This is a genomic window from Streptomyces sp. NPDC055099, from assembly GCF_053607685.1.
Genome location: NZ_JBSGUA010000003.1, coordinates 458,510 through 514,087, shown reverse-complemented (window position 1 = coordinate 514,087; position 55,578 = coordinate 458,510). Strand labels below are relative to the sequence as shown.

Genomic DNA, 55,578 nt, shown 5'->3' with positions numbered 1-55,578 from the left:
GCACTCCGCGTAACCGCACGCGGGCATGGCGATGGGGCGCACCGGGGCTGTCCACCCGGTGCGCCCCACGTTTTCAGCGGGCCTCAGCGGCTCCGGTTCAGCCGCCCAGCTCCTGGTGACGCGCCGTCAGGCGGCTCTGTCCCGCCTCGGTCAGCGAACCGAAGAGGTGCAGCCGCGAGATGCCGCCGTCCGGGAAGATGTCGATGCGCACGTGCGTGCCGACGACCGGGGCGTCCAGGACAAAGCGGTGGTTGGTGTCGGGCTGCAGGCGGGTGCGGGGCAGCGCCTCGACCCATTCGCCGTCCTCGCCGTCACGGACCGAAAGAGCGGCCCAACCGGCCGAGTTGCCCTTGAGGTAGGCCGTGTCGATCTCGACGGAGCGGATCTCGGACTGGCCCACCAGCTGGTAGCGGATCCAGTCGTTGCCGTTGTCGCGGCGGCGCCGGGTCTCCCAGCCGTCGTCCATCTTGCGGGAGCGGCCCGGCTGGATGGTGTTGGTGGCCGGGGAGTAGAAACGGTCGGACGCGTCCTCGACCTGGCCGCCGTTCTCCAGGGCCACGACGTCGAACGTGCCGAGCGCCGCGAGCCACTTGGGATCGGCGACGACCTCGCCGTAGACACGGAGGCGGGCGATGCCGCCGTCCGGGTGCTGGTTGACGCGCAGGTGCGTGAAGCGCTGCTCCAAGTCGACGGCGAAGCCGTTGGCCGCGTGGCCGCCGACTGCCGTGCGGGGTACGAGAGTCGTCCACTTCACGTCGTCCGAGAGGAGTTCCTCGGGGGTCGGCGAACCGTCGACGCTCGTGCCCTCGACGGACACGGCCTGCGGGTAGTTGCCGCGGAAGTGGGCGGTGTCGATGACGATGCCGCGTACGACACCGGGGGCGCCGAGGCGTACGAGCGCCCAGTCGTGGTCGTCGGCGGTGGGCCACGGGTGCTCGCCGGAGACACCACGGCGGCGGCGGGTCTCCCAGCCGTCCATGACCTTGCCCTTGTGGCCGAAGTGCTCGGGGTCGAACACGGCGGGGTGCGCGAGGAGGAGGTTCTCGCGCATCGCGAAGAACTCGTCGTTGGCGGCGATCACACCGGCGCCGAGCTGCCGGTCGGCAAGGTTGGCGTACTGGGTGAAGGGGAAGTCCGCGGTGCGGTAGTCCGCGTAGGGGTCGCCGCCGCCGTAGGGGCTGGCGTCGCCGGTGAAGGTAGCCGAAGAGGATATGTTCTGCGCCGTCACGGTGATCAGTTCTTCCTTTCCAGAAGTCGGCCTGCGGGTTCGCTGAACTCGCCGCCGTGCAGGATGCGTTCGCCGCGCAGCCAGGTGGACTTCACGACGCCGCTGAGGGTCTTGCCCGCGTACGCCGTGACCCGGTTCCGGTGCTGCAGCTCCGCGGGGTCCACGGTGAAGGTCTCGTCGGGCGCGAGGACCGCGAAGTCGGCGTCGCGGCCGGCCTCGATGGCGCCCTTCTGGTCGAGTCCGACCAGTTCGGAGGTGCGCGTCGACATCCAGCGCACCACGTCCTCGAGGCTGTGGCCGCGCTTGCGGGCCTCGGTCCAGATCGCGGGGAGGCTCAGCTGGAGCCCTGAGATGCCGCCCCACGCGGTCGCGAAGTCGTCGGTCTTGAGGTCGGCGGTGGACGGCGAGTGGTCCGTCACGATGCAGTCGATGGTGCCGTCGGCGAGCGCGTCCCAGAGCAGGTCCTGGTTGGCGGCCTCGCGGATGGGCGGGCAGCACTTGAACTCGCTCGCGCCGTCCGGGACTTCCTCCGCGGTGAGCGTGAGGTAGTGCGGGCAGGTCTCGACGGTGAGCTCGACACCCTCGCGCTTGGCGGCGGCGATCAGGGGCAGCGCGTCGGAGGACGACAGGTGCAGTACGTGGACACGGGCGCCAAGCCGCTTGGCGAGCCCGATGAGGCCCTCGATCGCGACGTCCTCGGAGACGCGCGGGCGGGTCTGAAGGTAGTCCGTGTACTTGGGGCCGCTCTTGTGCGGGGCGGCGTCCAGCTCGTGCGGGTCCTCCGCGTGCACGATGAGCAGCCCGCCGAAGCCGGCGATCTCCGCCATGGAGGTGGCGAGACGGTCCTGGTCCAGGTGCGGGAACTCGTCCACGCCGGACGGCGAGAGGAAGCACTTGAAGCCGTAGACACCGGCGTCGTGCAGGGGCTTGAGGTCACCGACGTTGTCGGGCAGCGCGCCGCCCCAGAAGCCGACGTCGATGTGCGCCTTGGTGCGGGCCACGTCCTGCTTCGTGCGCAGGTTGTCGACGGTGGTGGTCGGCGGCAGGGAGTTGAGCGGCATGTCGACGAGGGTGGTGATGCCGCCTGCGGCCGCGGCACGGGTGGCGGTCCAGAAGCCCTCCCACTCCGTGCGGCCCGGGTCGTTCACGTGGACGTGCGTGTCGACGAGTCCGGGCAGCAGGACGTCGTCCCCGAAGTCCTCGACCCTGGCCCCCGCCGGTACGTCGGCGTCGTGTGCGAGTACGGCCGCGATCTTCCCCCCGGAGACCGTGACCGACGCGGCGCGGGTTCCCTGCGGGGTGATCACGCGGGTCGAGCGCAGCACCAGTTCTACGTCCACGTCCTCAACGCCCTCTCTTCGCTTCTTCGCTGTCGCTTGCTTACGTGCGTTCGTTCTACTGTTCGTTCTTTTCCGCTACACAGACCATTCGTTTCCGCTAAACGGAATTCAACGTTCTGTTGAAGGAGTCTTCACGGCCGACCCCGAACCGTCAAGAGGCCACCCCGAGCGCACTGGACGTTTCCACAAAGTGGAATTAGAATTCCACAGGACAGAACGTAGCTACACACAACCGGGCCGTCGAACGATCACCGGGTGTGCCGGCGGAGAAGCGGACAAAGGCGCCCCGACCGGTCCCTGGACGGCCCTGACCGGCGCTGACGCCAGGCCCGCAGAGGGACCTCGCGGAGAACCGCCCGGTAGGCTGCTGCCTTGCCCGTCAGCCCCGAAAGGACTGCGCCGTGCCGACGTCAAGCGCCAGCGACGCCTCCACCGAAGTCGCCGCCTCCAAGCCGCCCGCTGCCAGCGGTGGTGTCCAGTCCCTCGAGCGCGCCTTCGACCTCCTCGAACGGATGGCGGACGCCGGCGGCGAGGTCGGTCTGAGCGAGCTCTCCGCGAGCAGCGGCCTCCCGCTGCCCACGATCCACCGCCTGATGCGCACCCTGGTCGCCTGCGGCTACGTACGCCAGCAGCCCAACCGCCGCTACTCGCTGGGCCCGCGCCTGATCCGCCTCGGCGAGTCGGCATCGCGCCTCCTCGGCACCTGGGCGCGCCCCTACCTCGCGCGCCTGGTCGAGGAGACCGGCGAGACGGCGAACATGGCCCTGCTCGACGGCGACGAGATCGTGTACGTCGCCCAGGTGCCGTCCAAGCACTCCATGCGGATGTTCACCGAGGTGGGCCGCCGGGTCCTCCCCCACTCCACGGGCGTCGGCAAGGCCCTGCTCGCCCACACCCCGCCGGACGAGGTGCGCGCGCTCCTGGCCCGCACCGGGATGCCCGCCGCCACGGAGAAGACGATCACCACGCCGGAGGGCTTCCTCGACGCGCTCGAAGTGGTGCGCGGCGCGGGCTACGCGGTCGACGACAACGAACAGGAGATCGGGGTCCGCTGCCTGGCGGTGTCGGTCCCCAACTCCCCCACGGCAGCCGCCATCTCGATCTCCGGCCCGGCCGGCCGCGTGACCGAGGCCGCCGTGGAGAAGATCGTCCCGGTGCTGCAGGAGGTGGCGGTGGAGCTGTCCGCCGCGCTGGCCAGCTCGGGTCCGGCGGCGTAACCCCCGGGGGCGTGGGGGTTGGAGACCGGCTACTGACCGGCGCCGCCCCGGATCAGCCCCCGCCCCGTCGCCACGGCCACCGCCGCCGTACGCGAATCGACTCCCAACTTCGCGTAGATGTGCACCAGATGGGACTTCACGGTGGCCTGGCTCAGGAACAGGCGTTTGCTGATCTGCAGGTTGGACAGCCCCTCCCGCACCAGCCTGAGCACCTCAAGCTCACGCCCGGTCAGCGCCTCCCCGGGCGCCCGCATCCGGTCCATCAGCCGGTGGGCGATCGCGGGAGCGAGCGCGGACTGCCCCGCGGCCGCGGTCCGTACCGCCGCGGCCAGCTCCTCCGGCGGCGCGTCCTTCAGGAGATATCCCGCGGCTCCCGCCTCGACCGCGGCGAGGATGTCGGCGTCCGTGTCGTACGTCGTCAGGATGAGCACCCGCGGCGCTCCGGGCTCGGCGGCGATCGCGGCCGTGGCCTGCGCCCCGTGCAGGCCCGCCCCGAACTGAAGGTCCATCAGGACGACGTCGAACCCGCCCGTCGCGGCGAGCGCCACCGCCGCCTCGGCCGTCGCCGTCTCCCCCGCGACGGTGAAGTCGGGCTCGGTGTCGAGCACGGCACGCAGTCCGGCGCGGACGACGGGGTGATCGTCCGCGAGGAGCAGCCGGATGGGCTCCGGCACCCCGGCGCTCACAGCGCGGCCCCCGTCGGAAGCGGCAGGGTGACCGCGACGGCCGTCCCCTGGCCCGGCGCCGACTCCACGCTCAGCGTCCCGCCGAGGGACCGGGCGCGCGCCCGCATCGCGGGCAGCCCGAAGCCACCGTCTTCGCTGGGCGCCGATGCCGGGTCGAAGCCGCGGCCGTCGTCCACGACGTCCAGCGACACGGACGTGTCCATGAAGCTCAGGGTGATCTCGGCGCGCTCCGCGCCCGCGTGCCGCACGGTGTTCGCGAGGGCCGACTGGGCGGTGCGGAGCAGGGCCACTTCGTACGGGGTGGGCAGCTCGGTCGGTGTGCCGCTCACCGTGAACTGGACGTGCATGTCGGAGCCGGGCGACGCGGACGCGGAGAGCCGTTCAAGGGCTCCGGCCAGGGAGCCGTGCTCCAGGTCGGGCGGGCTGAGGGCGCGCACGAACCGCCGTGCCTCCGCGAGATTGTCCTGCGCGGCGGCGCGGGCCTGCTCGATGTGCGGCGCGGCGGGTGATCCCGCGGGCAGCGCGCGTTGGGCGGCACGCAGCAGGAGCTGGATGGAGGAGAGGCCCTGCGCGAGGGTGTCGTGGATCTCGCGGGCGAGGCGCTCGCGCTCGGCGAGGGTGCCCGCGGTCCGCTCGGCGGCGGCGAGCTCCGCCCGCGTGGCCACGAGCTCGTCGATGAGCTGCCGGCGCCGCTCGCTCTCCCGGTACAGCGCCTCGTACCCGAGGACGGTGGCGACCGCCATGGCCGCGCCGAGCAGCGGCCCGATGAAGCTGCCGGGCGACAGGGGTGAGCCGTGTGCCACGAAACTGGCGATGGCGGCAGCGGCGGTGAGTGCGACGGCGGGCAGGGCCCAGCGCACGGGCAGCAGGTGCAGTTGCAGGAAGTACAGGGGGAAGGCCGTCCACAGCCCGTCCGGCGACAGGACGAGCAGCGCCACCCAGCTCAGGCCGAGCGCGCCGAGCCACACCGCCGCCGCCCGCTGCGACCGCGCCACGGCCGGGCTGAGCGTGCCCGCCACGTAGACGCCGCCCACGACGAGCACGGCCGCCACGACGGCCCCGGCACGCGGCGCGCCGTCGGCCAGGGCCCGCACGGCGGCGAGCGCGAGCAGCCCCGCGAGCAGGGCGTGCAGGCAGAGCCGCAGGACCAGGGCGACGGGGGTGGGCCGGCGAGACCCCACCAGGGGCTGCGGACCTTCGGAGATGTTCATCGGACCTTTCATCGGACCTTCCAGCGTATGCGGAGCCGCTCCGGGGCCCCTCAACCAAAAGGTTGATCGTGGGCTCCCCCCTTCGATTCGGGTGAAGCGTGCTGTGGCGCGATGCCCCGGGCGGGCGCGCGGACGGAGGGTGGGGGGATGTTCGTCGCATGGAGAGACCTTCGGTTCGCCAAGGGGCGGTTCGCCCTGATGGGAGCCGTCGTCGTACTCATCACTCTGCTCGTGGGGCTCCTTTCCGGGCTCACCGCCGGGCTCGCCAGGGAGAACACCTCCGCGATCACCGGCCTCCCGGCCGACCACCTCGCGTTCGCCGCGCCACCGGCCGGTCAGTCCGCCTCCTTCACCAGCTCCCAGCTGGAACAGCGCGCCTGGGAGCAGTGGGCGGCTCAGCCCGGCGTACGGTCCGCCGAGCCGATCGGCATCAGCACCCTCAACGCCACCGCGGGTGACCGCTCGGCCGCCGTGTCCGCGTTCGGCGTCGAGCCGGACTCCGGGATCGCGCCGGACGGCGTCGCGCCGGGCGAGGCGGTGCTCTCCACGAAGGCCGCGGCGGACCTCGGCGTCGGCGCCGGGGACACGGTGCGGCTCGGCGGGAGCCGGGTCGAGGAGCGGGTCGCGCGGGTCGCGTCGGACGCCTCGTACAGCCACACCCCTGTCGTGTGGACGGCGCTCGACGACTGGCAGGGGCTGGGCCACCGGGGTACGTCGCCGGAGAACCAGGCCACGGTCATCGCGCTGCGGACCGGCGGCGGGGTGGACCTCGCGGCCGGGGACGAGGCGGCGGGCACGGAGACGAGGTCCCTCGAAGGCGCGCTCACGGCCATCGGCTCCTACCAGGCGGAGAACGGTTCGCTGCAGCTCATGCGGGGCTTCCTCTTCGTGATCTCCGCGCTCGTCATAGGGGCGTTCTTCACGGTGTGGACGATTCAACGCGCGGGTGACATCGCGGTGTTGAAGGCGCTGGGGGCGTCGACGCCGTATCTGCTCAGGGACGCCCTCGGACAGGCCGTGTTGATGCTGGCCGCCGGGACGGCCCTGGGGACGGGAATCGCGGCGGTGGTCGGTTCCGCGATCAGTGGCGGGGACGTCCCCTTCGTGCTCGATCCGCCGACCGTGCTGTGGCCCGCCGCCGTGATGATCGCCCTCGGGGCTCTCGGCGCCGGCCTGTCCGTCCGGCGCATCACCGCCGTAGACCCGCTGACCGCGCTGGGGAGTGCCCGATGAGTCTGTTCCTCGAAGACGTCACGCTGACGTACCCGGACGGTGAGGGACGCCTCACGGCGCTCGACGGCGTCGGCCTGGACGTCCCCGCCGGGACCTTGACGGCGGTCGTCGGCCCGTCGGGCTCCGGGAAGTCCAGCCTGCTCGCGGTGGCGGCGACGCTGGTGACCCCCGAGCGGGGCCGGGTGGTCGTGGGCGGCACGGAGACCGGGTCACTGTCGGCGGCCGAACGTGCGGAGCTGAGGCGGCGGCGGATGGGAATCGTCTTCCAGCAGCCGAACCTCCTGGCGTCGCTGACGGCGCTGGAGCAGGTGGAACTGATGGCGCGCCTGGACGGACGCGGGCGTGCGGACGGGTCCAGGGAGCGAGCACGGGAGCTCCTGGAGACGGTCGGCCTGGGCGGACACACCCATCGGCGCCCGCACCAGCTCTCGGGCGGTCAGCGCCAGCGGGTGGGCATCGCACGGGCACTGATGAACGAGCCCGCGGTACTCCTGGTCGACGAGCCGACCAGCGCGCTGGACCATGAGCGGGGCGCCGCGGTACTCGACCTGCTGGGCCGCCTCACGCGGGAGTGGGAGACGGCAACGGTCCTGGTCACCCATGACCGGGCCCGGCTGACTGTCGCGGACCGGGTGGTGGAGCTGGTGGACGGGAGGGTGGGGGTCTCCGCCCCGTCGGGCATCTGATCCAGCCTGTCGGGCATCTGATTCAGCCCGTCGGGCATCTGTTCCAACCCGTCGGGCAGCTGATCCAGCCCGTCCGGCGTTTGAGGACGAACTCGGCGGAGCCGGTGATGCACGCCGGCCAAGGCCAGGCGGCCTACCTATGCCCCGCGTCACCGAAGAGCTCCACCGCTCCCCTCACCGCGGCGAGGCCCGAGGCCAGCGCGCTGACCGAGCCGATCGCGCCCGCGACCAAGAGCAGCGAGCGCCGCAGCCTCGGCACCTCCGGCGCACCGCTCCGGGCCATCGCGGCCAGCGCCGCGAGCTCGTCCTCAGCGATACCCCGGTCGGGAAACTCGGCCGGGTGCGCGGCGAGCTCACGGCGCAGGCGCGAGACCGCCGTGCCCAACTCCGCGACCCGCGGATCCTCGTCGCTGCCGGTCACTCGCCTCTGCCCCACGCTCCGCAACACAGCTCTCCCCCTCGCACGATGTCGTGCGTACGTACTCGTTCAGATCTTGCCGACCCCGGACGGCGTTGGTCAGACGCCAGAGGGCCGCGGGCCAGTAAACGCCACGAGAAGCAGGACGCGCCACTTTATGGCCGGAACACGCCACGTCCACCCCTGGGAGGCCCCCCGACTGCCGGGACGGCGCGGACAGGGTGCGGTATGCAGGAGCCATGACGAATCCGATGATCGCCGGACTTCTCCTCGCCGCGGGCGGCGGGCGACGCCTCGGCGGCCGGCCGAAGGCGCTCCTCGACCACCGGGGCCGGCCCCTCGTGGAGCACGCGGTCCGCGTACTGCGCGAGGGCGGGTGCACGCGCGTGCACGTGGTGCTCGGCGCGGACGCCGATGTCGTACGCGCGAAGGCCTCGCTCCCCGACTGTGTCCTGATCGACAACCCGGACTGGGAGGAGGGGATGGGTTCGTCGCTGCGGGCCGGGATCGCCTCCCTCCGCGACGCCGGGGACGGCGCGGACGCCGCCCTCGTCTCCCTCGTCGACCAGCCCGGCATCGGCCCCGCCGCGGTGGCCCGCGTGTACGCCGCCTACCACTCCCGCGCCACCCTCGCGGCCGCCGCGTACGACGGCGAGCGCGGGCACCCGGTGCTCTTCGGCGCCGACCACTGGGCGGGCATCGCGGCGAGCGCGATCGGTGACCGCGGGGCACGCGCCTACCTGAAGGAACACGCGGGAGACATCACACGCGTCGAGTGCGGGGACGTGGCCCGGGCGTACGACATCGACACGCCCGCCGACCTGATCCACCTTGAGTGACCGGCATGGCACCCAGCGACACGTTCTGTCGATGAAGAGAATCTCGACATCAACAGACGATTGAACTTCCACTATGAGGAAACTAGTATCCACTGTTCAGAAGCACCCGTTCCCTCATGTGGGGTCCACGGCCGTATCTCGGCTCCTGTGGCACTGAGTGTCACTGCGAATGCCCGGCGGCCGCCGCGGCACCACCTGTGAAGCTCGCTGAAGGAAGTGACAGCTCATGTCCGCACCAGCGCAGTCCCCGCTGGCCATCGTCGACGCGGAGCCTCTGCCGCGGCAGGAGGAGGTCCTCACCGACGCGGCCCTCGCCTTTGTGGCCGAGCTGCACCGGCTCTTCACGCCCCGCCGTGACGAGCTCCTCACCCGCCGCTCCGAGCGCCGCGCCGAGATCGCCCGCACCTCCACGCTCGACTTCCTTCCCGAGACCGCCGCGATCCGCGCGGACGACTCCTGGAAGGTGGCCCCGGCCCCGGCCGCCCTGAACGACCGCCGCGTCGAGATCACCGGGCCGACCGACCGCAAGATGACCATCAACGCCCTGAACTCGGGCGCCAAGGTCTGGCTCGCGGACTTCGAGGACGCCTCGGCACCCACCTGGGAGAACGTGATCCTGGGCCAGCTCAACCTCACCGACGCCTACGAGCGCCGCATCGACTTCACGGACGACCGCAGCGGCAAGTCGTACTCCCTCAAGGACGCCGACGAGCTCGCCACCGTCGTCATGCGCCCCCGCGGCTGGCACCTGGACGAGCGCCACCTGCAGTTCGAGGGCACCCCGATCCCCGGCGCGCTCGTCGACTTCGGCCTGTACTTCTTCCACAACGCCAAGCGCCTCGTCGAGCTCGGCAAGGGCCCGTACTTCTACCTCCCGAAGACGGAGTCGTACCTGGAGGCCCGCCTCTGGAACGACATCTTCGTCTTCGCCCAGGACTACGTCGGCGTCCCGCAGGGCACCGTCCGCGCCACGGTCCTCATCGAGACGATCACGGCCGCGTACGAGATGGAGGAGATCCTCTACGAGCTGCGCGACCACGCGTCGGGCCTGAACGCGGGCCGCTGGGACTACCTCTTCTCCATCGTCAAGAACTTCCGTGACGGCGGCTCGAAGTTCGTCCTGCCGGACCGCAACCTCGTGACGATGACCGCCCCCTTCATGCGGGCGTACACCGAACTCCTCGTCCGCACCTGCCACAAGCGCGGCGCGCACGCGATCGGCGGCATGGCGGCGTTCATCCCGTCCCGCAAGGACGCCGAGGTCAACAAGGTCGCGTTCGAGAAGGTCAAGAACGACAAGGACCGTGAGGCCGGCGACGGCTTCGACGGCTCCTGGGTCGCGCACCCGGACCTGGTCCCGATCGCGATGAAGTCGTTCGACGCGGTGCTCGGCGAGAAGCCCAACCAGAAGGACCGCCTGCGCGAGGACGTGCAGGTCGCCCCCGGTGACCTGATCGCCATCGACTCGCTCGACGCGAAGCCCACGTACGACGGCCTGGTCAACGCCGTCCAGGTCGGCATCCGTTACATCGAGGCGTGGCTGCGGGGCCTCGGCGCCGTCGCCATCTTCAACCTCATGGAGGACGCGGCCACCGCCGAGATCTCGCGCTCGCAGATCTGGCAGTGGATCAACGCGGGCGTCGTCTTCGAGAACGGACAGACCGCGACGGCGGAGCTGGCCCGCGAGGTGGCCGCCGCCGAACTGGACGCCATCCGCGCCGAGATCGGCGAGGAGGCCTTCGCGGCCGGCAAGTGGCAGCAGGCCCACGACCTCCTCCTCCAGGTCTCCCTGGACGCGGACTACGCGGACTTCCTCACCCTCCCGGCGTACGAGCAGCTTCGCTGACTTCCGTACGCAGCCAGTGCACGACTGAGCCCCCGGCACCGCACAGCGCCGGGGGCTCAGTCGTGCCCCTTGGGGGCGCGGGGAACTGCGCGACCAGCCGAACACGGCCCGCAGCTAACCGAGGTGCCGCGACCAGTCCTGCTCGGCGGCAGGCTCTCCGTGCAGATCGGGGACCCGCTTCAGCCAGGAGGGCCGCCCCTTCTCCGTTTCGGCCGCGCGCCGCGCATCCGCCGCGGCAAGCTCACCCCGACTGGGAAAGTCCACCGGCAGCCACTCCGCCGAGGCCCGCGCCCGCGCCAGCAGGAAGTCGACATACGCGTCCCGCACCTCGTCCGGGGACGAGAACCCCGGCTCATCGGCGAGCCAGGCGTCGGGGACCAGGGAGACGATCTCGCGGAGCGCGGACTCCGTGACCAGCGGCGCGAGCTCCGCGTCGGCGGCCCGGGTGTCCGGCCCGTACCCGCCCAGCGCGTGGTGCCGGAAGTCGTACACCTTGTCCGGCGCGGACGCGCCCCAGCGGTGGTGGAAGATCAGGGCCGCGCCGTGGTCGATCAGCCACAGCCTCGGCCGCTGGATGCCCAACGTGGGCCAGATCATCAGGTTGGAGCTGTGCACCGTGCGGTCGACGTTGGCGGTGAGGGCGTCGAGCCACACCACCTTGCCCGCCTCCAGCGGGTCCACGTCGAGCGCCTCGGGGGTGAAGTCCACGGCGCCCGGCAGGAGGTCCATGCCCAGGTTGAGACCGGCGCTCGCGTCCAGCAGGTCCCGCACCTCCTGGTGCGGCTCGTCCGCCGCGACCGCCGGGTCGAAGTGGACCAGGACGAGCTCGGGGAAGCGCAGGCCGAGGCGGCGGGCCAGCTCACCGACGACGATCTCGGCGACCAGCGCCTTGCGGCCCTGCGCCGACCCGGTGAACTTCACGACGTACGTCCCGAGGTCGTCGGTCTCGACGACACCGGGCACGGAGCCTCCGGTCCGCAGCGGCTCGACATAGCGGGTCGCGACGACCTGCCTCAACACCTTCAAGGGCCCCACTCCCCGCTTCCGTTCCTCTGTCATGAAGTGAGCGTATGGGGTGGGCACATCGACCGGGCGCCGCGGTCAGCCGTCCCGCGTCCCGAGGTTCTCCAGCATCCGCCGCTGATGGCGGTGGCCGACTGTCTCGTAGCCGATCACGGTGACGACGGGGGCGAGCATGACGACGAGCAGGCACACCGCGACGGCGACCCCGGCGGCGGCCAGCAGGACGGCCGCGAGCAGGACGGCGAGGGTGCAGGAGATCAGGACCAGGTGGAAGCGGTCCGCGGCGGACAGCAGCAGCGTGTGCAGCAGATAGACCATCAGCAGGTAGAGGCCCACGGGGATGGCGAGGGACAGGACGACGGCGACGTCGCTGATCTCGGAGTGGTGTTCCAGGTACAGGCCGGCGACGTGCAGTCCGGCGCCGGCGCCCGCGATCCCGATGAACAGGGGGATGTGCCCGTACCCGAAGAGGTACCCGCGGCTGCGGCGGTGCACGAGGACGTCACCGAAGGGGGTGGCGAAGTAGACCCACCACATGCCGAAGGTCAGTCCGACGCCGGCGATGACCACCGCGACGGCGTTCCCGCTCCAGTGCGTTCCGTCCGCGCCGCCGAGCAGCTCGCCCGAGGAGGCGACGGTACCGACGACGCCTTCGCCGAGCACGATGATCGCGAACAGGCCGTAGCGCTCCGCGACGTGGTGGGGATGCCACGGCGTCCCGCCCGCGGAGCCCTGGGTGAGCACCGGAAGTCCCAGCTCCAGGGCTCCGAGCACGACGAAGGCGACGAAGGCGACGGCGAGCGGCGGCTGTGTGAAGGCGACCACGATCCAGCCGATCTGGGCGATCGCGGTCCAGCGGATGTTCGCCATGCCGACGCCGTGGAACTCGGGCGATTCCCGGGCGGCGCGCCACCACTGCATAAGCATCGCGACGCGCATCACGACATAGCCGATCACCATGACCCGCAGTTCGAGGTGCCCGCCCTCCTCGACGGAGTGGAACATGGCCGGCAGGCCGAGCGAGAAGACGACGACGCCGATCATCTGCACCATCGTCAGGACCCGGTAGAGCCAGTCGTCGGTACCGAAGGCGGAGGCGAACCAGCTGAAGCTGATCCAGGCGACGCTGATCGCGAACATCGCCAGCACGAACGCGGTGACGGCCTGCCCCGGATGCCCCTCGGCCACCATCTCGGCGAAATGGGAGGCCGCGGTGCCGACGGCGACCACGAAGGTGAGGTCGAAGAGGAGTTCCAGCGGGGTGGAGGTCCGTCCCTGCTCGTGCGGGTCACGGCCCGTCATGGGCAACCGGCGGTGCGCCGGCTTGCCTCTGTCGGTGCTGCCGGGGTGCGTGGGGTCGCTCATGAACAGCATTATTTACCGGCGGTGCGCGGCGGGCACGGCACGCGAGCGGCGCGAGAGCCCGAATGCCGCCGCATGGCCGCCACGGCTGCTCCGACCGCTCCGCCTGCACGGAGAGTCCGTACAGCTCCCGATGTACCGGCCTGGCACGCTCAGGACGCCCGCAGCGCCTTCGCGAGCACTCCCTCGCCCGTGAGTTCGATGCGGCCCGCCCGCACGCCCTCCCCCACCGTCAGGGCTCCCCCGCTCACCGACACGCACGTCCCGGCGTCCATGACGATGCGGGCGTCCGGTTCCGCGGGCGCCGGGCCGTCGCCGTAGGCGTCTCCCCCGCCCCCCACCCGTACGTGGAACTCCCCCTCGTCCAGGCGGACCTGCACCACCCCCTCCACCCCGAGCCCCGCCAGGACCCGCAGCAGCGGCAGCGCGAACCAGTGGGCGCGGACCGCGTCCGTCGGCGCGCGCTCCTGGAGGGCGGGTGTGCCCCAGGTGGCGAGCGCCTGGAGGACCGGCAGCAACTCACGTCCCCGCCCGGTCAGTTCATAGACGTACGCGGCCGAGGGCGGGGGAAGGCGGCGGCGCGTCGTCAGGCCCTCGCGCTCCATGTCCTTGAGCCGGGACGCCAGGACGTCCGTGCTCACGCCCGGCAGGTCGGCGTGCAGATCGGTGTAGCGGCGCGGGCCGGCCAGGAGCTCCCGGACGATCAGCAGGCTCCAGCGGTCGCCCACGGCGTCGAGGGCGCGGGCGGCGGCGCAGTACTGGTCATAGCTTCGGCGGGTCCTGGAAGCAGGTGGCATGCGACTCAGTCTATGCAAGTTGTTGGACTTTCCAAGCTCCAGCTTGGTAAAACCAAGTAACTCACGTCACGGGAGGCACAGCGCATGGAGTTCCGGCAGTCCAGCAAACTCAGCGAGGTCTGTTACGAGATCCGGGGTCCGGTCATCGAGCACGCCAACGCCCTGGAGGAGGCGGGCCACAGCGTCCTGCGCCTGAACACCGGCAACCCCGCGCTCTTCGGCTTCGAGGCGCCCGAGGAGATCGTCCAGGACATGATCCGGATGCTTCCCCAGGCGCACGGCTACACGGACTCGCGCGGCGTCCTCTCGGCCCGCCGCGCGGTCGCCCAGCGCTACCAGGCGCTCGGCCTCGACGAGGTCTCCGTGGACGACGTCTTCCTCGGCAACGGCGTCTCCGAGCTGGTCACGATGGCCGTGCAGGCCCTCCTCGAGGACGGCGACGAAGTCCTCATCCCCGCCCCGGACTTCCCGCTGTGGACCGCCGTGACGACCCTGTCCGGAGGCAAGGCCGTCCACTACACGTGCGACGAGTCCGCGGACTGGTACCCCGACCTGGACGACATGGCGTCGAAGATCACCGACCGGACCAAGGCCGTCGTGATCATCAACCCGAACAACCCGACGGGCGCGGTGTACCCCAAGGAGATCCTGGAGGGCATCCTCGACCTCGCGCGCCGCCACGGCCTGATGGTGTTCGCCGACGAGATCTACGACCAGATCCTGTACGACGACGCCGTGCACCACAGCGTCGCCGCGCTCGCCCCCGACCTCGTCGTGCTGACCTTCTGCGGGCTCTCCAAGACCTATCGCGTGGCGGGCTTCCGCTCGGGCTGGCTGGTCGTCACGGGGCCGCAGCAGCACGCGAAGAGTTACCTGGAGGGCCTGACGATGCTCGCCTCCATGCGCCTGTGCCCCAACGCCCCTGCCCAGTACGCCATCCAGGCCGCGCTCGGCGGCCGGCAGTCCATCCGCGAGCTCACCGTGCCGGGCGGCAGGCTGTACGAGCAGCGCGACATGGCGTGGCGGAAGCTGAACGAGATCCCCGGCGTCTCGTGCGTGAAGCCCAAGGGCGCCCTGTACGCCTTCGCGCGCCTCGACCCCAAGGTGCACGCCATCCACGACGACGAGAAGTTCGTCCTGGACCTGCTGCTCCAGGAGAAGATCCAGGTCGTCCAGGGCACCGGCTTCAACTGGCCGCGCCCCGACCACTTCCGCATCCTGACGCTCCCTTACGCTGACGACCTCGACGCGGCCATCAGCCGCATCGGCCGCTTCCTCAGCGGGTACCGCCAGTGATGTGACCGGTGACGCCACCGGACGACGGGGGTCGTGTGTCTCTCTGTTCCGCCTGCCAGGTCCCTTCTCTCACCCAGTTCGCCTCGCCCGACCTCGTCGGGCCCATCGTGTACGACGGGTTCGACCGCGCGGCCGACCCCGCCTGGGCGGAGTCGGGCGCCGGAACCCTCGACGACTACGCGCGCTGGTGCGGCCATCTGTGCGGCCTGACCTGCCTGCGGATGGCGCTCGGCCCGTCCGCCCCCTCGCTCTTCGAGCTGCGGGACGGCGCGCTGAAGTACGGCGCGTACACGGAGGACGCCGACGGCACGATCCGCGGGCTGATCTACGCCCCGTTCGCGGAGTACGTACGCGACGTGCACGGCGTCAACGCCACGGTCCACCGGCACCTCACGGTGGACGAGATCACCGGCCTGCTCGACGGGGGCCACGCGGTCATGGTCTCGGTGCACTACGAGATCCGCCGCCCGCACCGGCCGTCCCCCGGCCGGGGCGGTCACCTGGTGCTGGTCACGGGGCGTTCCGCGGACGGCGGCCTGCATCTGCACAACCCGTCCGGGATCGACGCCGGGACACGGACGGCGGACCTCTCACTTTCGGACTTCGAACCGTTCTTCGCCGGACGTGGGGTGTCCCTGCGCTGACAGAGGGTCACCCTTGCTGCCAGGATGGCGCGATGATGCGTGGAGGCAGGGTCGCCGTCGTGGGCGGGAGCATCGCCGGATGCGCCGCCGCACTCGCCGCGTACCGCGGCGGCGCCGCGGAGATCACGGTGTACGAACGGGCGGCGGAGCGCCTGGCCGACCGCGGCGTCGGCCTCGCGGTGCACAACTCCCGGTACGCGGAGCTGGATTCCGCCGGATATCTGGACGCGGACATGCCGTGGGTGCAGCTGGAGCGGCGCCGCTGGTATGTGCGGGACGGGTCGGCGTCCGGGCCGCTCGGGCACGAGATCGGGGCGATGCCGTTCGCCTTCCGTACGTACAACTGGGCTCCTCTGTGGCGTGAGTTGCGCGGCCGCGTGCCCGCTTCCGTGACCTTCCGCGCGGGCGTGGCGGTGGACGAGGTGAGACCGGGCACGGCGGGTGCCGAGGGCCCGGAGGGCGCCGAGGTGGTCACCGCCGACGGCACCGAGCGGTTCGACCTGGTGATCGGCGCCGACGGCTACCGCTCCGTGGTCCGTGCGGGGGTGTTCGCCGGCGTCCGTCCCGCGTACGCCGGTTACCTCGCCTGGCGCGGCGCCTTCCCGGCCGACCGGCTGGCGGACCCGGGGCTGTGGGCTCAGGAGGACTGCGCGTACGTCGTCTTCCCCGGCGGGCATGTCGTCGTCTACCGCATCCCCGACGGGGCGGGCGGCCACCGCGTCAACTGGGTCCTCTACACGGCACCGCCGCCGGGCCTCGACCTCGGACTCGGCGTCGACCTGCGGCTCACCGCCCCCACCAGCCTCCCGCCCGGCGGGCTCACGGCGGCCCTCGCCACGCATCTCACGTACGTGTGCGACAAGTTGCTGCCTCCCTACTGGGGCGAACTCATCCGTACCACCACCCCCGACGAGCTCTTCCTCCAGCCGATGTACGACTACACGGCGCCCCGCTACACCACGGGCCGCGTGCTCCTGACGGGTGACGCGGCCACCGTCGCCCGGCCGCACACCGGGGCGGGCGCGGTCAAGGCGCTGCAGGACGCGACGGTCCTGGAGTCCGCCTTCGCCACGGCAACGACCTGGGCGGACGCACTCGACACGTACGACACCGACCGGAGTGTCACCGGTGCCGCGATGGTCGATCTGGGGCGGCGTCTCGGCCGCGCGCTCGTCGAGGAGACACCGGCCTGGCACACGATGGACCAGACGGCCCTGGAGACCTGGTGGAAGCAGGCGGACGGGGGCGGGGCCTTCGGGGGCCGTGAGCTGAGGCGGTGAGCCCGAAGCGTCGCGGGCAGTGAACCGGGGCCCGGGCTGAGGCGGCAAAAGGTCATACCCATCCTTCGGTTTGGGTATGCACGCCAAGATCAATAAGATCCGGCGATGATCACAAGACATCGGCTGGCGGCCGGGGCCTTCGCCCTGCTCGCCGCCTTGACCGCCGGGCTCGGCGCGGCGGGCCCCGTCGCCGCCTCCCCCGCCGGTGACGACGAACCCGCGCAGCCCTCACCCAAGGTCGAGCTCGTCCTCGACGTCAGCGGTTCGATGCGCGCCCGCGACATCGACGGCAAGTCCCGGATGGCGGCGGCGAAGCAGGCGTTCAACGAGGTGCTCGACGCCACGCCGGACGAAGTACAGCTCGGCATACGGACGTTGGGTGCCAACTACCGCGGCGACGACCGCAAGACGGGATGCAAGGACACCGAGCTCCTCTACCCGGTGGCGGAGCTGGACCGCGCGGGGCGCACCGACGCGAAGACCGCGGTGGCCACGCTCGCGCCGACCGGCTGGACACCGATCGGCCCCACGCTCCTGAAGGCCGCCGACGACCTCAAGGACGACAACAAGGAGCGCAGCCGCCGGATCGTCCTCATCTCCGACGGCGAGGACACCTGCCAGCCGCTCGACCCCTGCGAGGTGGCCCGCAAGATCTCCGCCGAGGGCATCCATCTCACGATCGACACGCTCGGCCTGGTGCCGGATGCCAAGACCCGCGACCAGCTGAGCTGCATCGCGGAGGCGACCGGCGGGACCTACACGTCGGTGCGGCACACCGATGAACTCTCGGGCCGCGTCAAGCAGTTGGTGGACCGCGCCGCGGACCCCGTGGCCACTCCGGTGGCCACCGAGGGCGCCGACCGGTGCACCGACGCCCCCCAACTGAAGGCCGGTGTCTACACCGACCGCGAGAAGTTCGGCGAGCACCGCTGGTACCGCGTCGACGTCAGGCCCGGCCAGGAGCTGCGCGCCTCCGTCAGCGTCGGCGCCGACCGCGCGGTGAACAAGGACTACGGGGTGCTGCTGCGGGCCTCGACCGTGCACGGCCGCGAGATCGTGCGGGGTTCCGAGGCGGGTGACGGGCGCACGGACGTGATCTCGACCGGCCTGCGCTATCCGAAGCCGGAGGACGACGACGCGGACGACGAGGCGGACGACGAGATGGCGGACGGGAGCGAGCCCGCCGCCGAGACCGTGTGCCTCCAGGTCAGCAACTCCTACTCCGCGCCTTCCTCCGTGAAGACGACGCCGGGACTCCCCGTAGAGCTGGCCGTCGATCTGGTGGACGCGCCCGACGAGGCGACGGACGTGGCGTCCTTCGGCCTGGGCAACGGCTGGTGGCTGCTCGGCGTGCTGATCCTCACCGGCTTCGTCGCCGGTCTGGTCTGGGGCTGGCTCTCGCGCTGGCGCTTCGCGGTCTGGAGGACCAACTGATGCGTACGACACGTGTGCTGAGCCGAGCCGGCGTGCTGGCCGGCGCCGCGCTGCTCGCCCTGGCCGGGACGGCGGGTGCGGCGTTCGCCGACGGTTCCGGCGACGGGGGCGACAAGCCTGCCGCGCCCACCGAGGCCGGTACGTCCTTCCGTACGGCGACCCCGATCCAGGTGGACCAGGAGGCGACGGCGGAGGCTTCCACCGGCGACTACCTCTACTGGTCGTTCCCCGCCGACATCGGGCAGCGCCCCACCGTGCACGCCACGGTGAAGCTGCCCGAGGACTCCGGTGGCACGGCGATGCACGGCGATTCCACCTGGCAGGTCGACGTGTACGACGGGCTGCGGCGCCGCCAGGCGTGCCGGTTCGGCGCGCAGACGAAGACGGTCGCGCAGGACGCCGCCACGGTCGAGCTGTCCTGCACGCTGCGCACCGTCCGTGCGTCGGCCGAGCCATGGGCCAACGACCCGCTGCCCGGCACGTACTACGCGCGCCTGACCGTCACCGGCCTCAAGGCGGACGACCTGGGTCTGCCGATGCGGGCGGCGACGAAGGTGACGTCGAGCGACGCGGGCGGTGCGCAGGCGGTGGACGGTTCGCTGGCGAAGCCGTTGGTGCCGGGCATCGGCGCCGGCATGGCGGCGGAGTCCAGTGAGCCGGAGGACGGCTGGGCATCGGCCTGGTGGTCGTCCCGCTGGCTGTGGACCGCGGGCGGCGGCGTGCTCGGCGCCCTCGCGGGCATCGGGGGCTACTGCCTGACGCGCGGCTCGGGCCGCCCGGCGCGCGTGCCTGCGGGGATCTAGTCTCGGTGGTGGCCGGACCGGCTTTCCGCCGGTCCGGCCACCACCGACAGACCCGCGAGGGACCCGCGAGAGACCCCGACAGACCTTCGAAAGACAGGAAGTTCCGCACCATGGGTGACCTGCTCCTCGTCCGGCACGGCGAGACCGAGTGGTCGATGAACGGCCGGCACACCAGCTGGACGGACATCCCGCTCACCGAGAACGGCAGGGAACAGGCGCGGGGACTCGCGCCGCTGGTGGGGCGGTTCCGGATCGGGGCGGCGTTCACGAGCCCCCGCAAGCGCGCCAGGGAGACGGCGGAGCTGGCGGGGTTCCCGGACGCCCGGGTGGACCCCGACCTGGGCGAGTGGGACTACGGGGCGTACGAGGGTGTCACCACGGTGGAGATCCATCGCACCCGCCCCGACTGGTATCTGTTCACGGACGGAGTGGCCCCGGGCCCCGCCGAGCACCCCGGTGAGACCCCGGAGCAGATCGGCGAGCGGGCCGACCGGATGCTGGCCAAGGTCGACGCGGCGCTGGCCAACTACGAGAGCAGCGTGGTCCTCTTCGCGCACTCCCACTTCCTGCGCGTGCTGACGGCGCGGCGCCTCGGACTGCCGGTGTCGGGCGGGGCGTTGTTCCAGTTGGCGACGGGGACGGTCTGCCGTCTCAGCACGGAGCACGGCCGCCCAGTGGTGGCGAGCTGGAACATTCGTCCGTAAAACCAGGCACACTCTGTCCCATAAAGCTCTCTCACCACCAGAAGGATCGCGAATGATCACGCTCAAGAAGGAAGACGGACCTGCGGACCTGGGCGGCGTGACCCGTCTGTCCATAGGTGTGTCGTGGGACCCCACCGTCGGCAGCAGCGGCGGAGTGCTGGGCAAGCTCCGGCAGAAGGCCGGCACCGACCTCGACCTGATCGCCATCGCGATGGCGGGGGCGGACCCGGTGCGGCTCGCGGGCCTCGACTCGCTCGACCCGCTGGGCAACGGCTCGCTGGTGCACAGCGGCGACAACCAGACCGGCAAGGGTGACGGCGACGACGAGACGGTGACCGTCGAGTTCGAGCGCGTGCCGGAGAACATCACGTCCATCGTGTTCGTCGCCGCCGCGTACAAGAAGCGCAGCGCCTTCCAGAACGCGCGCAACATCAGCTTCAAGGTGTACGACGCCACGGGCGGCAGCACCCAGCAGGTCGCCGACATCTGGCCGAGCCTGCTCACGAACGACAACGGCTGCGCCGTGGCCAAGGCGGTCCGGGAGGGTGGCGCCTGGAAGCTCCAGGTCATCAACGAGACCGGCAAGATCAAGCAGGGCGACGAGCAGGCCCTGATGCGCTTCGCCATGAGCAAGTAGCGGGTCCGGCAGGCGCAGCGCGAGCGATCCGCGCTCCGGGCCGGCCGGTTTCCCCGGCCGGCCCGGACGGGGCCTGCCTCGGTTCGACCTGGTTCGACACACACCCCGAAGATCATCAAGACTTGCCGCCATGCGATACGGCGTGAATCTCCTCAACTTCGGCTCCGGCACCACCCCCGACTCCCTCGTCCGCCAGGCGACCGATTCCCGTGACCTCGGGTTCGGCCTCGCGATGATCTCCGACCACATCACGGTCACCCCGGACGTGCACTCGGTCTACCCGGCCCCCTTCTACGACCAGTTCGTGCTCGCCGCGCATCTCGCGGGGCGCGTACCGGGTCTGCGTCTTGGCACGACGATCACCGTCATCCCCTACCGCCACCCGCTCCAGACCGCCCGCCTCGCCGCCAACATCGACCAGCTCAACGAAGCGGGCTTCATCCTCGGCGCCGGTGTCGGCTGGTCCCGCGCCGAGTACGAGGCCCTCGGCGTCCCCTTCGAGGAGCGCGGCGCCATCACCGACGAGTACCTCACCGCGATACGCGCCGCGTGGACCGAGGAGACGACCTCCTTCCAGGGCCGGTACGTCGCCTACGAGGACATCCGCAACGCCCCCGCCCCGGCGACGCACCTGCCCGTCTGGGTCGGCGGCAACTCCCCCGCCGCCCAGCGCCGCGCGGCCCGCCTCGGCGAGGGCTGGCACCCGTTCATGCCGACTCTCGACCTCCTGCGGACGGCGCTGCCCCGCATCGCGGCGCAGGCCGAGGCGGCCGGGCGCCCCGCGCCGGATCTGGTGCCCCGACTCCAGCTCAAGCTCACCGCGCAGCCGGACACGGCCGAACGCCCCCTCGGGCACGGCAGTCTTGACCAGCTCCGGGCCGACCTGGAGACGCTGGCCGAACTCGGCGCCACCGACGTGCTGCTCGACACCTACCCGGGCACGCCCGGCGAGCGGGGCAGCGCCGACGACGACCGGCGCACGCTCGAAACGGTCGTCGAGAAGGTGGTCGACCCCGCCACGGGCACCCTTCGCTGACTCGGCAGACCACGGACAGCCGGTGTTCGGCGGCCGTTGTCAGTGGCGCGAGGCACTATCGGAACCAGGCAGCAGACCTGGGGAAGAGGTGGGCGCATGACGAAGCCTCCGACAGCCGCTCAGCGGCGCATCATCGAGGCCGCCGACCCGGCGACGGGACGGCTGACGGGGAGCGAGGCGCAGTTGGCGGGGCTCGTGCGGCACCGCCTCGCCTTCCGGCATCCCCGTCCGCCGCACGCCTATTTCCTGACGCCCACGGGCCATCGCCTGCGGGAAGGCGCGCAGGTCCCTGCCACCGCCGAGGCCCCCGGCCCTCCCCCGGCCGCCCCAGCTCCGTCCGGCCTCTTCGCCGCCCGGACCGGCGCCGAGCCCGTGCCGCCGCCGGACGCCGAAAGACCGGCGGCCCGCGCACGCGACGTACGCAGCGCCTGGGAAGGTCTCCTGGAGATGCGCCGCATGACCAACCCGGACGGCGCGCGGGACCGCCCCTGCGCCTGGGAGCGGACGCATCTGGTGCAGGCCGCCGCGCTTGCCCTGGAGGCCGCGGGCTGCCGGCCCGGGCCCGACGGCTATCGGGTGGGCGCGACCCCGCAGCCCGAGGCCGTCGCCGTGCACGAGGCGTCGCCGGAGGGCCTGCGGACCTGTGCGGGCGCGCTGGAGGCGGCGGGCTGGCAGGTCAGCGAACATGCCGAGCGGGCCGGTGGCCCGCGCTATCTCCTCGCCTCGCCCCGAAGGGGCCGGGCATCGAAGTGACCGTGAAAAACCATTGAAGGGAATGCCGTGTCGGAGCCGTTTTCCGTGAGCATCAGCGTCCGTGGGTACGAGACGGACGCGCAGGGCCACCTGAACCAAGCCGTCTTCCTGCAGTACGCCGAGCACGCCCGCTGGTCCGTGCTGCGCGCGGCCGGGATCGAGCAGGCCGATCTGCTCGCCAAGGGGGTGGGCCCCGTCGCCCTGGAGAACAACATCCGCTACTTCAGCGAGCTGCGCGCGGGCGACGAGGTGGAGGTGACCTGTGAGTTCATCTGGGGTGAGCGCAAGACGTTCCGCATCGAGCAGCACGTCCGCAAGGCCGACGGCACCAAGGCCGCCGAGGTGAGATCCGTAGGCGGCCTCCTGGACCTGAACGAACGGCGGATGGTGGCCGATCCGCGCGAGTACTTCAGGGCACTGGCGTCCGACCCGGGCCTCCTCGGCCTCTGACCGGCCCTCGCCGGCACGGGAGTTGGGGCCTCCGGCTCCGGGCGCCGGGAACTGCACGAGCGGGTGATCGTTCCTCAAGTACCACCCGAGACCGATCACCCACCGGAGGCCCCCGTGCCGCACCGCGACCCCCGAGCCGACGCCGCCGCGGACATACGCGCGCGCATCGACACCAGCACACCGCACTCCGCGCGCTTCTGGAACTACTTCGTGGGCGGCAAGGACAACTACGAGAAGGACCGTGAACTGGGCGACCACATCAAGCAGATCCACCCGGGGCTTGTGGACGTGGCGCGCCTGAGCAGGCTCTTCCTCGGGCGCGTGGTCCGGCATCTGGCGACGGAGCGGGGCATCCGGCAGTTCCTCGACGTCGGCACGGGCCTGCCGACCGCCGACAACACGCACGAGGTCGCCCAGCGCGTGGCCCCGGACTCCCGGATCGTGCACGTGGACAACGACCCGCTCGTCCTGGCCCACGCCCGCGCCCTGCTCACCAGCACGCCCGAGGGCGAGACCGCGTACATCGACGCCGATCTGTACGCCCCCGAGGCCATCCTGGAGAGGGCAGGCGCGACCCTCGACCTCTCCCGGCCGGTCGCCCTGATGATCCTCAACACCCTTGGCCACGTGGGCGATCACGCGCGGGCGCGCGAGCTGGTGTCCCGGCTCATGGCGGGCCTGCCGTCCGGCAGCTACCTGGTCATCAGTGACAGCACCGCCACCAGCGACGGCATGATCGCGGCGTCGAACGCGTACAACAGGAGCGGCGCGATCCCCTACCACGTACGCGGCGTCGAGGAGATCGCCGGCTTCTTCGACGGCCTGGAGCTGGTGGACCCCGGAGTCGCCCAGGTCACCCGGTGGCGCCCCGACTCCGAGGACCCGACCCCGGTCGACGCGTACGGCGCGGTGGGCCGCAAGCCGTAGCCTCCCGCGCGTTCGATGGTGTGAGCCCGTTGGCTGGTTAGACCGATCCAGGTACTTCCCTTGCCTCGCGGTCGGCCGGGCCATTACGGTCCGGCCAGCCGTGAAAAATCTACGCGCGTCGCACATCGAGCGAGAGGTCCCTGACCATGCGTAAGCCCCTTCTGACCGCAATGACCGCACTGGGCGCGGGAGTTGCCATGGTGTTCGGTACCGGGCTGTCCGCGGCGCAGCCGGAGGCGGGTCGGTGGCACCAGGTCGGGGACGACGTGAGGTCCGGCATCAGCGGCCTCGCCGTCACCTACCGTTCGGGTGATCATCTTCGCGCCCTCGTCGTACGCGACAACAAGCGGCCCGGCGAGAACCGCATCGCCGAGGTGACCCACCGCATCGGCCGTCCCGCCGAGGTCGCGGCGATCACCTGGCAGGACGGCATCGAGCCCGTGGACCTGGAGGCGGTCGACGCGGTGCCGGGCACGGCCGACGAGTTCGTGGCCGTCGCCAGCCGCGGGATCGCCTACCACGTCAAGCTGACCGACGCCGGAGAGGCCGCGAAGGTCCTCGACATCACCCCGCTGCCCGCGATCGGCGCCGGCGACAACTTCGAGAGCTTCACCCTGACCGAACGGAACGGGAAGATGGCGGCGGTCTGGGCGGACCGCGGCGAGGGCGCGGACCGCCCCGCGACGCTGTACGCGGCCTCGTTCTCGATCAGCTCCTACGGCGAGTCGGAGTTCGGCGAGGTGCGGAAGGCGACGCTCCGTGCGCCGTACCCGAAGGGGGACGTGCGCCATGCCTCGGACATCGAGGTGACCAAGTCGGGTCGGCTGCTTGTCAGTTCCGCGTCCGATGCCGGTGACGACGGTCCGTTCGACTCCGCCGTGAGCGACGCGGGCAGGCTGGCCATCACCTCCGAGGGAGAGGTGAGACTGTCGGTCTCCGAGTCGCCCGAGCTTCTGGACAGGTTCGAGGGCTACAAGATCGAGGCGTTGCAGTGCGTCCCCGGCTCCGACCTCGCGGCCCTCGGCACGGACGACGAGAACGCGGGCGGCTCCCTCACCACGCGCCGCCTCTGCGACTGACTCCCGCGCCGCCCGATCTCGGCTCGCGTCGTGCGGGGCGTCCCGGAGCCGTACGCCCCGCTCGCCGGTAGAGCCGTCCGACCGCCGCGCACTGCACGGCCATGGACACCGCCATGGCCAGGCAGACGCCCGGCAGCCCGAGACCCGACAGGGCGTACGCGAGCCCCAGTTGGACCACCACCCCGCATCCCGTGATGCGGGCGAGGGCCGGGCTCCCGCCGCTGCCCTCGAACACTCCGCCCAGCGCGATGAAGCAGGCCAGCAGCACCAAGTACGGCCCCAGACAGCGCAGATAGAGCGCCCCCGCGTCGGCCACCTCGCCCTCGGCTCCGAACACCCGCATGATCCATGGACCGGCGGCGAGCAGCAGCAGCGCGGCTCCGAGACCCAACGTCCCCGCGACGACCAGCGCTTGGCGCCCGACGGCCCTGCGTTCGTCGCTGCCGGCGCCCAGCAGGTGGGCGGTGTGAATGGCAGCGGCCTGGCGCACGGAGTAGAAGGCCATCGTCGCCAGATACATCGCCTTGGTCGCGATCCCGTACGCGGCGACTTCACCGACGCCGATCCTGGCCACGACCGCGACCAGGGCGAGGGCGCCCGTCATGCGGAGCACGAAGTCGGCGGACATCGGAAGACCCGTCGCCGCCGTGGCGCGCGCGTCGGCGGCCAGGCGCCTCACGCGGCGGAGAAGGGCCCCTCGACCACGGCCCGGCTGCGGCTGATCGCGCGGCTCCCCGCGCATCCGGCGGCGCAGGGCCACGAGACCGCAGAGCAGAGCGGTCGTCCGGCCGATGACCGTGGCGATCGCCGCCCCGCGCACCCCGAGTCCGAGCCCGAGGATGAACAGCGGGTCCAGGACGAGGATCAGGCCGTTGGCCAGCAGGGCGAGACGCATCGGGGTGCGGGTGTCGCCCGCGCCCTTGAGGATTCCGTCGACGACGTTCATGGCGAAGTAGACCGCCATGCCCGGCAGCGCGACGGCGAAGTAGCCGGTCGTCAGGGCGAGTGCGTCCCCGTCACCGCCGCCGAGCACCAACCGGGCCAACGGCTCCCGGCACAGGTAGCCCCCGACCGCCACGACCGGCGTGATCAGCGCCCACAGCGTCCAGCCGCCGCGCACCGCGGACCGTGTCGCGGCCTGGTCCCGCGCTCCCCTGGCCCGCGCGACCAGGACCGTCGTACCGGACCCGGCCATGAGGATGACGCCGAGCAGCAGGTTCTCGACGTTCGTGGCGACGGCCACCGCGGCGACCGCGGCTCCGCCGAGCCGGGCCACCCAGACCATGTTGATGATCCCGGCCGTGACCCCAGCGAGCAGCTCGAAGTAGACCGGGTACGCGAGCGCCACCAGCCTGCGCCTGTGGTCCATCGGTGGTGCTGCCGCCCCTGCCATCCATCCCCCTCTTTCCGCTGTACCTCGTTTCGAGGTACAGCGGAAAGAGATAGCATCAACCGCACGGCCGGACAAGGGCACGCGTACGCGGAGGGGGCTCAACTCAATGCTGGAGCTGTCGATCCTGGGGTTTCTCCACGAGGAGGCCCTGAGCGGCTATGACCTCAAGTCCCGTATCCAGGGCCTCAGCGGCCACATCCGCCCGGTGAGCGACGGCGCGCTCTATCCGGCGATCACCCGCCTGGTCAAGGCGGGCCTCGTCGAGCAGCGCACCGAACCGGGCAAGAGCGCGGCGCCGCGCCGCATCCTCTCCCTCACCGAGGCGGGACGAGACGAACTCCTCGGCAGGCTCCGCGCCCCCAAGGACGCCGAAATCACCGACGGGCAGCGCTTCTTCACCCTGCTCGCGTTCCTGCGCCACCTTCCGGACCCGGCCGAGCAGGCCGCCGTGCTCCGCCGCCGCCAGGCCTTCCTCGACACACCGGCGAGCTTCTTCTACCGCGACGGAAAGCCGGTGGCGGCGGAGGAGACACCCGACCTCTTCCGTCAGGGCATGCTCCGGATCGCGCGCGCCACCGGCACGGAGGAGAAGAAGTGGCTGACCGAGGCCATCGGCGCCCTGGAGGACGAGCGCCGATGAGAGTGCGTGACGGTCAGGGGCGCTGGGCCGCCACCAGTTCGCGGGCTTCCTCGGGCGTCGCGACCGACGGCGGGGAGCCCTCCAGGGGCTTGCGGGCCGTTTCCTTCATCGCGGCCACCGCGATGATGCCGACCAGGCCCGCGAGCATCGTGTAGAAGGCGGGCATCAGGTCGTTGCCGGTCGCGCCGATCAGCGCCGCGACCACCAGCGGGGTCGTACCGCCGAAGAGCGAGACCGAGATGTTGAAGCCGATGGAGAGGGAGCCGTAGCGCACGTCCGTCGGGAACAGGGCCGGGAGCGAGGAGGACATGGCGCCCAGGTAGCAGACCAGGGCGAGGCCGAGGATGAGCAGGCCCGTGAAGACCGCGACCGTGCCGCCCTGCTTGATGAGGAGGAAGGCCGGCAGGGCGAGGACGAAGAAGCCCACCGAGCCAGCCATCAGGACCGGCTTGCGGCCGATGCGGTCGGAGAGACGGCCGACGGAGTTGATGAGCGCCATCAGGATCAGCATGACGACCACGATGGACATCAGGCCGCCGGTCTCGCCGAAGCCGAGCTGCGTCAGATACGTCGGCATGTACGACAGCAGCATGTAGTCGGTGATGTTGAACGCGGCGACCAGCGCGATGCAGAGCAGCATCGCCTTCCACTGGCCGAAGAAGGAGTCCTTCAGGGACTTCTTCTGGCGCTCGGCGGCCGGCCCGCTCTCCGCCTCCGCCATCTTCTGGAAGGCGGGCGACTCGTCGAGCTTCAGCCGCAGGTAGAGGCCGATGAGTCCGAGCGGCGCCGCCACCAGGAACGGGATGCGCCAGCCCCAGGACTGCATGGTGTCGTCGCTGAGCCCCATGGTCAGCGCGGTCACCAGGACCGCCGCGACCGTGTAGCCGATCAGGGTGCCGAACTCCAGGAAGGAGCCCCAGAATCCGCGGCGCTTGTCCGGCGCGTACTCGGCGATGAAGGTCGCGGCACCGCCGTACTCACCGCCCGTGGAGAAGCCCTGCACCATGCGGCACAGGACGAGCAGGACCGGGGCCCAGACGCCGATGCTGGCGTAGGACGGGATCAGGCCGATCGCCAGGGTCGCCGTCGACATCATGATCATGGTCAGCGCGAGGATCTTCTTGCGGCCCACGCGGTCACCCAGCGGCCCGAAGACCATGCCGCCGATGGGGCGCACCAGGAACGCGGCGGCGAACGTGGCCAGGGAGGAGAGGGTCTGCGCGGTGTCGTTGCCGGAGGGGAAGAACTCCTTGCCGATGATCACCGCGAGGTAGGCGTAGACGCCGAAGTCGTACCACTCCATGGCGTTGCCGAGCGCGGTGGCCTTCACCGCCCGCCGCACCTGCGCCTCTTCGGTGACCGTGATGTCCGACTGACGCAGCCGCGGGTTCTTGCGGCGGTGGATCGCGCGGAAGAGCGCGCGATGCCGGGCTATGGCCTCCGGAGCGGGCGGTGCCGGTGTTTCGGGGGCTTCGGGCGCGCTCACGGTGCAGTCACTCTCTTGCTCGGCAATGGCTGTCATCGACCGCCTGACCTGGGAGATCAGAGATCGACGAACGGTCGTCTGCCCAGTCGGGCGTCGATCCACACTGCCCAATTCGAAGAGCGGAAGGTGCCTGCCGTTGGTCCTCGGCGTGCGGGCCCCAAGTCCTGACTCGGCGGGACTTGGGGCCCGGCTCTCTCAGCGCGCGTACAACTGCGAGGCCGGCACGATCTGCTGTTCCTGTCCCGGACTGGACCAGAGCAGCTTCATGTGGGCCTCGCCGGTCTGTTCCGCGTACTCGACCTTGATCGTGTGCCGCTTCCCGGCCGTGAGGGCGACCTGCCCCTTGTCGATCTTCGGCTCGTGGGGCGTCCAGGAGTCGATGACGAGCTTGCCGTCGACCCACACCCGCGCCATGTCGTCCGAGACGGTCGTCAGCGTGTACGTCTCCGTTCGGCGCGGCTCCAGCGTGCCGGTCCAGCGGACGCCGAACCGGTCCGAGGGGATACTCGCCGCGGGTGAGCCCTCGTACTTCCAGGCGTGGTTGACCGTGCGGTCGGTGCGGGTGATCTTCGGGGTGCCGCTCAGCTCGGCGTTGTCGAAGATCTCCTGCTTCAGGCCCTTGCCCTTGCCGGGGCGGGCGGTCGGGCCCGGGTCGACCTTCAGCTCGATGACCGTGGCGGTGTCGTTGGCCGCGGCGCCGGACGGCCTCAGGTCGAAGCCGTCGCCGGACCTGGCGACCGTCACCTTCTGGTCGCTGCCGAGCACCCGCGCCGACGTGACGTCGAAGTCCGTGCGCGCCTTCAGGTGCAGGGCGGCGCCGGACGCGGGCCACTGGGTGACCGCCGCGTACAGCTTGTCGCCCTTGCGGCTGACCGAGCCCCAGGACGGCTCCTCGACGAGCCCGCCGAAGCGCGCGCCGAACACCGCGCTGCCCTGGCCGGCCGTACGCAGCCAGTCCCCCATCTGCTTCAGGCGGTCGACGGAGGGCTGCGGCACGCGGCCACGGGCGTCGGGGCCGACGTTCAGGAGGTAGTTGCCGCTGCGGGACGTCGTGGAGAGGAGGTTCCTCACCAGGGTCGCCGACGACTTCCAATTGTTGTCATAGCGCGCGAAGCCCCAGTGGCCGTTGAGGGTCATGCAGGATTCCCAGAGCTGGCCGTCGACCGGGGCGCCGGGGATCTCCTGCTCGGGGGTGCCGTAGTCGCCGTCGACGACGCGGCGCTTGCCGACGCGGTTGTTGATGATCAGGTCCGGGTCGAGATCACGGAGGTGTGCCTCCAGCTTCTCGCCGTCCTTCGCCGTCCAGGGGTTGTGGGGCTTGTCCGTCTCCCACTCGCCGTCGAACCAGAGCAGGGCGGGGTCATAGGTGTCGACCAGCTCCTTGAGCTGGGCGCGCATCCGCTTCTCGTACCGGGGGAAGGTGGCCGGGTCCGGGAAGTCCGGGTCGTGCCAGTCCCAGATCGAGTAGTAAAAGCCGAGTTTGATGCCCGCGTCGTCGGAGGCCTTCTTCAACTCGGCGAGGATGTCGCGGTTCTTGTCGAAGGACGAGTGGTCGCGCAGGTTCCAGTCGTTGACCTTCGTGGGCCACATCGCGTAGCCGTCGTGGTGCTTCGAGGTGATGACGATGTAGCGCATTCCGGCGTCCTTGGCCGCCTTGACCACGGCCTTGGCGTCGAAGTCGGCGGGGTCGAACGTCGCGGCCTGCTTCTCGTACTCCGCCTTCGGGATGTCGCACTGGCGCTGGATCCACTCCGCGTCACGGCACACGGAGCCGTCGGCCTTCTTGTACTCGCCCTCCAGGTTGGAGTACGCGCCGAAGTGGATGAACATCCCGAAGCGGTCCTGCCGCCACCAGTTGGTGCGCTCGGCGGTGAAGGGGTCGTCGGTGGCGTGGTCGGTTCCGGGGCCGGTGGCCGCGGGCCGTTCGGCCGTGGGGGAAGTCGCGGTGGTGGACGTCGCGGCGGGGGGTTCCGTCGGGGCGGCCACCGCGGCAGGTACGGCGGTCGCGGCGAGGGCCGAGGCGAGGAACAGGGCGGTCCCGGCGACTCTTCGCCGGGTGCGGCTGAGCTGCGTGCGCATGGGGGCGGCTCCCTGAGGTTGACGGGTCGCTCGGGAACGTAGGGTCGAATACATCGGATGTCAATGCGCTCAACTGGCCCTGATGCGGCAGATGTTGGCGCGATCACGCGCCATCGCTCCGATGACTGCACCGAGCAGCCCCACGCCCACCCGGCAGCCCCTCGCCCCCATAAAGATTTCAAACGAATTCCGATCAGCCCGCGAAAGGAATCTGTGACTCCGATATAACCCTCGCAGGGCCGCTCTCTATTGACTATTCACCGAAAGAACCTTTGTGCGAGTGGTGTAGCATCGGCTCAGGCGGATAATTCGTCGACGATGGAAATCAGCCAAACGGGGGCCATCATGTCATCGATAAAGATCCTGCTTGTCGACAGCGAACAACTCGTGCTCGAAGGCTTCCGAAAGCTTCTCGACGGGTTTACGGAGTTCTCTGTCGTGTCCATAGCCCATGACGCGGCCGCCGCGCTCGAGCAGTTGCGCAGGCAGCGCCCGCAGATCGTCGTGATGGGACTCGCCGTTCCCGGCACGGGCGGGATGAACGCGATCCGGGCCATTCGCCGCGAGTCCGGTCACGTGCGCATCGTCATCCTCTCCTCCAACCAGCAGCCGGTCTATATGCGCGAGGCCTTCGTGGCCGGGGCCAACGCGTATCTCTCCCGCAGCATCGACGCGGACGAACTGCGCGGGACGCTCCTGGCCGTGCACCGCGACGGCGCCGCGTTCACCGCGGCCACCGCGGGGCCGATCCTGCAGCTCATGGCGGGCCGTCACCGCGGCGACGACACGGCCCTGTCGACGCTGACGGAGCGCGAGCGGCAGATCCTGTCCATGGTCGCCGACGACCACGAGACCGACTGCATCGCCACGGTCCTGGGCATTCGCCCGAAGACCGTGCGCAACTATCTGAGCCGTATCTACGCCAAATTGGGCACCCCCAACCGTGTCCAGACCGTCCTGTACGCGAAACGCTCCCTGGGAAGCCCCGGAGGACTGGCGACGGACCCGTGACGCACCGGAGGGGCGTCTCCCTGACACCGATCCGGAAAACGTCTCAATTGCCCGCGCAATTGTCCCGTTCAATGCGTCTCCTGAAAGGTTCCTGAAATCATGCCGGAGCCGATTCCCGTACGTCGGCCACTGCCCTGCACCATGCAGCGCCCGCGTCGGCAAGGGCGACGGGGAACGCCATGAAGGTGAAGGGGCCGCCGTTCCGCGGGAGGTCCCGTAATCGGGCGAGCCCCTCGATCTGGATGAACTCACGTTTCCTGCCATGGATATGCGTGGGCCAGAGAGCCGCGGGGTCACCGGTCCCGTAAAAATTCTCCACCATCGCTCGGGCGGGACCGTCGAAACTCCAGCAGTCCGTGCCGAGCACCTTCACCCCGAGATCAAGGAGATGGTCGACGGCCTCGGGGGTGATGGCGGTGGACTCCGTGTAATACGCGGGCGTGCCCAGCCGCAGGTCGGAGTCGGTACGGAAGAGCACCACCGTCCCGGGGCCCACCTCCGAACCGGCGGCGTGCAACGCCTTCTTGACGTCGTGGACCGTGACCCGTCCCCCGCGCTCGCACTCCCGTACGTCGAGGACGACGCCGGGCCCGCGAAACCACTCCAGAGGCAGTTCGAGCACCTTCTTCGCGGGCCTGCCCTCGCACTCAGGGCCGTAGTGGAAAGGGGCGTCCACGTGCGTGCCCTGATGCACGGACATCCGGTAGAACTCGTTGGAGAGGAAGCAGCCGCCGGGCACATCGCGTGCGCGCAGCCTGCGGGCCCCGGTCAGCCAGCGCCAGTAGTTGCGCCGCCGGTCCGCGCGGCTGTCCCCCGGCAACGCCCTGATCCTGCGCGACAGATGGCGGATGCCGTCCCGGTGGAGCCACTGCTCGAACTCCACGCCGGGCGCCCGGCGGTCGATGGGGATGCTCAGGTCCACGTACATGGGCGGACGCCCTCTCTGGTTGGATTCTTCGGTTCTCCGGGTGGCTTCTCCGGTCGACGACGCCTTACGCGGCGTAGATGAGCAGGCGGCGGATCGCGGCCGCCGCCGTCTGGCCGTACGCCCCCCTGACCCGGTTGAGGAGGCGTCGTACGTCGAGCGCGTACTCCTGCGTGCCGGCCGTCTCCAGGGCGAACGAGGCGAGCGCACAGCCCAGTTGGGCCGCCCTCTCGGCCGGCGCGCCCTGGACGACCCCGGCGACGAGTCCCGCCCGGAAGGCGCCCCCCGCCCCGCCCGGCCCGGTCATGGTGACCGAGCCGATGGCGGGGACGAGGGACGGCTCCCGGCCGGCCCGCTCGATCCGCACCCCGGCGGCGCCGAGCGTGGTCACCCACGCCCCGACCCGTTCGAGGATGCGCGGACCGTTCCAGCCGGTGCGCTTCCTCAGCCGCGCGGCCTCGCCCTCGTCGGTGACGAGGTAAGTCGCGCCCGACACGCAGTACTTCAGGTCCGTACGGCCCATCCCGTCGATCTGCCACGCAGGGTGGGCCACGAACGGCAGCCCCATCGCACGGCATTCCCGGGTGTGCCGGAGCATCGCCGCCGGATCGCCCGGCTCGACGACCACCAGCCCGATTCCGCCCGTGCGTTCCGCGACCGCACGCAGCGAGAGGGTGGCCGAGTCCCGCATGGCCCCCGGCAGGAAGGTGCTGATCCGCTCCCCCTCCATGTCGGTCGCGCTCACGTACCGTGCGGTGTGCTCGCCCGGCACGACGACGACGGACTCGGTGTCGACGCCGTGCTGCTTGAGCCACACCTGGTAGTCGGCGAAGTCGGAGCCGACGGCTCCGACCAGGATTGGGTCGAGACCCAGCAGGCCGAGACCGAAGGCCAGGTCGGCGGCGGCGCCGCCCCGGCGTATCTGGAGCCGCTCGGCGAGGAAGGCCAGCGACGCCACGTGCGGGCGGCGGGCTCCCGGCCGCTCCGGGAACCGGCCGGGAAAAGTCATGAGGTGGTCCATCGCGATGACCCCCGTGACGGCGATGGGCACGGGGAACTCAGACCCCGGACTCGATCTTCCGCTTGATGCCCGCCTGGTTCTGCCGGGTGTGCAGCTGCATGCGCTCCACGACGGTCGGCAGCGGGACATCAAAGGCGTCGTCGACCTCGAAGTCCTGGACCCAGGTCATCAGGGTGCCCTCGGGCACCTGCCGGTAGCTCCACTTGAGGTGCATGTAGCGGAACGGGAAGAGCGGATCGCGCCGCTCGGCGACCGCCGTCAGCTCGCGGTGGTCCAGGAGGCGCCACGAACTCCAGGTCGTGCCCTCGGGGTTGGTCAGCTCGAAGAGGATTTCCGTCCAGCGCCCTTCCCGCTCCTGCGAGACCACCTTGGCGTGCCGGTACTCGTCGAAGAGGTCGGGCCAGCGGCCGATGTCGTTGGTGATGTCGAAGACGTGCGGGGCGTCGGCCTCGATGACGACGCTGTTCTCGATCCTGGGCATCGGGTCAGCTCCCCACCGCGGCGACGTCTGCCGACAGCAGGCGCCCCACGCAGTCGACGAGGTCACCGATGGTGCAAAAGCCGCCCTCGGCATCGGCGTCGATGCTGATGCCGAAGTGCTGCTCCAGGGCGACGACGATCTCGACCAGCTCGGTCGAGTCGATGTCGAGGTCCTCGGCGAGGCGCTGCCCGTCGGTCAGCTCCTCGCCCTCGAAACCGGCACCGCGCATGACGGTGACCACGTTCTCGCGGATGTCCATGTGACTCACTTGCTCCTTAGGGAAGGGTTGTTGGTGCGGTCGTCGGCTGCCGTCAGTCCGCGACCGCGATCGCCACGGCCACGCCCGCCTCGTGCGAGATGCTCACGTGCAGACCGCTGTGGCCGGCGCGCCGGAAGGCCTCGGCGGCCCGGCCCGTCAGCCGGGGCGCCGGTGCGCCCGACGCGTCGCGGCCGATCTCGACGTCCCGCCAGCCGAGGCCATCGCCGTGGCCGCCGAGCGCCTTGCGCACGGCTTCCTTGGCGGCGATGCGGCCCGCCATGCGGGAGGCCCGGTGGCGGGGCGACGTGCCGTCGCACAGGGCCAGTTCGTTCGCGGTGAGGAAGCGCTCCGCGAGCCGCTGTCCACGCCGCTCGGTCATGGCGCGCAGGCGCTCGACGTCGACGATGTCGATGCCCACCGCCCGGATTCCGGCCGACCGGGGCAGAGCGCCATCCACGGTCAACGCCTCAGCAGCAGACATGCGTTGACACCTCCGAGACCGCGCGAGACGACCAGCGTGTGCTCGCAGTCGCCGACCGGACGTGCCTGTCCGGCGACCAGGTCGAGGTCGATCCCGGGAGCCGGGTGGTCCAGGTTCACCGTCGGCGGCAGCACCCCGTCACGCATCGCCCGCAGCGCGAGGGCCGCGTCGGCGGGTGCCGCCGCGCCCAGGAGGTGGCCGAAGCCCGACTTGGGCGCGGTCACCGGGATTCGGCGCGCCACGGAAGGGCCGAACGCCTCGTGCAGCGCGTAGCCCTCCGTCACGTCCTCGAAGGGGATGCCCGAGCCGTGCGCGAAGACCGCCGTGATGTCGCCGCCGGAGATCCCGGCGCGTTCCGTCGCGGTCCGCATGGCGCGGCCGAGTACCTGCCCGGTCGGCTCGACGGTGTAGTACGGCATGTAGCCGTCGGTGCTCGCGCCCCAGCCGGCCAGCTCGCCCAGGACGCGCGCCCCGCGCCGCTCGGCGTGCTCGCGGCGCTCCATGACCAGGAACACCGCGCCCTCGCCGAAGACGCTGCCGCCGTGGCCCGCGTCGAACGGCCGGTACAGCTCGTGCGGGGCGAGCGAGCCGCGGGACTTGGCGCCGAGGCCGCTGGTCTCCATGCAGAGCCAGCCGTACGGCGAGAGGGGTGCCTCCACGCCGCCCGCGATCACGACGTCCGCGCGGTCACGCAGGAGTGCCTCGGCCCCGCCGATCAGCGCGTACGCCCCGCTGGCCCGGTCGGCGACGAACGTGCGTGCCGGGCCCTTGATCCCCTGGTCGATGCAGATGTTGCCCTGCGGCGCCGCCGGGAACCAGGCGGTGGCCTGGTAGGGGCTGACCGCGCGCGGCCCGTCGGTCCACAGGTGGCGCAGCTCGCGCTCGGCGAACTCCCAGCCGCCCAGGATGTTTCCGACCATGACTCCGGTGCGCTCGGCCGACGCCTCTTCGCCCACGGTGATCCGGGCGTCCGCGAGGGCCTGGCGCACGGCGTGCACGGACAGGTGCGTGAAGCGGTCGGTGCGCTTGACGAAGCGGGACGGCAGTTCGGCGGACGCGTCGAAGTCGGCCTGGCCCGCCGCCGACGTGGCGTACTCCGAGGCGTCGAAGCGGTCGATGGCGGCGACCCGCGGGACGCCTTCGCGCGCGCTGTCCCAGAGGGGGTCGACGCCGGTGCCCGCGGGCGTGACCGCGCCGATGCCGGTGATGACGACGCTCATCGGTGCGCCCCTTCCCGCACGGCCCGCGTGACGAGCGCGGCGTGCAGCCCCGCGAATCCGCTGGCGCCCTTGAGGATCGCCTCGCCGTGCCACGGCCGGCCTTCGCCCGGGACGTAGTCGAGGTCACACGTGGGGTCGGGGTTCTCGTAGTTGGCGGTCGGGTGGACGAAGGAGTGCTTGCCCGCCAGGGCGCAGAGGACGATCTCCATGGCGCTCGCGGCGGCCAGGGCGTGGCCGACCATCGACTTCGCCGAGTTCACCGGGATCTGCCGGGCGCGCTCGCCGAGGGCGAGCTTGAGGGCGCTGGTCTCGCAGGTGTCGTTCTGCGGGGTCGAGCTGCCGTGCGAGCTGACGTGGTCGATGTCCTCCGGACGCAGGCCGGCCTCCGCGACGGCCTGTGTCATGGCGCGGGTGAGGTCCTCGCCGTCGGAGAGCAGATCCGTCATGTGCGCGGCGTTCGACGTGTGCGAGAAGCCGTCGACCGTCAGGTACGGCGCGGCGCCCCGCCGGTCGGCGTGCTCGCGCGACTCCAGTACGACGATGCCGCAGCCCTCGCCGAGGACGAACCCGTCGCGGCCCGCGTCGTACGGGCGCGAGGCGGCCTCGGGGCGGTCGCCGTGGGCCCGCGAGAGGCAGTTGATGATCTCGAAGGACGCCACCGTCACCGGGGTGATGGGCGCCTCCGTGGCTCCCGCGATCATCACGTCGGCTTCCCCGTGGCGGATCGTCTCATAGGCGTGGCCGATCGCGTCGACGCCGCCGATGCACCCCGTGGACAGGGTCACGCACGGGCCGCGCATGCCGAGCAGCGCCGAGAGGACCGTGCCGGGCGTGTTCGACATGGACGCCAGGTAGAGGTCGCGGCCCGCCTTGGCCGGATCGACGGGCTTGCGGCCCTCGTCGGTGACCCGCAGGAACTCCTCCTCCATCTTCGGGGTTCCGCAGACGGCCGTGGACAGCGAGAGTCCGGCGCGCTCGGGGTCGTACGCCCCCTGGGTGAGCCCGGCGTCCCGTACGGCCTGGTACGCGGCCGCGACGGCGAACTGCGTGTACCGGTCGAGGCGTTGCACCTCATTCGGGAGCGCCGGTATCTGCTCCTCGAATCCGGGGACCTCGGCGATCGAGTCCGAGACGAAGTCAAAGTCTCCGAAGAGCGCCGAGCTCGTAATGCCGGAAAGAGGTTTCGTGACGCTCTTTCCCGCGGAGATCGTCTCCCATAACGCCTCCGTCCCTATTCCGGCCGGGCTGACCACGCCAAGGCCGGTGACCACCACTTCTCGTACTGCTTCCTGCACGTGAATCACTGACGCCTTTCTCCTGTCAGAACGGTGATGAGGCCGGGCGTGACGGACTCCTTTGCCGTCACCCCGTATTTCTCCATGACCGCGCGGTACGCGGATTCCTCCTGGACCCCGCCCGCCTCGGTGTTCACCAGGAGGCTGAGCGTGATCATCGGGCGGTGCAGGGCGGGCCTCCCCGGCTCCTGACGCATGACGTCGACGATCAGGAGGGTGCCGCCGGGCCGCAGCAGCCGTGCGCACTCCTGGACGAGGCGCTCGGTGGCGTCCGGGCCCGCGAAGCGGCTCAGGTGGGCGAGCACGACGGTGTCGAAACACCCGGCGGGAAAGGGCGCCTTGGGGATACGGCCCGCGTCGTTCCCACCGAAGTCGGCGGGGACGAACCGGAACCGCTCCCCCACACCGAACTCCGCGGCCCGCTCACGCGCGGCGCCGAGCAGCTCCGGCGCGTCGTGGGCCACCACCCGCGCCTCCGGGTCGGCCGCGGCCAGGGCGATGCCCCACTCACCGGCGCCCGACGCGAAGTCCAGTACCTGTCCGGCGTCCCGCAGGCCGAGTTCCCGCACGGCACGGAACGCCGTGCGCACCCCCACCGGGAAGATCCCCGCGAACATCCCCGGAAACAGCCCCCGTTTCCCGGGCGTACCCAGCTCCCCGCCGCCGTGCCCGCCTTTCCGCACCAGCTCGGTGAGGCCGCTCCACCGGTCCCACTCAGCGAGCACGTCGGCGAAGTGGCCGCCGAGATAGCCGCGCCCGCCCTCGACGAGATAGGCACGGGCCAGGCCGGTGAGCGTCCAGCTCTCCGTGCCGTCACCGGCGACCAGGCCCAGCTCCTCCAGGGCGGCGAGCAGCCCCCGCAGCGCGGCGGTGTCACAGCCCAGCTCGGCGGCCAGTCCCCCCGTCGCGCGAGGGCCCCGGGCCAGGCCGGTGAACACCCCCAGGTCCAGGGCGGTGCCGAGCACTCTGGCGCGGGCGAATCCGAAGTTCAGGGCGAGGAGCGGACCGGGGTCCGGCGCGTCCTCGTACGGAGCGAGGGCGCCGCTGTGTGCGGCGGCCGTCGGGGCGCTCACCTGCCGCCCTCCACGAGGCTCACGTACTCGGGGTTCTGCGTGTACTCGTACGGGTCCTCGGAGAGGAACACGTTCCGTACCGGGGGCCGCTCGCAGGGGGCGACGACCAGGAACCGGCAGGTCTGGTCCGAGCCCGTGACGAAGCCGTGGGGCTCGCCCCGGGGAATGAAGATGGCGTCGCCCGGTCCGACTTCCTCGGTCTTTCCGAGTTCGGGCATGACGAGCCCCATCGACCCTTCGAGCACATAGATCTCGTGCTCCCACTCGTGGAAATGGGGTGGTGTGGAGCCGTTCGGCGCGACCTCGAATTCGGTGAGGACGAAGCGGTCGGCGCCGTCCGGTGTATCGATGAGTTTCCGGTGGGTGGTTTCCTTCGCTCCGGGCTCGCGGACTATCTCGGCCTTGACCGCGGTCCTGTGCACACGCTTCATCTGCTGCCTTTCTCCGAAGGGAATGGGCGCCTCGCGATGTCAGCGTCGAGCGGCGCCGAATGCGAACGTAAGTCAGCCGCACCGAGGCCCTCTATGGGCATGGACCACCACCGGCGCCGGGACCTGAAGCCGGACCACGCGGGGCGGAACGCCCACGGCCGTGGGGCGAAGTCCCAAACGCGGCCCGCGAGTTGCGCGCACCTGGACTTCCGGGGACGGCCTCATGGACTTCCCGCGACACCCCTCACGCCCCGTCGCTTCGAAAACCGAACCAGCCACCCACGAGGCACCGCCCACCCCCGCACCGCATCGCTCAACACAGCCCAGGAGGGACCGACACCTGGCGCCCGCTCGGCACGCTGCGGGCCGCCGTGTCGCTCATGCGCGACACCCTTACGACTGATCCGCTGCCGAGTTCACGCTGACCTCTTCCGCCCACCGCCGCGCCCAGCCGTCCAGGGGCAGCAAGGCCTGATGGGCCTCGCGCCCCAGGGCGGTCAACGCATAGGAAGCGTCGGGACGTTGATGCACGAGCCGGGCTTCCAGCAGCTCGGTCAATCGCTGCCGCAGCACGCTCGACGACATGGCGTCGCACTGCTGCCGAAGCGCACGGAACCCCATCGGCCCGGCCCGCAGCTCCCACACGATCCGCAGGCTCCAGCGCCGCCCGAAAAGGTCGAGCGCGGCCGCCAGGGGGCGACCGGTGGTGGCGGCGGGGGTGGGCCGGCCGGGCAGCGGTGCGGTCATCGACCGACGTTAACACCGGGCTTCGACAATCGAAGCGGAGACCGCGATCCCGGCTCACGCGGGGCTCCTGCGCGTCCTTGACCATGATGTGGGCCCGGTTCATCGTGGTGCGCCGTCGACACGCCCCGCCGATGCCGAGCACCGCCGACCCCGGGAGGGTATCCCTACGTCATGCCCCTGGCCCGCCGCACCTTCCTCGCCGCCCTCGCCGCAACGACCGGCGCCGCCGTCGCCTGCTCCGGCTCCACCGCCGACGGCGCCCCGCCCTCCGGGGGGTCCCCCGCCGGCAAGGCCGCCCGGCGGCTGCTGCCCGGACACCACAAACAACTGACGTTCGTGACCGAGGGCCCTGCCGACACTTTCCGCGTATCAGGAGAGGACGGCCGCATCAACGTCACAGGCCCGACCCCCGCAGTCCAACTCAAGGCACTACAGCATTATTTGAAACACAAGACCCACGCGAACATCACCTGGGCGGGCGCCCAGCTGAACCTGCCCGACCGCCTCCCCGGCCTCGACAAGCCCATGACGGGCAGCGCCAACACCCCACACCGCTTCGTCCTGAACGACACGAACGACGGATACACGGGGGCGTACCACGACTGGTCGTACTGGGAGCACGAGATCGACGTGCTCGCCCTGCACGGCTACAACGAGGTCCTCGTGTACGTCGGTGCCGACGCGCTCTACCACCGCCTGTTCCAGGAGTTCGGCTACTCCGACCAGGAGATGCGCGAGTGGATCCCTGCCCCGGCCCACCAGCCGTGGTGGCTGCTCCAGAACATGTCATCGTTCCCGCACCCCGTCTCCTCCCAGCTCCTCACCCGCCGCGCCGCATTGGGCCGCCGCATCGCCGACCGACTGCGCGAGCTCGGCATGACCCCGGTGTTCCCCGGCTACTTCGGTACGGTCCCGCCCGGCTTCACCGCGAAGAATCCCGGCGCACGCACCGTGCCCCAGGGCGACTGGGTCGGCTTCAAACGCCCCGACTGGCTCGACCCGCGCACCGAGCACTTCACCCGGGTCGCCGCGGCCTTCTACCGCACACAGGGCGAGCTGTTCGGCGCGTCGACGATGTACAAGATGGACCTCCTCCACGAGGGCGGAAAGCCGGGCAACGTCCCGGTCCCGGACGCGGCGAGGGCCGTCGAGAAGGCCCTCCAGACCGCACACCCCGGCGCCACCTGGGTGATTCTCGGCTGGCAGAACAACCCGCCCAAGGCCATCGTCGACGCCGTGGACAAGTCACGCATGCTGGTGGTCGACGGCCTCTCCGACCGCTTCACGAAGATCACCGACCGCGAGTCCGACTGGAACGACACCCCCTACACCTTCGGCTCGATCTGGAACTTCGGCGGTCACACCACGCTCGGCGCCAACACCCCCGACTGGGCCGCGCTCTACGAGAAGTGGCGCACCAAGAAGGGCAGCACCCTGCGCGGCATCTCCCTGATGCCGGAGGCGGCGGACAACAACCCGGCGGCGTTCGAGCTCTTCTCGGAACTGGCTTGGCGCACGGGCGACTTGAATCTCACCACCTGGTTCGCCGACTGGTCGGTGTCCCGCTACGGCGCCCCCGACCCCCACGCGGCAGCGGCCTGGGACACCCTGCGCCGCACCGCGTACGGCACGACCCGCACCGACGAGTGGTCCGAGGGCGCGGACGGCCTCTTCGGCGCCCGCCCCGCCCTGACCGCGAAGTCAGCGGCGGCCTGGTCCCCTAAGGCCATGCGCTACACCCCGTCCGACTTCGAACCCGCACTCACCCAACTCCTCGCCGTACGACGCTCATTGCGAAGCACCTCCGCCTACCACCAGGACCTCCTGGACGTGGCACGCCAGGCGCTCTCCAACCGGAGCCGGGTTCTGCTCCCCCAGATCAAGCAGGCGTACGACAAACGCAACGAGCCCCTCTTCAACCAACTGACCCGAACCTGGCTCGACCTCATGACCCTCCTGGACAAACTGATGTCCACGGACTCGCGCCACCTCCTGGGCCGCTGGGTGGCAGACGCCCGCGCGTGGGGCGCGAACGCGACAGAACAAGAACACCTCGCCTACGACCAGCTGTCGCTCCTCACCGTCTGGGGCACCAGATCCGGGGCGGACGCGGGCCTACGGGACTACGCCAACCGGGAGTGGGCCGGACTGGTAGGCGGCCTCTACCGCCTGCGCTGGGAGGCGTACTTCAAGGAACTGCGCACAGCACTCACCGAGAACCGCGCACCCAAGACCATCGACTGGTTCGCCATCGAGGACGGCTGGATCCGCAACCCCGGCCGTCTCGCGACCCGCCCCACGGGCGACACGTACAAAGTCGCAGTTCAGATCCAAGCCCGCCTCACCCAAACCAACTGACCCAACCCCACCCCACCCCCAAGATCCCCAACTCCAGCCTCCTTGACGGGTATACGTCACCTCCGGTCTCTGGTAGTAAACCTTCCTAACAGTACGCGGAAGAGCCAAGAACCGTCGGATCGACGAACTCCCCCACCTTGGAGGTCCCGTGCCCACCCCCCGCCGCGCCCCGGCGCCCCACACCTCACGCCGCACCCTGCTCACGGTCCTCGGCGCCTCACTCATCGCAGGCCCCGTCATCGCCACCCGAACGGCGGGCGCGACGCCCACCGCAAAAGCCGGCGGACTCGACGACCCGGCGAAGAAGGAGATCGCCATGAAGATCGTGTGCAGCGCGGAGAACTCAAGCCTCAACTGGAAGGAGCACTACCGCTACTGCGAGGACATCGGCGACGGCCGCGGGTACACCGCCGGAATCATCGGCTTCTGCTCGGGCACGGGCGACATGCTCGACCTCGTCGAGCTCTACACATCGCGAAAGCCGGGCAACATCCTCGCCAAGTACCTCCCCGCCCTGCGCGAGGTGGACGGCACCGACTCCCACGAGGGCCTCGACCCCACGTACAAGGGCGACTGGGAAAGGGCCGCCGAGGACCGCGAGTTCCAGCGCGCCCAGAACGACGAGCGCGACCGCGTCTACTTCAACCCGGCCGTCAAGCAGGGCAAGGCGGACGGCATCGGCGTACTCGGGCAGTTCGCGTACTACGACGCGATCGTCATGCACGGCGACGGCGGCGACAGCACCAGCTTCCGCAACATCCGCAAGCGCGCCCTGCGTTCGGCCAAGCCGCCGGCCCAGGGCGGCGACGAGACGGCCTACCTCCACGCCTTCCTCGACGCACGCGTCTGGGCGATGAAACAAGAAGAGGCACACGAGGACACAAGCCGAGTGGACACGGCACAACGGGTGTTCCTCACCAACGGCAACCTGAACCTGAACACGCCACTGGAGTGGAAGGTCTACGGAGACCCGTACCGCATCAGCTAGTTCCCACCCCCCACACATCGGGGCGGGGCGTCCGACACCCCGGACACCCCGCCCCGATGAAGCAACGCTTACGGGTTACATGAAGAATTCATCGCTGGTGCTGGACGGCGAGCCCGCCCGATGCTTGCTGAATGATCGGAATGAACGCGGTGCTCGGCGTCGCAGTGGTGTCCCTCGGCATGGTGCTCACCCCCGGCCCCAACATGATGTACCTCGTCTCACGGAGCATCACCCAGGGCCGACGGGCCGGAGCGATCTCCCTCGCCGGAGTGGCCGTGGGCTTCCTCGTCTACCTGACGGCCGCCAACCTGGGCCTGTCCCTGGTCTTCCTGGCCGTCCCCCAGCTGTACCTGGCCGTGAAACTCGCCGGAGCGGCCTACCTGGCCTGGCTCGCGTGGAAGGCACTCAAGCCGGGCGGCATATCGGTCTTCGCCCACCAGGAGCTGGCTCCCGACTCCCCCAGGCGCCTGTTCACCATGGGAGTGCTGACGAACCTCCTGAACCCGAAGGTCGCCATCATGTACGTCTCGCTCATCCCCCAGTTCATCGACCCGACTGCCGGCCACACCCTCCTCCAGGGTTTCGCACTGGGCGGCCTCCAGATTGCCATCAGCCTGATCGTGAACCTGGCCATCGTCATGGCGGCGGGCACCATCGCGGTCTTCCTCGCCCGCCGCCCGACCTGGCTCCGGGCCCAGCGTTACGTCATGGGCACGGTCCTCGGCGCCCTCGCCGTCAAGCTGGCGACGGACAAGGCCCCGGCGACGGCAACGTGATCTCCGCCCACACGGTCTTACCGACCTCCCGCTCGACGACCCCCCACGCATCCGCCAGGGCAGCCACCAGCAGAAGCCCCCGCCCCGACTCCGCGTCGCTAGCCGCTACTCGCACCGCGAGCGCGGCCCCTCCCTCCCCCCAAGTGTCACCAACTTCGACCCGAAGAACACCCCCACCCAAAATCATCCTCACCTCGAAGTCCCGCCCCGGCACACGACCGTGCGTAACCGCGTTGGCCGCAAGCTCAGCCACGATCTGCGCGACGGCCTCCGACACCTCACTGCCGTACGGCACGCCCCACTCATCGAGGTGATACCTCGCCAACCGCCGGGCGAGGCGGGCGCCACGGGGCGTTGAGCTCAGGCGTTGCCTGAAGGTGGCTACGGGGACAGGGATTTGGGCTCTCGCTGACGTGGGCCCACCGTGGCTGCGCGCACCCCCACCCCACCAGCAACCAAACTCGTACGCTGCGTAAGCGTACGAGCGCAAAGGGTAGACAGCGGCGGTGACGGACCGTGATCATGGGCGAGTCGGCGGGGATCTGAACGCGAGCGTCGGGGGTTACCCGTGATGTCGTCAAGCAAAGAGCCAGAACCGTCGGACGGTCTCAAGACGTTCGGCGCGGTCCTGAAGAGCTTCCGCAAACGAGCGGGCCACACCCAGGAGTCCCTCGCCCCCGAAATCGGCTGCTCTGCACACTTCCTCGCCTCGGTCGAACAAGGCAGACGCCTCCCACCCCAAGGCTTCGTCGACCGCTGCGAGGCCGCGCTGGACGCGTTCGGCACGTTGCGACTGGCCTCGCACCAGCTTTCCCGCCAGAAGGGTCTGGCGTCCTGGTTCCGCCAGTGGGCCGCGCTCGAGCAGGAGGCGAAGACCCTTTACACGTACGAATGTCGACTGATCCCTGGGTTGTTGCAAACGGAGGCCTACGCGCGGGCGCTGTTCGTCAATCAACTCCCGCCGCTGGGGGACCACCAGATCGAGGCGCAACTCGCGGCAAGGATGGAACGGCAGCGGCTCCTGGCCGAGCGACCGAACACCACGTACAGCTTCATCCTGGAAGAGCACCTGTTCCTGCGACGAATGGGTGGGGTGAAGGTCACTCGGGAGCTGCTCACCCACATCCTCGACTTGTCCGAACGGCGGAACATCGACCTCCAGGTAATGCCGCTGGTTCGGGCGAGCCATGCGGGCCTTGACGGCCCCATGCAACTGATCGACACGCCTGACAACAGGTGTGTCGGTTATAGCGAAGGGCAGCGGACGGGCCAACTCATCTCCGACCCGAACGAGATCAACGTGCTGCAAACTCGCTATGCCAGGATGCGCTCACAGGCTCTTACTCCTGAGGAGTCAGTGAGCCTGCTGGAGCGGATGCGAGGAGCATGATGACCACCATCGAACTCACCTGGTTCAAGAGCAGCTACAGCAGCGGCGGTGACGGTGACTGCGTGGAAGTAGCCCTCACCTGGCACAAATCAACCCACAGCAGCGGTGACTCCGGCGACTGCGTAGAAGTCGCCACTTCCCCCACCACCCCCACCCCCGCCCCCACCACCATCCACATCCGCGACTCCAAGAACCCCGAGGGCCCCCAACTCGCCCTCCGCGCCGCCCCCTGGCGTCACTTCCTGTCGTACGCAACCCGCCCCTAACACCCCCCACAAAAAACTCCCACCCCCACACCACACCCATTAACCCCCCACGGGATTTTCCCGCACCCCACCCCTCCGGCCCACCCCGGAAGAACCAATCCGCACCCGGCACCCAAACCCCACCACCCACCCCCCAGTCCCGAGGAGCCTCACCCCTTGGCCGCCCGGCCCAGGGTTCATGTGCGGTGGAGGGGTGGGAGTCAAGGGTGGAGCGGAGCGGAATCGGCGCAGCCGACGCGCAGCGCAGCGGAGCGCCCTTTACTCCCGGCCCGTAATCGCCACCCTCAGACCAACCGGGCGGCCCCGGCAACCATCAGGGCCGCCAGTAACGCAACGCCCCCGCCAAGGACCATCACCACACCCACCGAAGCCGCATCCACGACCACCCCACCCCCCAACGCGCCGCACGCGAACGTCGCCTGGAACGACGACGTGAACAGCACCGACGCGGCCTCAGGCGCCTGCGGCGCCGCGTTCACGAACCACGTCTGCGAGCAGACCGGCACCGCTCCATACGCCACGCCCCACACCAGAAGCAGCACGAGCGCGCCACCGTACCCGGCCGCGCCGGCCGCACCCAGGACGGGCAGCGACAACGTCACCACCGCGATCAGCCCGGCAGCAACACCAAAGGTGCCGCGCGGCGCGCGCCTCACCCACGCTCCCCCGAGGAAGTTGCCGAGGATTCCGGCGACGCCGTAGGCGAGCAGGAAGAAGGTGATCGCTCGCGGGCCCGCGCCGGTCACCTCCTCCAGGAAGGGGGTGACGTACGTATACGTACCGAAGTGCGCCGTCACCACAAGAAGGGTCACCGCAACAGCAACGCGCACCCGCCCCGTGCGCAGCAACGCACGCAGCACACCGAACCGAGTGACGCTCCCCGGCGACAAAGGCGGCAAAGGCGGCAAGGTCATCACGAGGGCCACAAGAACCGCCAGCGTCAATCCACCCATCACCACGAACACAGCGCGCCACCCGACCAGTTGACCGAGCAGCGTCCCCGCCGGCACCCCAAGGACGGAGCCAAGCGGAACGGCGGCGAAGATCACGGCTGTCGCCCGCCCGACCTGCGCCTCCGGGACAAGGCGCGACGCGAGGCTCGCGCCGATGGACCAGAAGGCGCCGATGACGAGTCCAAGGAGGACGCGGGAGACCATCATCAGCCAGTAGCCGGGCGCGAGTGCGGCGAGGAAGTTCGCGAGGGCGAGCACCAGGATCAGGACGCACAGCATGTGACGCCGGTCGACGCGTCGGGTCGTGACCGTCACGACCGGGGCGGCGACGGCGGCAAGGATGCCGGGCAGGGTCATCATCAGCCCGGCCGTGCCGTCCGAGATCCCGAAGGTCTCTCCGATGGGCGAGAGCAAGCCGATCGGCAGGATCTCGGTGGTGACGATGGAGAAGATCCCCAGCATCACGGCGACGACAGCAGGCCAGCCACCGGGGCGCGTGCGGCCGGAGGGGACGTCACCACCGGGGCGCGTGCGGCCAGAGGGGACCTCACCACCGGGGCGCGTGCGGCCGGAGAGGAAATCACCACCGGGACGCGTTCGACCGGAAGGGACGCCGTTGGGCAGGGGGGACTCGATAGGTGCGGACATGCTTCCGAGTCCAACAGCGTCACCCGCCCCGGGTCTGGCACCTAATCGACATCAATGTCCCCCGGCAAGGGTGTCGTCGGTTTCCCGCACACTGTCGTCACCCCACCTCAGTGCGTGACCACAGCCTCCGCCTCGGCCGCACTCCCCGCACTCCCCGTACTCCCCGCACTCCCCGCACTCCCCGCACTCCCCGTACGCCCCGCACTCCCCGAACTCGCCTCGCTCCCCAAGTGGTTGAACACCAAGTTCAGCGCCACCGCCAACAAGCACCCCGTAGAGATCCCCGACCCCAGCACGATCTGCGCCCAAGCCGGGAACGCGTCGTAGAAGCCGTCCGAGAGTGCGGGGGCCAGGCCCGCGCCGAGGGTGACCACCACGATCAGGGCGTTGTCGCCCCTGTGCAGGTCCGCCTGGAGCAGGGTCTGGATGCCGCTGACCGCGATGGAGCCGAAGAGGAAGAGGCTGACCGCCGCCAGGACCGGCATGGGCACGACCGAGATGAGCGCCGCAGCGGCCGGGCTCAGGCCGATCAGCACCAAGATGCCCCCGCTCAGCGCCACCACGAACCGGCTGCGCACCTTGGAGATGACGACCAGGCCGATGTTCTGGGCGAACGCGCTCGCGTGGAAGGCGTTGAAGAGCGGGCTCATGGCCGAGCCGAGCGCGTCCGCGCGCAGCCCGCGCGCGATGGTCTTCTCGTCGACCTCCTTGTCGACGATCTTCCCGAGGGCGATCATGTCGGCCGTCGACTCCGTCAGGATCACCAGCATCACCACGCACATCGAGACGATGGCCGGGATGTTGAACTCCGGCGCGCCGAAGTGGAGCGGCGACGGGATGCCGACCAGAGCCGCGTCATCCAGTTTGGAGAAGTCCGCCAGGCCCATCGGAATCGCGAGCAACGTACCGAAGATCATCGCGAAGAGCATGCTGATCTGCTTGAGAAAGCCCCGCGTGAAGCGCTGGAGCAGCAGCATGACCAGGACCGTCGCGCCCGCCAGACCGATGCTCCCCGGCTCCGGCGTACCCGTGGCCGAGTCGTCCACGATCCAGTCGTACGCGACGGGAATCAGCGAGACGCCGATCAGGGTGATGACCGACCCCGTCACCACCGGCGGGAAGAAGCGGACGAGGCGCGAGAAATACGAACTGACGAGGAAGCCGAACAGACTTGAGACGATGATCGCCCCGAAGACGACCGGCATCCCCGCCTCGACGCCGCCCTGGGTCGTGATGATCGTCAGCATCACGCCGACGCCCGCGAACGAGACGCCGTTGACGAACGGCAGGCGGGAGCCGATGAAGTTGCCTATGCCCAGCGTCTGGAGCAGCGTGGCGATGCCCGCCATCAGGAGGCTGCCGCCCATGAGTACGGCCGTGTCCCCCGGCGACATCTTGGCGGCGACGGCCACGACGAGCGGGACCGAGACCGCGCCGGCGTACATCGAGGCGACGTGCTGAAGGCTGGCGACGAGCATCCGGCCCGGCGGCAGGATCTCGTCGACCGGGTGGACTTCAAGGGCCGCGTCGACAGGGGCGGTTTTGCCGACAGGGTCGGCTTTGCCGGCTGCCGCAGCCTTCTCGGCAGGGCGAGGCTGAGAACTCATGGTGGCGCTTCTTCCGTGTGCGTGACGCCGGAAGTCGACCCCTCCGCGCGGGAGTTCACGAGGCGCGCGGCGGAGCCGACACTATTCCGACTGGAAAGTAACTTCCGCGATGCGGGCGGCGTCACGCACGTTACGTCAGTGGGCCCCCGCCGGGGAAGACCCCTTGTGCACCTCGTGCGCCCTCTGTTCAGCGATTTCTCCCCCGGGCTCCATCGGGTTGGTCACCTCGTCGTCCTCGCCCCGCTTGCCGATGTGGTTGAAGACCAGGTTCAGCAGCACCGCCGCGACACAGCCCGTGGAGATGCCCGAGTCGAGGATGATCTTCGCGGTCTCCGGGAACGCGTGGTAGAACTCCGGCGCCGCGATCGGGATCAGACCGACGGCCAGCGAGACGGCCACGATCAGGACGTTGTTGTCACGCTCCAGGTTCGCCTTGACCAGCGTCTGGATGCCGCTCGCCGCGACCGAACCGAAGAGCACCACGCCCGCGCCGCCGAGCACCGGCCGCGGTACGACGGCGATGAGCGAGGCCGCCATCGGGCACAGGCCCATCAGGACCAGGAAACCGCCGCCCACGGCGACGACGTACCGGCTGCGGATCTTCGTCATCGCGACCAGGCCGATGTTCTGCGCGAACGCGCTGCACATGAAGCCGTTGAAGAGCGGGCTCACCGCCGAACCGAGGCAGTCCGCGCGCAGACCCGCCGCGATGGTCTTCTCGTCGGCCGGACGGTCCACGATCTCGCCGAGCGCCAGCATGTCGGCGGTCGACTCCGTCATGGAGACCACCATCACCACACACAGGGACACGATCGCCGCCGCCGCGAACTGCGGTGCGCCGAAGTGGAACGGCGTCGGGAAGCCGACGATGTCCGCGTCGCCCACCGGGCTGAAGTCGGTGACGCCGAACGGGATCGCGATGAGCGTGCCGACGACGAGACCGAGGAGCACGGCGATCTGCTTGACGAAACCGGTGGTGAAGCGGCGGAGCAGCAGCACGATCACGAGCGTGATGCCCGCGAGACCGAGGTTCTTCATCGAGCCGTAGTCGTCGGCTCCCGGAACCGGGCCCTGCGCCCAGCCGAAGGCGACCGGCATGAGCGAGATGCCGATGAGCGTGATGACCGTGCCGGTCACCACCGGCGGGAAGAAGCGTACGAGCTTGGAGAAGAAGGGCGCCGCGATGAAGCCGAGGATGCCGGCGACGATCACCGCGCCGAAAATGATCGGGAGCGCGTCGTCCTTGTTGTCGGTCGATTCGACGACCGCGATCATGGGGGCGACGCCCGCGAAGGTGACGCCGTTGACGAAGGGCAGCCGGGCGCCGATCTTCCAGATGCCGAGCGTCTGGAGGAAGGTGGCTAGGCCCGCGGTGAACAGACACGCTCCGGTCAGGAAGGTGAGTTCCTTTGCGGAGAGGCCTATCGCCGCGCCCACGATGAGCGGCGGGGCGACGACGCCCGCGTACATGGCCGCCACGTGCTGGAGGCCGGTCGTCGCCATCTTGAGCGGCGGAAGCTTCTGGTCGACGGGGTGAATCTCGCGTATGGCGCTTTCCCCGTCAACGTCGGATGGGTCTGGGGTGGTGCCTTGCTTGGTGAACCTGGGCTGAGTGGCCACTGTGGCTCCTCCGGTTGTTTTCCAGTACGGGCGGCATTGCCGGCACTTTTCGCTTCTGGGAGGTGGTGCGTCGTGCAAGGACCTGCTCGGTATGAAGTTGTGAGTGGTGTGCGCCCAGGTAGTGCTGAGGTAGTACTGACCGCCCCGGGAACGTGAAGCTTTGGGCCACGTTCCGGGGCGGCACTTGAGCAACCCGCTCGGCTGCTCAAGTCCGGTCAAGGGCCGTCCCCCCTGACCGGAGTTCCAGGTGTCAGCTCCCGGCGGAGATCCGCGCGAGTCGCTGCGCCTCCTCCCGCGTGGAGCGGGCGATGGCGTCCTCGTCGACGTGCAGCAGACGATCGTTCTCGACGATCGGGCGGCCGTTGACGAGGGAGAGCGTGACCGGGGCCGCCGCGCCGAAGACGATGGCGGTCACCGGGTCGGCGATCGAGGAGTGCCCGATGCCGTCGATCTTCCAGAGGACCAGGTCCGCGAGCTTGCCCGGCTCGAGGGACCCGATCTGGCTTGCGCGGCCCAGGACTTGGGCCCCGCCGAAGGTGCCGAGGCGCAGCGCCTGACGCGCGTTCAGGGCGGCTTCGCGGTGCGCGCCGAGGCGGTTGATGAGCAGTGCGTTGCGCAGCTCGGTGTGGAGTTCGCCGGACTCGTTGGACGCGGTGCCGTCGACGCCGAGGCCGACCGGGACGCCCGCCTTCAGCATGTCCGGTACGCGGGCGATGCCTGCCGCCAGACGCGCGTTGGAGGACGGGCAGTGCGCGACACCCGTGCCGGTGCGGGCGAACGCGGCGATGTCGGAGTCGTTCATGTGGACGCAGTGCGCCATCCACACGTCGTCACCGAGCCAGCCGGTCGACTCGAAGTAGTCGGTGGGGCCCATGCCGAAGAGCTCGTGGCAGAACTTCTCCTCCTCGACCGTCTCGCTGCCGTGGGTGTGCAGCCGTACGCCGAGGCGGCGCGCCAACTCGGCGCCCTGCTTCATGAGTTCGGTGGAGACGGAGAAGGGCGAGCAGGGGGCGACCGCGACCTGCGTCATCGCGTCGAAGGAGGCGTCGTGGTGCTTCTTGACGGTCTCCTCGGTCGCGGCGAGCGCGCCTTCGAGGGTCTCCACGGCGAAGTCCGGCGGCAGGCCGCCGTCCTTCTCGCTGCGGTCCATGGAGCCGCGGGCGAGGGTGAAGCGGACGCCCATGTCGCTCGCGGCGCCGATGATGGCGCCGGACAGGTCGCCGGAGTTCTTCGGGAAGACGTAGTGGTGGTCCATCGCGGTGGTGACACCGCCGCGGGCCATCATGCCGAGCGAGCCCTGCGCCGCCGCCTTCACCATCTGCTCGTCGATGCGGGCCCAGGTGGGGTAGAGCGCCGTCAGCCACTGGAACAGGTTGTGGTCGGTGGCGAGGCCGCGGGTGATCCACTGGTAGAAGTGGTGGTGCGTGTTGACCAGGCCGGGGGTCACCAGGTGTCCGGTGCCGTCCACGCGGCGTACGACGTTCTGAAGGCCCTCGGGGGCCTTTCCCGCGCCGATGGACTCGATCTTGTTGCCCGCGACGACGACGTATCCCGATGCGTACTCGGTGTCGTCGGCGTCGACGGTCGCGATGGCACAGTTCTCGATGACGATGCGCTGCAGGTCTGCCGGTGCTGCCATGGTGCTTCTTCCTTCTCTTGATTGTGGCGATGTGGGCACGGCATGACCCTAGGAAGATTTGAGTGCCGCGGCGGCGGGGCCGCGGGTGCCGAGATGGTTGAAGAACAGGTTGAGCAGGACCGCGGCCAGCGCTCCCGCACTGATTCCGGAGCCGAGGACGGTCTGCGCCCAGGCCGGGAATTCGGCGTAGAAGGTGGGCGCGGCGAGCGGGATGATGCCCGCTCCGAGCGCGACGGCCACCAGGATGATGTTGGAGCTGTCGTCGAGACCGGCCTCGGAGAGCGTACGGATGCCGCTCACCGCGATGGAGCCGAAGAGGACGATGCCCGCGCCGCCGAGTACCGGCATGGGGACCACGTTGACGACTGCTCCGAGGACGGGGAAGGCGCCGAGGACGATGAGCGCGCCGCCGGCGACGGCGACCACGTAGCGGCTGCGGACACGTGTCAGGGAGACGACGCCGACGTTCTGCGCGAAGGCGGAGGTCGGGAAGCCGCCGAAGACGGGGCCGACGAGTGTCGCGATGCCGTCGGTGCGCAGGCCGCGGGTGATGGTCTTGCCGTCGGTCTCGCGCTCGCAGATCTCGCCGAGGGCGAGCATGCCGGCCGCCGACTCGGTCATCAGGACCAGCATGACGATGCAGAGCGAGAGGATCGCGGCGGGCTGGAAGGTGGGAGCTCCGGCGGCGAAGGGTGTCGGCAGGGCGGCGAGCGGGGCCGTCTGCACGGAGGTGAAGTCGGCCATCCCGAACGGGATCGCGGCGAGCGTCCCGATGAACATGCCTGCCAGCAGGGCGACTTGCTTGAGGAAGCCGCGGCCGAAACGCTGGAAGAGCAGGATCACGACGAGGGTGAAGGCGGCGAGCGCCAGGTACTTCATGTCGCCGAACGTCGGGTCGGTGTCGTCCCCGCCCTGCGCCCACTTCACGGGTACGGGCATCAGCGTGACGCCGATGAGGGTGATGACGACGCCGGTGACCAGCGGCGGGAAGAAGCGAAGGAGTCTGCCGAAGAACGGGCCGATGGCGAGGCAGAAGACGCCCGCGACCATCACCGCGCCGTAGATGGCCGGGAGTTGTGCGCCTTTGGCGTTGGTCTCGGCGATGGCGAGGATGGGTGCGATACCGGCCGACGAGGCGGCGTTGACGAAGGGGAGCCGGTTGCCGACGAATCCCTTGACGCCGAGCGTCTGGAGGATGGTGGCGAGTCCGGCGATCAGCAGTCCCGCCGCGATGAGCCGGGTCTGGGCCACGGTGTCGAGGCCGCAGGCCTGCCCGATGATCAGCGGCGGAGTGACGACGCCCGCGTACATGGCGGCGATGTGCTGGAGTGCGGCGGGGACCAGCCGCGAGGGGTGGAGCTTCTCGTCCACCGGGTGACAGTCGGGAGTCGACTCTGCTCTTCCGTCGGTCAGCTCCGATGGGGTGGAACGCGGGCCTTTCGCCGGCCCCTGTGCAGGCTGTGCCATTGCTGCTGTTCCCTCCGGTGTGGCGCGCCCCCGTCCGCTGCGGACGGACGGGGGCGCGCGTCCCGCGTCAGAGGTTGGTCATGTCGACCGGGATCTTCGGCTCGACGCCGTCCCGCAGAATCGTGGCCTCGATCAGGCCGTAGGGACGGTCGGCGGCCCAGTAGACGGCTCCGTCCTTGGCCTCGTTGTCGAGGCCGAAGGGCGAGAGGTCCTGGCGGAAGTGGTGCTTGTTGGGCGCGGAGAAGCGGATCTCGTCGATCTCGCTGCGGTTGTTGATGACCCGCGAACCCATTTGGTACAGCGTCTGCTGGAGCGAGAGGGAGTAGGTCTCCACGAAGGCGTGCAGGATGTGCTTCTTCGCCTGCTCGTACGACCGCTCCCAACTCGGCATGCGCTGCTCGTCGTTGGTCCAGTTGTGGCGCCACCAGGTGGACAGCGACGTGGCGAGGATGCGGTCGTAGTCCTCCTTCAGGGTCGTGTACTTGTCCTTGATGAAGCCCCAGAACTCGGAGTTGGTGGAGTTCATCACGGTCAGGTCCTTGAGCCCCGAGAGGACCTCGAAGTTCTCGCCGTCGTACGTGATCTGGGCGAGGCGCGTCTCCTGGCCCTTGCGGACGAAGGAGTGGTTGACCTCGTCGGCGCCGATGAACTTGGCGTTGCTGTCGGAGCCGCCGATGCGCTCCCAGGAGTACTCCTCGATCCGGATCCGCGCGCGGTGGATCGAGGGCTGGCTGTCCACGAAGTGCCGGGCGAGGTGGATGCCGTACTGCTCGGCGGACTCGATGCCGTATTCCTTGGCGAACGCGAAGCAGGTGTTCTTCGTCGTGTCCGTCGGGAGGCAGTTGGCGTTCGAGCCGTTGTAGTGGACGTCGTTCAGGTCGCCGGAGAGCGCAACCGAGACGTTCAGGTCCTTGATGTGGTGGGTGTCGCCGTCCCGCGTGATCTTGACGACGCGGTTCTCTGCTTTGCCGTACTGGTTCTGGCCGAGAATCGTGGGCATGTCTGCTAGCTCCCTCGGTAAACGGAGTAGCCGAACGGGTTGAGCAGCAGCGGTACGTGGTAGTGCTCGCCCGGCGTGACGGCGAACGTGATCGCCACCTCCGGGAAGAACACGTCACTCGCACCGCTGTCCCTTACGCGGGGGGCGTCCTGCTGCGCCTCGGCTTGCTTCTTCGTGCTGGGCTTGTTCGAGAAGTACTGCTCGACCTCGAAGTCGAGTCGTACGTGGGTCGTGCCCTCCGGCAGCGCCGGCAGGTCCTTGCAGCGCCCGTCCGCGTCGGTCGCGGAGCCGCCGAGCGTCACCCACTCGGCGTCGCGGCCGCTGCGGGCGGTGAGCGAGATGGCGACGCCCTCGGCGGGGCGTCCGACGCTGGTGTCCAGGATGTGCGTGGACACCGAGGCGGTGGTGTCAGTGCTCATCAGTCGTTGTCCTCTTCCACGAGACGGGTCAGCCGGATTCGGTTGATCTTCCCGAGTTCGGTGCGCACGATGTCGCGCTCCTGCTCGGCGGAGTTGCCGATCCGGGTCTTCACCGCATCGCGCATCTGCTCACCGGTCGCGCCGGTGGCGCAGATCAGGAAGACATGGCCGAACTTCTCCTGGTAGGCCAGATTCAGTTCGAGCATCTCTGCCTTGAGCTCTTCGGAGGCCCCCGCCATGCCGCGCTGTTCACGTGACGACGTGGGGTCCCCGGGCTTCGGGCGTCCGATCGGCGGGTGCCCGGCCATCGCCTCGGCCAGATCATCGGCGGTCAGCTCGGCCATGGCGGCGTCGCTGGCGGCGAAGAGGGCTTCGACGGTGGGGAAAGGGCGCTGGGCAAGCAGTCTGCTTCCCCAGGCCGATGAGGCGCAGGCCTCGTGGAGAGCGGCGGTGGCCGCACTCTCCGGCAAGGCGTTGAACCGGGCAAGGCCCGGCGTCGAGCTCGAAGTCACGGGTGCCTCCGTGGCCGTAAGGCCTTGTGCTGGACGGGCTGCGGATAGCTAACGCCAGCCGAAACACCACGTCAACACTTTGTTGAAAACTTCGGGAAACAAAAACCGCCGTCCGGTTAACGGACGGCGGCCCTCTGGAGCGCTCTGACCTGGGGCTCAGGTGGAACGGTTCAGGTAGTTGTACACGGTGAAGCGCGATACGCCGAGCGCGCCGGCGACCGTCTCCACCCCATGCCGCACGGCGAAGGCGCCTCGCGCCTCGAGTATCCGTACGACCTCCTGCTTGGCCTTGCGGTCCAGCTCCGACAGGGGCACCCCGCGCTTGCGCTCCAGGGCCAGCAGGATGTGGTCCAGGGAGTCCGCGAGCTGCGGAAGGCGTACGGCGACCACGTCCTCGCCCCGCCAGGCGAGGACGACGTCGTCGGTGCCCGCCTCGTCGGGGGGCACCATTTCGCCGCCCATGG

General features: G+C 70.2%; 56 protein-coding genes (2 of these 56 only partly in view). 25 read left to right on the top strand and 31 right to left on the bottom strand.

Annotated features, from left to right (window positions below):
- On the top strand, window positions 1-13 hold the final stretch of the coding sequence (locus ACWFRU_RS10240) for an SDR family NAD(P)-dependent oxidoreductase (RefSeq protein WP_453685659.1). Its footprint begins 728 nt before the window's first position; 13 of the gene's 741 nt are visible here — the last part of the coding sequence; its start codon lies off the left edge, out of view; it ends in the stop codon at window positions 11-13.
- Window positions 14-97: 84 nt separating this feature from the next.
- Here ACWFRU_RS10240 and alc read toward each other — a convergent pair whose 3' ends face one another.
- A complete protein-coding gene (gene alc, locus ACWFRU_RS10235; protein ID WP_453685658.1) occupies window positions 98-1,228 on the bottom strand; it encodes an allantoicase in 1,131 nt (376 codons plus the stop codon).
- A gap of 5 nt (window positions 1,229-1,233) precedes the next feature.
- On the bottom strand, window positions 1,234-2,568 hold the full coding sequence (allB, locus tag ACWFRU_RS10230) for an allantoinase AllB (protein WP_453685657.1): 1,335 nt from the start codon (window positions 2,566-2,568) through the stop codon (window positions 1,234-1,236).
- A 401-nt stretch (window positions 2,569-2,969) separates the two neighbouring features.
- Here allB and ACWFRU_RS10225 point away from each other — a divergent pair, with 401 nt between their 5' ends.
- Window positions 2,970-3,785: an IclR family transcriptional regulator gene (locus ACWFRU_RS10225; RefSeq protein ID WP_363209632.1), complete on the top strand. Its 816-nt coding sequence runs from the start codon at window positions 2,970-2,972 to the stop codon at window positions 3,783-3,785.
- 29 nt (window positions 3,786-3,814) lie between these two features.
- On the opposite strand, the gene ACWFRU_RS10220 is transcribed toward ACWFRU_RS10225, so the two are convergent.
- Both ACWFRU_RS10220 and ACWFRU_RS10215 read right to left on the bottom strand, forming a co-directional pair.
- Window positions 3,815-4,459 carry a response regulator gene (locus tag ACWFRU_RS10220; protein WP_453685656.1) on the bottom strand — a complete coding sequence of 215 codons (645 nt, stop codon included), beginning with the start codon at window positions 4,457-4,459 and terminating at the stop codon, window positions 3,815-3,817.
- A gap of 8 nt (window positions 4,460-4,467) precedes the next feature.
- A complete protein-coding gene (locus ACWFRU_RS10215; protein ID WP_453685655.1) occupies window positions 4,468-5,682 on the bottom strand; it encodes a sensor histidine kinase in 1,215 nt (404 codons plus the stop codon).
- Between the two features lie 147 nt (window positions 5,683-5,829).
- Here ACWFRU_RS10215 and ACWFRU_RS10210 point away from each other — a divergent pair, with 147 nt between their 5' ends.
- Both ACWFRU_RS10210 and ACWFRU_RS10205 read left to right on the top strand, forming a co-directional pair.
- Window positions 5,830-6,915 (top strand): ABC transporter permease, encoded by a 1,086-nt coding sequence (locus ACWFRU_RS10210; protein WP_453685654.1) that lies wholly within the window; start codon window positions 5,830-5,832, stop codon window positions 6,913-6,915.
- The gene (locus ACWFRU_RS10205; protein ID WP_453685653.1) at window positions 6,912-7,601 is read left to right on the top strand and encodes an ABC transporter ATP-binding protein; all 690 of its coding nucleotides are present in this window, start codon (window positions 6,912-6,914) and stop codon (window positions 7,599-7,601) included. Before ACWFRU_RS10210 ends, ACWFRU_RS10205 begins: the two co-directional genes overlap by 4 nt.
- 133 nt (window positions 7,602-7,734) lie before the next feature.
- Here ACWFRU_RS10205 and ACWFRU_RS10200 read toward each other — a convergent pair whose 3' ends face one another.
- A complete protein-coding gene (locus tag ACWFRU_RS10200) occupies window positions 7,735-8,049 on the bottom strand; it encodes a DUF5955 family protein (protein ID WP_453685652.1) in 315 nt (104 codons plus the stop codon).
- A gap of 209 nt (window positions 8,050-8,258) precedes the next feature.
- On the opposite strand from ACWFRU_RS10200, the gene ACWFRU_RS10195 reads away from it, so the two are divergent.
- Both ACWFRU_RS10195 and aceB read left to right on the top strand, forming a co-directional pair.
- Entirely contained in the window at window positions 8,259-8,858 is a 600-nt protein-coding gene (locus tag ACWFRU_RS10195; protein ID WP_453685651.1) for a nucleotidyltransferase family protein, read from the top strand.
- 226 nt (window positions 8,859-9,084) lie between these two features.
- Entirely contained in the window at window positions 9,085-10,704 is a 1,620-nt protein-coding gene (aceB, locus tag ACWFRU_RS10190) for a malate synthase A (RefSeq protein WP_453685650.1), read from the top strand.
- Window positions 10,705-10,818: 114 nt separating this feature from the next.
- Here aceB and ACWFRU_RS10185 read toward each other — a convergent pair whose 3' ends face one another.
- From ACWFRU_RS10185 to ACWFRU_RS10175, 3 genes are all read right to left on the bottom strand, one after another.
- Window positions 10,819-11,724: a HipA family kinase gene (locus ACWFRU_RS10185; RefSeq protein ID WP_453685882.1), complete on the bottom strand. Its 906-nt coding sequence runs from the start codon at window positions 11,722-11,724 to the stop codon at window positions 10,819-10,821.
- An 81-nt stretch (window positions 11,725-11,805) separates the two neighbouring features.
- The gene (locus tag ACWFRU_RS10180) at window positions 11,806-13,029 is read right to left on the bottom strand and encodes a low temperature requirement protein A (protein ID WP_453685881.1); all 1,224 of its coding nucleotides are present in this window, start codon (window positions 13,027-13,029) and stop codon (window positions 11,806-11,808) included.
- A 212-nt stretch (window positions 13,030-13,241) separates the two neighbouring features.
- Complete coding sequence (locus tag ACWFRU_RS10175) at window positions 13,242-13,886, bottom strand: winged helix-turn-helix transcriptional regulator (RefSeq protein WP_453685649.1); 645 nt, start codon at window positions 13,884-13,886, stop codon at window positions 13,242-13,244.
- 84 nt (window positions 13,887-13,970) lie between these two features.
- Between ACWFRU_RS10175 and ACWFRU_RS10170 the strand changes: the two genes are divergently transcribed.
- The 12 genes from ACWFRU_RS10170 (at window position 13,971) to ACWFRU_RS10115 (ending at window position 24,929) form a co-directional block, all read left to right on the top strand.
- Window positions 13,971-15,182, top strand: a complete 1,212-nt coding sequence (locus tag ACWFRU_RS10170) for a pyridoxal phosphate-dependent aminotransferase (protein WP_365818948.1) — start codon at window positions 13,971-13,973, stop codon at window positions 15,180-15,182.
- Between the two features lie 35 nt (window positions 15,183-15,217).
- A complete protein-coding gene (locus tag ACWFRU_RS10165) occupies window positions 15,218-15,826 on the top strand; it encodes a C39 family peptidase (protein ID WP_453685648.1) in 609 nt (202 codons plus the stop codon).
- Between the two features lie 35 nt (window positions 15,827-15,861).
- Complete coding sequence (locus ACWFRU_RS10160) at window positions 15,862-17,106, top strand: FAD-dependent monooxygenase (RefSeq protein ID WP_453685880.1); 1,245 nt, start codon at window positions 15,862-15,864, stop codon at window positions 17,104-17,106.
- Between the two features lie 105 nt (window positions 17,107-17,211).
- Window positions 17,212-18,540: a VWA domain-containing protein gene (locus tag ACWFRU_RS10155; protein WP_453685647.1), complete on the top strand. Its 1,329-nt coding sequence runs from the start codon at window positions 17,212-17,214 to the stop codon at window positions 18,538-18,540.
- Window positions 18,540-19,343: a hypothetical protein gene (locus tag ACWFRU_RS10150; protein ID WP_453685646.1), complete on the top strand. Its 804-nt coding sequence runs from the start codon at window positions 18,540-18,542 to the stop codon at window positions 19,341-19,343. Before ACWFRU_RS10155 ends, ACWFRU_RS10150 begins: the two co-directional genes overlap by 1 nt.
- A 110-nt stretch (window positions 19,344-19,453) precedes the next feature.
- Window positions 19,454-20,047, top strand: coding sequence for a histidine phosphatase family protein (locus tag ACWFRU_RS10145; protein ID WP_453446583.1), 594 nt, complete (start codon window positions 19,454-19,456; stop codon window positions 20,045-20,047).
- 52 nt (window positions 20,048-20,099) lie between these two features.
- On the top strand, window positions 20,100-20,684 hold the full coding sequence (locus ACWFRU_RS10140) for a TerD family protein (protein WP_453685645.1): 585 nt from the start codon (window positions 20,100-20,102) through the stop codon (window positions 20,682-20,684).
- Window positions 20,685-20,814: 130 nt separating this feature from the next.
- Window positions 20,815-21,720, top strand: a complete 906-nt coding sequence (locus ACWFRU_RS10135) for a TIGR03619 family F420-dependent LLM class oxidoreductase (RefSeq protein WP_453685644.1) — start codon at window positions 20,815-20,817, stop codon at window positions 21,718-21,720.
- 96 nt (window positions 21,721-21,816) lie between these two features.
- Window positions 21,817-22,473 (top strand): hypothetical protein, encoded by a 657-nt coding sequence (locus ACWFRU_RS10130; RefSeq protein WP_453685643.1) that lies wholly within the window; start codon window positions 21,817-21,819, stop codon window positions 22,471-22,473.
- A 27-nt stretch (window positions 22,474-22,500) separates the two neighbouring features.
- Window positions 22,501-22,923, top strand: coding sequence for an acyl-CoA thioesterase (locus ACWFRU_RS10125; RefSeq protein WP_453685642.1), 423 nt, complete (start codon window positions 22,501-22,503; stop codon window positions 22,921-22,923).
- A gap of 114 nt (window positions 22,924-23,037) precedes the next feature.
- Entirely contained in the window at window positions 23,038-23,850 is an 813-nt protein-coding gene (locus ACWFRU_RS10120) for an SAM-dependent methyltransferase (protein ID WP_453685641.1), read from the top strand.
- Between the two features lie 146 nt (window positions 23,851-23,996).
- Entirely contained in the window at window positions 23,997-24,929 is a 933-nt protein-coding gene (locus tag ACWFRU_RS10115; RefSeq protein ID WP_453685640.1) for a hypothetical protein, read from the top strand.
- Here ACWFRU_RS10115 and ACWFRU_RS10110 read toward each other — a convergent pair.
- Entirely contained in the window at window positions 24,904-26,322 is a 1,419-nt protein-coding gene (locus ACWFRU_RS10110) for an MATE family efflux transporter (RefSeq protein ID WP_453685639.1), read from the bottom strand. The two genes, ACWFRU_RS10115 and ACWFRU_RS10110, sit on opposite strands and share 26 nt — an antisense overlap.
- Window positions 26,323-26,428: 106 nt before the next feature.
- Here ACWFRU_RS10110 and ACWFRU_RS10105 point away from each other — a divergent pair, with 106 nt between their 5' ends.
- Window positions 26,429-26,962, top strand: coding sequence for a PadR family transcriptional regulator (locus ACWFRU_RS10105; protein WP_453685638.1), 534 nt, complete (start codon window positions 26,429-26,431; stop codon window positions 26,960-26,962).
- A gap of 13 nt (window positions 26,963-26,975) precedes the next feature.
- On the opposite strand, the gene proP is transcribed toward ACWFRU_RS10105, so the two are convergent.
- The gene (gene proP, locus ACWFRU_RS10100) at window positions 26,976-28,484 is read right to left on the bottom strand and encodes a glycine betaine/L-proline transporter ProP (protein WP_453685637.1); all 1,509 of its coding nucleotides are present in this window, start codon (window positions 28,482-28,484) and stop codon (window positions 26,976-26,978) included.
- A gap of 159 nt (window positions 28,485-28,643) precedes the next feature.
- The gene (locus tag ACWFRU_RS10095; RefSeq protein WP_453685636.1) at window positions 28,644-30,527 is read right to left on the bottom strand and encodes an alpha-L-fucosidase; all 1,884 of its coding nucleotides are present in this window, start codon (window positions 30,525-30,527) and stop codon (window positions 28,644-28,646) included.
- 345 nt (window positions 30,528-30,872) lie between these two features.
- Here ACWFRU_RS10095 and ACWFRU_RS10090 point away from each other — a divergent pair, with 345 nt between their 5' ends.
- Window positions 30,873-31,538, top strand: a complete 666-nt coding sequence (locus ACWFRU_RS10090) for a response regulator (RefSeq protein ID WP_453685635.1) — start codon at window positions 30,873-30,875, stop codon at window positions 31,536-31,538.
- Window positions 31,539-31,635: 97 nt separating this feature from the next.
- Here the strand turns inward: ACWFRU_RS10090 and ACWFRU_RS10085 are convergent, their stop codons facing one another.
- The 10 genes from ACWFRU_RS10085 to ACWFRU_RS10040 all read right to left on the bottom strand — a co-directional run bounded on the left by ACWFRU_RS10085 (window position 31,636) and on the right by ACWFRU_RS10040 (window position 39,471).
- A complete protein-coding gene (locus tag ACWFRU_RS10085; protein WP_453685634.1) occupies window positions 31,636-32,466 on the bottom strand; it encodes a cyclase family protein in 831 nt (276 codons plus the stop codon).
- A 64-nt stretch (window positions 32,467-32,530) separates the two neighbouring features.
- Complete coding sequence (locus ACWFRU_RS10080; protein WP_453685633.1) at window positions 32,531-33,472, bottom strand: PfkB family carbohydrate kinase; 942 nt, start codon at window positions 33,470-33,472, stop codon at window positions 32,531-32,533.
- A gap of 49 nt (window positions 33,473-33,521) precedes the next feature.
- Window positions 33,522-33,965 carry an SRPBCC family protein gene (locus ACWFRU_RS10075; RefSeq protein ID WP_453685632.1) on the bottom strand — a complete coding sequence of 148 codons (444 nt, stop codon included), beginning with the start codon at window positions 33,963-33,965 and terminating at the stop codon, window positions 33,522-33,524.
- 4 nt (window positions 33,966-33,969) lie between these two features.
- A complete protein-coding gene (locus ACWFRU_RS10070) occupies window positions 33,970-34,224 on the bottom strand; it encodes an acyl carrier protein (protein ID WP_453685631.1) in 255 nt (84 codons plus the stop codon).
- A gap of 52 nt (window positions 34,225-34,276) precedes the next feature.
- A complete protein-coding gene (acpS, locus tag ACWFRU_RS10065; protein ID WP_453685630.1) occupies window positions 34,277-34,705 on the bottom strand; it encodes a holo-ACP synthase in 429 nt (142 codons plus the stop codon).
- Window positions 34,684-35,925 carry a beta-ketoacyl-[acyl-carrier-protein] synthase family protein gene (locus tag ACWFRU_RS10060; protein ID WP_453685629.1) on the bottom strand — a complete coding sequence of 414 codons (1,242 nt, stop codon included), beginning with the start codon at window positions 35,923-35,925 and terminating at the stop codon, window positions 34,684-34,686. The genes acpS and ACWFRU_RS10060 overlap by 22 nt, the downstream gene beginning before the upstream one ends.
- Window positions 35,922-37,229 carry a beta-ketoacyl-[acyl-carrier-protein] synthase family protein gene (locus ACWFRU_RS10055; RefSeq protein WP_453685628.1) on the bottom strand — a complete coding sequence of 436 codons (1,308 nt, stop codon included), beginning with the start codon at window positions 37,227-37,229 and terminating at the stop codon, window positions 35,922-35,924. The genes ACWFRU_RS10060 and ACWFRU_RS10055 overlap by 4 nt, the downstream gene beginning before the upstream one ends.
- Complete coding sequence (locus tag ACWFRU_RS10050) at window positions 37,226-38,293, bottom strand: methyltransferase domain-containing protein (RefSeq protein ID WP_453685627.1); 1,068 nt, start codon at window positions 38,291-38,293, stop codon at window positions 37,226-37,228. The genes ACWFRU_RS10055 and ACWFRU_RS10050 overlap by 4 nt, the downstream gene beginning before the upstream one ends.
- Entirely contained in the window at window positions 38,290-38,724 is a 435-nt protein-coding gene (locus tag ACWFRU_RS10045) for a cupin domain-containing protein (protein ID WP_453685626.1), read from the bottom strand. The genes ACWFRU_RS10050 and ACWFRU_RS10045 overlap by 4 nt, the downstream gene beginning before the upstream one ends.
- A 393-nt stretch (window positions 38,725-39,117) precedes the next feature.
- A complete protein-coding gene (locus tag ACWFRU_RS10040) occupies window positions 39,118-39,471 on the bottom strand; it encodes a winged helix-turn-helix transcriptional regulator (RefSeq protein ID WP_453685625.1) in 354 nt (117 codons plus the stop codon).
- A 171-nt stretch (window positions 39,472-39,642) separates the two neighbouring features.
- On the opposite strand from ACWFRU_RS10040, the gene ACWFRU_RS10035 reads away from it, so the two are divergent.
- From ACWFRU_RS10035 to ACWFRU_RS10025, 3 genes are all read left to right on the top strand, one after another.
- Window positions 39,643-41,829: an alpha-N-acetylglucosaminidase gene (locus tag ACWFRU_RS10035; RefSeq protein WP_453685624.1), complete on the top strand. Its 2,187-nt coding sequence runs from the start codon at window positions 39,643-39,645 to the stop codon at window positions 41,827-41,829.
- 148 nt (window positions 41,830-41,977) lie between these two features.
- Window positions 41,978-42,817, top strand: a complete 840-nt coding sequence (locus ACWFRU_RS10030; RefSeq protein ID WP_453685623.1) for a chitosanase — start codon at window positions 41,978-41,980, stop codon at window positions 42,815-42,817.
- A gap of 131 nt (window positions 42,818-42,948) precedes the next feature.
- On the top strand, window positions 42,949-43,593 hold the full coding sequence (locus ACWFRU_RS10025) for a LysE family translocator (RefSeq protein WP_453685622.1): 645 nt from the start codon (window positions 42,949-42,951) through the stop codon (window positions 43,591-43,593).
- Here the strand turns inward: ACWFRU_RS10025 and ACWFRU_RS10020 are convergent.
- The gene (locus tag ACWFRU_RS10020; RefSeq protein ID WP_453685879.1) at window positions 43,553-43,990 is read right to left on the bottom strand and encodes an ATP-binding protein; all 438 of its coding nucleotides are present in this window, start codon (window positions 43,988-43,990) and stop codon (window positions 43,553-43,555) included. The two genes, ACWFRU_RS10025 and ACWFRU_RS10020, sit on opposite strands and share 41 nt — an antisense overlap.
- A 174-nt stretch (window positions 43,991-44,164) precedes the next feature.
- On the opposite strand from ACWFRU_RS10020, the gene ACWFRU_RS10015 reads away from it, so the two are divergent.
- Entirely contained in the window at window positions 44,165-44,983 is an 819-nt protein-coding gene (locus ACWFRU_RS10015) for a helix-turn-helix domain-containing protein (RefSeq protein WP_453685621.1), read from the top strand.
- Window positions 44,983-45,249: a DUF397 domain-containing protein gene (locus ACWFRU_RS10010; RefSeq protein ID WP_453685878.1), complete on the top strand. Its 267-nt coding sequence runs from the start codon at window positions 44,983-44,985 to the stop codon at window positions 45,247-45,249. The genes ACWFRU_RS10015 and ACWFRU_RS10010 overlap by 1 nt, the downstream gene beginning before the upstream one ends.
- A 284-nt stretch (window positions 45,250-45,533) precedes the next feature.
- Here the strand turns inward: ACWFRU_RS10010 and ACWFRU_RS10005 are convergent, their stop codons facing one another.
- The 9 genes from ACWFRU_RS10005 to ACWFRU_RS09965 all read right to left on the bottom strand — a co-directional run.
- Entirely contained in the window at window positions 45,534-46,664 is a 1,131-nt protein-coding gene (locus ACWFRU_RS10005; protein ID WP_453685877.1) for an MFS transporter, read from the bottom strand.
- A gap of 293 nt (window positions 46,665-46,957) precedes the next feature.
- Window positions 46,958-48,457, bottom strand: coding sequence for a nucleobase:cation symporter-2 family protein (locus ACWFRU_RS10000; protein ID WP_453685620.1), 1,500 nt, complete (start codon window positions 48,455-48,457; stop codon window positions 46,958-46,960).
- Between the two features lie 135 nt (window positions 48,458-48,592).
- Window positions 48,593-49,960, bottom strand: a complete 1,368-nt coding sequence (locus ACWFRU_RS09995; protein WP_453685876.1) for a nucleobase:cation symporter-2 family protein — start codon at window positions 49,958-49,960, stop codon at window positions 48,593-48,595.
- 367 nt (window positions 49,961-50,327) lie between these two features.
- Window positions 50,328-51,716 carry an 8-oxoguanine deaminase gene (locus ACWFRU_RS09990; protein WP_453685619.1) on the bottom strand — a complete coding sequence of 463 codons (1,389 nt, stop codon included), beginning with the start codon at window positions 51,714-51,716 and terminating at the stop codon, window positions 50,328-50,330.
- 48 nt (window positions 51,717-51,764) lie between these two features.
- Window positions 51,765-53,183, bottom strand: coding sequence for a nucleobase:cation symporter-2 family protein (locus ACWFRU_RS09985; protein ID WP_453685618.1), 1,419 nt, complete (start codon window positions 53,181-53,183; stop codon window positions 51,765-51,767).
- A 67-nt stretch (window positions 53,184-53,250) separates the two neighbouring features.
- Complete coding sequence (pucL, locus tag ACWFRU_RS09980) at window positions 53,251-54,183, bottom strand: factor-independent urate hydroxylase (RefSeq protein WP_453685617.1); 933 nt, start codon at window positions 54,181-54,183, stop codon at window positions 53,251-53,253.
- Between the two features lie 5 nt (window positions 54,184-54,188).
- Entirely contained in the window at window positions 54,189-54,602 is a 414-nt protein-coding gene (uraH, locus tag ACWFRU_RS09975; protein ID WP_453685616.1) for a hydroxyisourate hydrolase, read from the bottom strand.
- Window positions 54,602-55,114: a 2-oxo-4-hydroxy-4-carboxy-5-ureidoimidazoline decarboxylase gene (gene uraD / locus ACWFRU_RS09970; RefSeq protein ID WP_453685615.1), complete on the bottom strand. Its 513-nt coding sequence runs from the start codon at window positions 55,112-55,114 to the stop codon at window positions 54,602-54,604. Before uraD ends, uraH begins: the two co-directional genes overlap by 1 nt.
- Before the next feature lie 156 nt (window positions 55,115-55,270).
- A protein-coding gene (locus ACWFRU_RS09965) for a helix-turn-helix domain-containing protein (protein ID WP_365819022.1) crosses the window boundary here: on the bottom strand, window positions 55,271-55,578 show its 3' portion. Its footprint extends 61 nt past the window's final position; the window shows 308 of its 369 coding nt (coding positions 62-369); its start codon lies off the right edge, out of view — the gene reads right to left on this strand; its stop codon occupies window positions 55,271-55,273.

Excerpts from the sequence above, each read along its gene's own strand:
- ACWFRU_RS10215 (WP_453685655.1), bottom strand. The coding sequence starts at position 5,682 with ATGAACATCTCCGAAGGTCCGCAGCCCCTGGTGGGGTCTCGCCGGCCC.
- ACWFRU_RS10210 (WP_453685654.1), top strand. The coding sequence starts at position 5,830 with ATGTTCGTCGCATGGAGAGACCTTCGGTTCGCCAAGGGGCGGTTCGCC.
- ACWFRU_RS10205 (WP_453685653.1), top strand. The coding sequence starts at position 6,912 with ATGAGTCTGTTCCTCGAAGACGTCACGCTGACGTACCCGGACGGTGAG.
- ACWFRU_RS10195 (WP_453685651.1), top strand. The coding sequence starts at position 8,259 with ATGACGAATCCGATGATCGCCGGACTTCTCCTCGCCGCGGGCGGCGGG.
- aceB (WP_453685650.1), top strand. The coding sequence starts at position 9,085 with ATGTCCGCACCAGCGCAGTCCCCGCTGGCCATCGTCGACGCGGAGCCT.
- ACWFRU_RS10180 (WP_453685881.1), bottom strand. The coding sequence starts at position 13,029 with ATGACGGGCCGTGACCCGCACGAGCAGGGACGGACCTCCACCCCGCTG.
- ACWFRU_RS10175 (WP_453685649.1), bottom strand. The coding sequence starts at position 13,886 with ATGCCACCTGCTTCCAGGACCCGCCGAAGCTATGACCAGTACTGCGCC.
- ACWFRU_RS10170 (WP_365818948.1), top strand. The coding sequence starts at position 13,971 with ATGGAGTTCCGGCAGTCCAGCAAACTCAGCGAGGTCTGTTACGAGATC.
- ACWFRU_RS10160 (WP_453685880.1), top strand. The coding sequence starts at position 15,862 with ATGCGTGGAGGCAGGGTCGCCGTCGTGGGCGGGAGCATCGCCGGATGC.
- ACWFRU_RS10155 (WP_453685647.1), top strand. The coding sequence starts at position 17,212 with ATGATCACAAGACATCGGCTGGCGGCCGGGGCCTTCGCCCTGCTCGCC.
- ACWFRU_RS10150 (WP_453685646.1), top strand. The coding sequence starts at position 18,540 with ATGCGTACGACACGTGTGCTGAGCCGAGCCGGCGTGCTGGCCGGCGCC.
- ACWFRU_RS10145 (WP_453446583.1), top strand. The coding sequence starts at position 19,454 with ATGGGTGACCTGCTCCTCGTCCGGCACGGCGAGACCGAGTGGTCGATG.
- ACWFRU_RS10140 (WP_453685645.1), top strand. The coding sequence starts at position 20,100 with ATGATCACGCTCAAGAAGGAAGACGGACCTGCGGACCTGGGCGGCGTG.
- ACWFRU_RS10135 (WP_453685644.1), top strand. The coding sequence starts at position 20,815 with ATGCGATACGGCGTGAATCTCCTCAACTTCGGCTCCGGCACCACCCCC.
- ACWFRU_RS10130 (WP_453685643.1), top strand. The coding sequence starts at position 21,817 with ATGACGAAGCCTCCGACAGCCGCTCAGCGGCGCATCATCGAGGCCGCC.
- ACWFRU_RS10115 (WP_453685640.1), top strand. The coding sequence starts at position 23,997 with ATGCGTAAGCCCCTTCTGACCGCAATGACCGCACTGGGCGCGGGAGTT.
- ACWFRU_RS10110 (WP_453685639.1), bottom strand. The coding sequence starts at position 26,322 with ATGGCAGGGGCGGCAGCACCACCGATGGACCACAGGCGCAGGCTGGTG.
- ACWFRU_RS10105 (WP_453685638.1), top strand. The coding sequence starts at position 26,429 with ATGCTGGAGCTGTCGATCCTGGGGTTTCTCCACGAGGAGGCCCTGAGC.
- proP (WP_453685637.1), bottom strand. The coding sequence starts at position 28,484 with ATGACAGCCATTGCCGAGCAAGAGAGTGACTGCACCGTGAGCGCGCCC.
- ACWFRU_RS10095 (WP_453685636.1), bottom strand. The coding sequence starts at position 30,527 with ATGCGCACGCAGCTCAGCCGCACCCGGCGAAGAGTCGCCGGGACCGCC.
- ACWFRU_RS10090 (WP_453685635.1), top strand. The coding sequence starts at position 30,873 with ATGTCATCGATAAAGATCCTGCTTGTCGACAGCGAACAACTCGTGCTC.
- ACWFRU_RS10085 (WP_453685634.1), bottom strand. The coding sequence starts at position 32,466 with ATGTACGTGGACCTGAGCATCCCCATCGACCGCCGGGCGCCCGGCGTG.
- ACWFRU_RS10080 (WP_453685633.1), bottom strand. The coding sequence starts at position 33,472 with ATGACTTTTCCCGGCCGGTTCCCGGAGCGGCCGGGAGCCCGCCGCCCG.
- ACWFRU_RS10075 (WP_453685632.1), bottom strand. The coding sequence starts at position 33,965 with ATGCCCAGGATCGAGAACAGCGTCGTCATCGAGGCCGACGCCCCGCAC.
- ACWFRU_RS10070 (WP_453685631.1), bottom strand. The coding sequence starts at position 34,224 with ATGGACATCCGCGAGAACGTGGTCACCGTCATGCGCGGTGCCGGTTTC.
- acpS (WP_453685630.1), bottom strand. The coding sequence starts at position 34,705 with ATGTCTGCTGCTGAGGCGTTGACCGTGGATGGCGCTCTGCCCCGGTCG.
- ACWFRU_RS10060 (WP_453685629.1), bottom strand. The coding sequence starts at position 35,925 with ATGAGCGTCGTCATCACCGGCATCGGCGCGGTCACGCCCGCGGGCACC.
- ACWFRU_RS10045 (WP_453685626.1), bottom strand. The coding sequence starts at position 38,724 with ATGAAGCGTGTGCACAGGACCGCGGTCAAGGCCGAGATAGTCCGCGAG.
- ACWFRU_RS10040 (WP_453685625.1), bottom strand. The coding sequence starts at position 39,471 with ATGACCGCACCGCTGCCCGGCCGGCCCACCCCCGCCGCCACCACCGGT.
- ACWFRU_RS10035 (WP_453685624.1), top strand. The coding sequence starts at position 39,643 with ATGCCCCTGGCCCGCCGCACCTTCCTCGCCGCCCTCGCCGCAACGACC.
- ACWFRU_RS10025 (WP_453685622.1), top strand. The coding sequence starts at position 42,949 with ATGATCGGAATGAACGCGGTGCTCGGCGTCGCAGTGGTGTCCCTCGGC.
- ACWFRU_RS10015 (WP_453685621.1), top strand. The coding sequence starts at position 44,165 with ATGTCGTCAAGCAAAGAGCCAGAACCGTCGGACGGTCTCAAGACGTTC.
- ACWFRU_RS10010 (WP_453685878.1), top strand. The coding sequence starts at position 44,983 with ATGACCACCATCGAACTCACCTGGTTCAAGAGCAGCTACAGCAGCGGC.
- ACWFRU_RS10005 (WP_453685877.1), bottom strand. The coding sequence starts at position 46,664 with ATGCTGGGGATCTTCTCCATCGTCACCACCGAGATCCTGCCGATCGGC.
- ACWFRU_RS10000 (WP_453685620.1), bottom strand. The coding sequence starts at position 48,457 with ATGAGTTCTCAGCCTCGCCCTGCCGAGAAGGCTGCGGCAGCCGGCAAA.
- ACWFRU_RS09995 (WP_453685876.1), bottom strand. The coding sequence starts at position 49,960 with ATGGCGACGACCGGCCTCCAGCACGTGGCGGCCATGTACGCGGGCGTC.
- ACWFRU_RS09990 (WP_453685619.1), bottom strand. The coding sequence starts at position 51,716 with ATGGCAGCACCGGCAGACCTGCAGCGCATCGTCATCGAGAACTGTGCC.
- ACWFRU_RS09985 (WP_453685618.1), bottom strand. The coding sequence starts at position 53,183 with ATGGCACAGCCTGCACAGGGGCCGGCGAAAGGCCCGCGTTCCACCCCA.
- pucL (WP_453685617.1), bottom strand. The coding sequence starts at position 54,183 with ATGCCCACGATTCTCGGCCAGAACCAGTACGGCAAAGCAGAGAACCGC.
- uraH (WP_453685616.1), bottom strand. The coding sequence starts at position 54,602 with ATGAGCACTGACACCACCGCCTCGGTGTCCACGCACATCCTGGACACC.